The 48,196-nt window shown below is 73.0% G+C and carries 45 protein-coding genes (1 of these 45 running past the window's edge); 11 read left to right on the top strand and 34 right to left on the bottom strand.

Annotated elements, in window-relative coordinates; translation table 11 throughout:
- Positions 1-380: 380 nt before the first annotated feature.
- Positions 381-1,223, bottom strand: coding sequence for an NAD(P)H-binding protein (locus QRN56_RS11870; RefSeq protein WP_285103448.1), 843 nt, complete (start codon positions 1,221-1,223; stop codon positions 381-383).
- Between the two features lie 123 nt (positions 1,224-1,346).
- On the opposite strand from QRN56_RS11870, the gene QRN56_RS11865 reads away from it, so the two are divergent.
- The gene (locus QRN56_RS11865) at positions 1,347-1,760 is read left to right on the top strand and encodes a winged helix-turn-helix transcriptional regulator (protein ID WP_285103446.1); all 414 of its coding nucleotides are present in this window, start codon (positions 1,347-1,349) and stop codon (positions 1,758-1,760) included.
- A gap of 44 nt (positions 1,761-1,804) precedes the next feature.
- Here the strand turns inward: QRN56_RS11865 and QRN56_RS11860 are convergent, their stop codons facing one another.
- Positions 1,805-2,647, bottom strand: coding sequence for an alpha/beta fold hydrolase (locus QRN56_RS11860; RefSeq protein ID WP_285103445.1), 843 nt, complete (start codon positions 2,645-2,647; stop codon positions 1,805-1,807).
- A 116-nt stretch (positions 2,648-2,763) separates the two neighbouring features.
- Here QRN56_RS11860 and QRN56_RS11855 point away from each other — a divergent pair, with 116 nt between their 5' ends.
- Complete coding sequence (locus tag QRN56_RS11855; RefSeq protein WP_285103443.1) at positions 2,764-3,333, top strand: TetR/AcrR family transcriptional regulator; 570 nt, start codon at positions 2,764-2,766, stop codon at positions 3,331-3,333.
- Between the two features lie 12 nt (positions 3,334-3,345).
- On the top strand, positions 3,346-3,942 hold the full coding sequence (locus QRN56_RS11850) for a DsbA family protein (RefSeq protein ID WP_285103442.1): 597 nt from the start codon (positions 3,346-3,348) through the stop codon (positions 3,940-3,942).
- Positions 3,943-3,945: 3 nt separating this feature from the next.
- On the opposite strand, the gene QRN56_RS11845 is transcribed toward QRN56_RS11850, so the two are convergent.
- Complete coding sequence (locus QRN56_RS11845) at positions 3,946-4,821, bottom strand: alpha/beta fold hydrolase (RefSeq protein ID WP_285103440.1); 876 nt, start codon at positions 4,819-4,821, stop codon at positions 3,946-3,948.
- A gap of 33 nt (positions 4,822-4,854) precedes the next feature.
- Between QRN56_RS11845 and QRN56_RS11840 the strand changes: the two genes are divergently transcribed.
- Both QRN56_RS11840 and QRN56_RS11835 read left to right on the top strand, forming a co-directional pair.
- Positions 4,855-6,909, top strand: a complete 2,055-nt coding sequence (locus QRN56_RS11840; protein ID WP_285103438.1) for an AfsR/SARP family transcriptional regulator — start codon at positions 4,855-4,857, stop codon at positions 6,907-6,909.
- Between the two features lie 235 nt (positions 6,910-7,144).
- Complete coding sequence (locus tag QRN56_RS11835; protein WP_285103436.1) at positions 7,145-7,999, top strand: slipin family protein; 855 nt, start codon at positions 7,145-7,147, stop codon at positions 7,997-7,999.
- 4 nt (positions 8,000-8,003) lie between these two features.
- On the opposite strand, the gene nhaA is transcribed toward QRN56_RS11835, so the two are convergent.
- Complete coding sequence (gene nhaA / locus QRN56_RS11830) at positions 8,004-9,404, bottom strand: Na+/H+ antiporter NhaA (protein ID WP_285103434.1); 1,401 nt, start codon at positions 9,402-9,404, stop codon at positions 8,004-8,006.
- Positions 9,405-9,432: 28 nt separating this feature from the next.
- Entirely contained in the window at positions 9,433-10,260 is an 828-nt protein-coding gene (locus QRN56_RS11825) for a helix-turn-helix transcriptional regulator (RefSeq protein ID WP_285103432.1), read from the bottom strand.
- Positions 10,261-10,360: 100 nt separating this feature from the next.
- On the opposite strand from QRN56_RS11825, the gene QRN56_RS11820 reads away from it, so the two are divergent.
- Positions 10,361-11,101 (top strand): SDR family oxidoreductase, encoded by a 741-nt coding sequence (locus QRN56_RS11820; protein ID WP_285103430.1) that lies wholly within the window; start codon positions 10,361-10,363, stop codon positions 11,099-11,101.
- A 10-nt stretch (positions 11,102-11,111) separates the two neighbouring features.
- On the opposite strand, the gene QRN56_RS11815 is transcribed toward QRN56_RS11820, so the two are convergent.
- From QRN56_RS11815 to QRN56_RS11720, 20 genes are all read right to left on the bottom strand, one after another.
- Positions 11,112-11,708, bottom strand: coding sequence for a TetR/AcrR family transcriptional regulator (locus tag QRN56_RS11815; protein WP_285103428.1), 597 nt, complete (start codon positions 11,706-11,708; stop codon positions 11,112-11,114).
- A gap of 50 nt (positions 11,709-11,758) precedes the next feature.
- Complete coding sequence (locus QRN56_RS11810; RefSeq protein WP_285103427.1) at positions 11,759-12,994, bottom strand: epoxide hydrolase family protein; 1,236 nt, start codon at positions 12,992-12,994, stop codon at positions 11,759-11,761.
- 38 nt (positions 12,995-13,032) lie between these two features.
- Positions 13,033-13,503: a nuclear transport factor 2 family protein gene (locus tag QRN56_RS11805; protein ID WP_285103425.1), complete on the bottom strand. Its 471-nt coding sequence runs from the start codon at positions 13,501-13,503 to the stop codon at positions 13,033-13,035.
- A 24-nt stretch (positions 13,504-13,527) separates the two neighbouring features.
- On the bottom strand, positions 13,528-13,941 hold the full coding sequence (locus QRN56_RS11800; RefSeq protein ID WP_285103423.1) for a nuclear transport factor 2 family protein: 414 nt from the start codon (positions 13,939-13,941) through the stop codon (positions 13,528-13,530).
- Positions 13,942-14,140: 199 nt separating this feature from the next.
- Positions 14,141-16,321 (bottom strand): RICIN domain-containing protein, encoded by a 2,181-nt coding sequence (locus tag QRN56_RS11795; protein WP_285103421.1) that lies wholly within the window; start codon positions 16,319-16,321, stop codon positions 14,141-14,143.
- 93 nt (positions 16,322-16,414) lie between these two features.
- A complete protein-coding gene (locus QRN56_RS11790; RefSeq protein ID WP_285103419.1) occupies positions 16,415-16,921 on the bottom strand; it encodes a hypothetical protein in 507 nt (168 codons plus the stop codon).
- A gap of 43 nt (positions 16,922-16,964) precedes the next feature.
- A complete protein-coding gene (solA, locus tag QRN56_RS11785; RefSeq protein WP_285103417.1) occupies positions 16,965-18,107 on the bottom strand; it encodes an N-methyl-L-tryptophan oxidase in 1,143 nt (380 codons plus the stop codon).
- Positions 18,108-18,163: 56 nt separating this feature from the next.
- Positions 18,164-18,913 (bottom strand): SDR family NAD(P)-dependent oxidoreductase, encoded by a 750-nt coding sequence (locus QRN56_RS11780; protein ID WP_285103415.1) that lies wholly within the window; start codon positions 18,911-18,913, stop codon positions 18,164-18,166.
- Complete coding sequence (locus tag QRN56_RS11775; protein WP_285103413.1) at positions 18,910-19,851, bottom strand: fumarylacetoacetate hydrolase family protein; 942 nt, start codon at positions 19,849-19,851, stop codon at positions 18,910-18,912. The genes QRN56_RS11780 and QRN56_RS11775 overlap by 4 nt, the downstream gene beginning before the upstream one ends.
- Positions 19,848-20,756 (bottom strand): amidohydrolase family protein, encoded by a 909-nt coding sequence (locus QRN56_RS11770; RefSeq protein ID WP_285103411.1) that lies wholly within the window; start codon positions 20,754-20,756, stop codon positions 19,848-19,850. The genes QRN56_RS11775 and QRN56_RS11770 overlap by 4 nt, the downstream gene beginning before the upstream one ends.
- A gap of 57 nt (positions 20,757-20,813) precedes the next feature.
- Positions 20,814-21,311 (bottom strand): D-ribose pyranase, encoded by a 498-nt coding sequence (gene rbsD / locus QRN56_RS11765; RefSeq protein ID WP_285103409.1) that lies wholly within the window; start codon positions 21,309-21,311, stop codon positions 20,814-20,816.
- Complete coding sequence (locus tag QRN56_RS11760; RefSeq protein WP_285103407.1) at positions 21,308-22,300, bottom strand: ribokinase; 993 nt, start codon at positions 22,298-22,300, stop codon at positions 21,308-21,310. Before QRN56_RS11760 ends, rbsD begins: the two co-directional genes overlap by 4 nt.
- A complete protein-coding gene (gene deoC, locus QRN56_RS11755; protein WP_285103405.1) occupies positions 22,290-22,994 on the bottom strand; it encodes a deoxyribose-phosphate aldolase in 705 nt (234 codons plus the stop codon). The genes QRN56_RS11760 and deoC overlap by 11 nt, the downstream gene beginning before the upstream one ends.
- A 43-nt stretch (positions 22,995-23,037) precedes the next feature.
- A complete protein-coding gene (locus QRN56_RS11750) occupies positions 23,038-23,880 on the bottom strand; it encodes a carbohydrate ABC transporter permease (protein WP_285103403.1) in 843 nt (280 codons plus the stop codon).
- Entirely contained in the window at positions 23,877-24,791 is a 915-nt protein-coding gene (locus tag QRN56_RS11745) for a carbohydrate ABC transporter permease (protein ID WP_285103401.1), read from the bottom strand. The genes QRN56_RS11750 and QRN56_RS11745 overlap by 4 nt, the downstream gene beginning before the upstream one ends.
- Position 24,792: 1 nt before the next feature.
- On the bottom strand, positions 24,793-26,070 hold the full coding sequence (locus tag QRN56_RS11740) for an ABC transporter substrate-binding protein (RefSeq protein ID WP_285103399.1): 1,278 nt from the start codon (positions 26,068-26,070) through the stop codon (positions 24,793-24,795).
- Between the two features lie 96 nt (positions 26,071-26,166).
- On the bottom strand, positions 26,167-27,636 hold the full coding sequence (locus QRN56_RS11735) for a hypothetical protein (RefSeq protein WP_285103398.1): 1,470 nt from the start codon (positions 27,634-27,636) through the stop codon (positions 26,167-26,169).
- On the bottom strand, positions 27,633-28,646 hold the full coding sequence (locus QRN56_RS11730) for an aldo/keto reductase (RefSeq protein WP_285103396.1): 1,014 nt from the start codon (positions 28,644-28,646) through the stop codon (positions 27,633-27,635). The genes QRN56_RS11735 and QRN56_RS11730 overlap by 4 nt, the downstream gene beginning before the upstream one ends.
- Positions 28,639-29,643, bottom strand: a complete 1,005-nt coding sequence (locus tag QRN56_RS11725) for a hydroxyacid dehydrogenase (RefSeq protein WP_285103395.1) — start codon at positions 29,641-29,643, stop codon at positions 28,639-28,641. The genes QRN56_RS11730 and QRN56_RS11725 overlap by 8 nt, the downstream gene beginning before the upstream one ends.
- Positions 29,644-29,692: 49 nt before the next feature.
- A complete protein-coding gene (locus QRN56_RS11720) occupies positions 29,693-30,835 on the bottom strand; it encodes a mandelate racemase/muconate lactonizing enzyme family protein (protein WP_285103393.1) in 1,143 nt (380 codons plus the stop codon).
- Positions 30,836-30,945: 110 nt separating this feature from the next.
- On the opposite strand from QRN56_RS11720, the gene QRN56_RS11715 reads away from it, so the two are divergent.
- The gene (locus tag QRN56_RS11715; protein ID WP_285103391.1) at positions 30,946-31,683 is read left to right on the top strand and encodes a FadR/GntR family transcriptional regulator; all 738 of its coding nucleotides are present in this window, start codon (positions 30,946-30,948) and stop codon (positions 31,681-31,683) included.
- A 76-nt stretch (positions 31,684-31,759) separates the two neighbouring features.
- Here QRN56_RS11715 and QRN56_RS11710 read toward each other — a convergent pair whose 3' ends face one another.
- The 7 genes from QRN56_RS11710 to sigJ form a co-directional block, all read right to left on the bottom strand.
- Entirely contained in the window at positions 31,760-34,405 is a 2,646-nt protein-coding gene (locus QRN56_RS11710; RefSeq protein WP_285103389.1) for a right-handed parallel beta-helix repeat-containing protein, read from the bottom strand.
- An 83-nt stretch (positions 34,406-34,488) separates the two neighbouring features.
- The gene (locus QRN56_RS11705) at positions 34,489-36,786 is read right to left on the bottom strand and encodes an MSCRAMM family protein (protein ID WP_285103387.1); all 2,298 of its coding nucleotides are present in this window, start codon (positions 36,784-36,786) and stop codon (positions 34,489-34,491) included.
- 71 nt (positions 36,787-36,857) lie between these two features.
- Entirely contained in the window at positions 36,858-38,546 is a 1,689-nt protein-coding gene (locus QRN56_RS11700; protein ID WP_285103385.1) for an NAD(P)/FAD-dependent oxidoreductase, read from the bottom strand.
- Positions 38,547-38,627: 81 nt separating this feature from the next.
- The gene (locus QRN56_RS11695; protein ID WP_285103383.1) at positions 38,628-41,558 is read right to left on the bottom strand and encodes a M4 family metallopeptidase; all 2,931 of its coding nucleotides are present in this window, start codon (positions 41,556-41,558) and stop codon (positions 38,628-38,630) included.
- 176 nt (positions 41,559-41,734) lie between these two features.
- Positions 41,735-42,823: a LuxR C-terminal-related transcriptional regulator gene (locus QRN56_RS11690; protein WP_285103381.1), complete on the bottom strand. Its 1,089-nt coding sequence runs from the start codon at positions 42,821-42,823 to the stop codon at positions 41,735-41,737.
- A gap of 91 nt (positions 42,824-42,914) precedes the next feature.
- Positions 42,915-44,123 carry an NAD(P)/FAD-dependent oxidoreductase gene (locus tag QRN56_RS11685; protein WP_285103379.1) on the bottom strand — a complete coding sequence of 403 codons (1,209 nt, stop codon included), beginning with the start codon at positions 44,121-44,123 and terminating at the stop codon, positions 42,915-42,917.
- Positions 44,124-44,234: 111 nt separating this feature from the next.
- Positions 44,235-45,188 carry an RNA polymerase sigma factor SigJ gene (gene sigJ, locus QRN56_RS11680; RefSeq protein WP_285103377.1) on the bottom strand — a complete coding sequence of 318 codons (954 nt, stop codon included), beginning with the start codon at positions 45,186-45,188 and terminating at the stop codon, positions 44,235-44,237.
- A gap of 136 nt (positions 45,189-45,324) precedes the next feature.
- Here sigJ and QRN56_RS11675 point away from each other — a divergent pair, with 136 nt between their 5' ends.
- The 4 genes from QRN56_RS11675 (at position 45,325) to QRN56_RS11660 (ending at position 47,672) form a co-directional block, all read left to right on the top strand.
- Positions 45,325-45,918 carry a sulfite oxidase-like oxidoreductase gene (locus QRN56_RS11675; protein ID WP_285103376.1) on the top strand — a complete coding sequence of 198 codons (594 nt, stop codon included), beginning with the start codon at positions 45,325-45,327 and terminating at the stop codon, positions 45,916-45,918.
- Complete coding sequence (locus tag QRN56_RS11670; RefSeq protein ID WP_285103374.1) at positions 45,915-46,673, top strand: FAD-binding oxidoreductase; 759 nt, start codon at positions 45,915-45,917, stop codon at positions 46,671-46,673. Before QRN56_RS11675 ends, QRN56_RS11670 begins: the two co-directional genes overlap by 4 nt.
- Positions 46,673-46,930 (top strand): DUF6510 family protein, encoded by a 258-nt coding sequence (locus QRN56_RS11665; RefSeq protein WP_285103372.1) that lies wholly within the window; start codon positions 46,673-46,675, stop codon positions 46,928-46,930. The genes QRN56_RS11670 and QRN56_RS11665 overlap by 1 nt, the downstream gene beginning before the upstream one ends.
- 115 nt (positions 46,931-47,045) lie before the next feature.
- Positions 47,046-47,672 (top strand): hypothetical protein, encoded by a 627-nt coding sequence (locus QRN56_RS11660; protein ID WP_285103370.1) that lies wholly within the window; start codon positions 47,046-47,048, stop codon positions 47,670-47,672.
- Between the two features lie 2 nt (positions 47,673-47,674).
- On the opposite strand, the gene QRN56_RS11655 is transcribed toward QRN56_RS11660, so the two are convergent.
- Together QRN56_RS11655 and paaZ are read right to left on the bottom strand one after the other, a co-directional pair.
- Positions 47,675-48,112, bottom strand: a complete 438-nt coding sequence (locus QRN56_RS11655; protein ID WP_285103368.1) for a YybH family protein — start codon at positions 48,110-48,112, stop codon at positions 47,675-47,677.
- A 68-nt stretch (positions 48,113-48,180) separates the two neighbouring features.
- On the bottom strand, positions 48,181-48,196 hold the end of the coding sequence (paaZ, locus tag QRN56_RS11650) for a phenylacetic acid degradation bifunctional protein PaaZ (RefSeq protein ID WP_285103366.1). It continues 2,084 nt past the right edge of the window; only the last 16 of its 2,100 coding nucleotides appear in the window; the start codon falls outside the window, past its right edge; the stop codon is at positions 48,181-48,183.

The following is a 48,196-nucleotide window of genomic DNA, read 5'->3' as shown; positions in this document are numbered from 1 at the left end:
CCACCAGCACCGACCACGCCGGCACCGGCACCGGCACCGGCATCACCAGCCTCGCAGACGACATCCGGCATCTCCTCGGGCAGCACCCGACCACGGGCTCGGCCGCGAATTCCGCGTCCCCATCGACTCCCAGGAGCAGCCAACCGCACGGCCCACGCACACCCTCACTCCCAGCGGAACCGACGTTCTGACCAGCTCCGGATCAGGATCCGGCCAGGAGGACCCGTGCTCGGCCAATCCGACCGGGAGGCCGCTCCGCCAGGAGGACCGGCACCGGCACCAACGGGCTCATCCGACAAACGGACCACCTGCAGGAAGGGTGAACAGCCCGGCCGACGCGCCCCGTGCTCGCCCCCGTGCCTGTGCCCGTGAACCTCAGATCAGCCCCCGAAGGCCGCCACGTTCCGGCGCGCCCAGTCCCCGAACGTGCGCGCCGGCCGCCCGAGCACCTTCTCGATGTCGAGGCTGACCCGCTGCTCCTGCGGCGTCGGCTCACCCAGGATCCCGAGCGTGCCGTCGACGACCGGCTCCGGCATGTACGCGAGCATGTCGGCACGCGCCTCGTCCCGGGTCTGCTCGACGAAGGCGATCGGCACACCGAGCGCCCGCGCGAGCACCTCGGTCCGCTCGCGCGGCGAGACGGCCGCGGGACCCGTCAGCACATAGGCGCGGCCCGCATGCCCGTCATCGGCCAGGGCGGCGGCCGCGACCTCGGCGATGTCCAGCGGGTTGACGGCGGGCAGCGCGACGTCGCCGAACGGCGCGTGGACGGCGCGCTCCGACCGGACCGTCGGGACCCAGGCGAGCGCGTTGCTGGCGAAGTCGGCGGGCCGCAGCAGCGTCCACTCCAGGCCCGAACCCTGCACCCGCTTCTCCAGCTCGGCGAGCGGACCGTGCGAGGCCGACCCGGCACGGGTGACGGCACCCAGCGAGGACAGCAGGACGAGCCGCCGCACGCCGGCCTCGGCGGCGATGCCGATGATCCGCTCGGTGTCCAGGTGCCCGCCCGAGCCCGGCACCAGCAGGAACAGGGCGTCCGCGCCGTCGACGGCGGCGCGCAGGCCCTCCGGTTCGGCCAGGTCGGCGCTCACCCCGCGAACCAACGGGCTGTCGAACGGGGCGGAACCCGCGCGGGAGACGGCGGTGACGTCATGGCCCCGGCGGACGAGCTCGGCGACCAGCGGACGGCCGATGTTCCCGGTGGCTCCGGTAACGACGATCATGAGTGCTCCTTGTCGGTAGGACGCGGCCCTGAACCAGGGCCGGACGGCCTTCGAGGCCGCCGTGCCACCGACGTTACGAGCGTCAGTACAGTAGGTTCCCTCAGGAAAGTATTGGAGCCTGCCATGCCGAACGCGACGCCCGCCACAAGGTCCGGTACCAGCACCTGGTGCCCGCAGCCCGACGACGACCCGGCCACCGCGTGCCCCATCTCGCCGGTCGTCGACCTGGTGTTCAGCCGGTGGACCACGCCCATCCTGTGGGTGCTGCAGGCGCACGGGACCCAGCGCTTCGTCGAGCTGGAGCGGCGCATCGGAGTGACGCCGAAGGTGCTGACCCAGCGCCTGCGCCAGCTCGAACGGGACGGCCTGGTGCAGCGCAGGATCTACGCGGAGGTGCCACCGCGGGTGGAGTACGAGATCACGGAGCTGGGCAGCAGCCTGCAGGCCGTCTTCGCCGCACTGGGCGAGTGGGGCGACGCGCACATGGCCGACGTCGAGCGCTCCCGCGCCGACTACACGGGCCCGCTCCCCCGCTGAGACCACAGGCCCCCGGCGGGACGCCGGGGGCCTGTGGCAAGGGATCAGGCCTGCACGAAGCGGAGGAGCACCTCGTTGACCTCGGCCGCGTGCGTCCAGAGCAGGCCGTGCGGCGCGCCCTCGATCTCGACGTACTCCGCCTCCGGGAACGCGTCGTGGAACCGGCGGCCGGTGGCGTCGATCGGCAGGATGTTGTCCTTGGTCCCGTGCAGGATCAGGGACGGCTTGCCTGCGGCGCGGACGGCGGCGACGTCGGCCCGGAAGTCCTCGATCCAGGTCGGGACCACCGCGTACGCCGCGACCGGGGCGCTGCCCGTGGCAGTGTTCCAGCTGGCCGTGACGACCTCCTGGCTGATCCGCGAGCCGAGGTTCTCGTCCAGGTTGTAGAAGTCCTTGTAGAAGTTGGTGAACCAGGCGAAGCGGTCCGAGCGAGCCGCCTCCGCGATGCCGTCGAAGACGGACTGCGGCACGCCGTCCGGGTTGTCGTCGGCCGCCACGAGGAACGGCTCGAGCGAGGCGAGGAACGCGAGCTTGGCGACGCGCTCGTGGCCGTGGTTCTTGACGTAGCGGGCCAGCTCGCCGGTACCCATCGAGAAGCCGACCAGGATGACGTCGCGCAGGTCGAGGGTGGTCAGCACGGCGTCCAGGTCGGCGGCGAACGTGTCGTAGTCGTACCCGGTGCCGACCTTGGTCGACTTTCCGAAGCCTCGGCGGTCGTAGGTGATGACGCGGTAGCCGGCGGCGATCAGCTCACGCGACTGACGCTCCCAGCTGTTGCCGTCCAGCGGGTACCCGTGGATGAGCACGACGGGCTGACCCGAGCCGTGGTCCTCGTAGTACAGCTCCGTGGTTGTGCTGTTCTCGGTGCCGACCGTGATGAAACCCATGATCCGTCTCCTTCTCGACCCAGCGGAGAACGTTCGTTCTCCGCCCACATCCGTTACAGTAGAGAACGAACGTTCTCCGCGCAACTCGTGCGGGACACAAGACGGGGTGAGATCGCATGATCGACGAGAAGACGGCACGCGAGGACGTCGTCCGGGCCGCGGACGAGCTGTTCTACGCGCGCGGCGTCCAGGCCGTGGGCATGGACGCGGTGCGGACGGCGGCGGGCGTGTCCCTCAAGCGGATCTACTCGCTCTTCGCCTCGAAGGACGAGCTGATCGTCGCCGTGCTGCGCCACCGCACGCAGGTCTGGGACAGCGGGCTCGCCACGGCGTCCGAGCCGGCGACGACGGCCCGCGAGCGCATCCTGGCGATCTTCGACTTCCTCGACGCGTGGTTCCGCGAGCCGGACTTCCGCGGCTGCGCGTTCATCAACACCCACGGCGAGCTGGGCGCGTCGTCGACCGCCGTCGCGGACGCCGTCCGCGAGCAGAAGCGCACCTTCGGCGAGTACGTCGCCCGCCTCGTGGCCGACGCCGGGGCGCCGGCCGCCCTGGCCCCGCAGCTCGCCATCCTGGCCGAGGGCGCGCAGACCACCGCCGCCATCGCGGGGACCCCGGAGGCCGCGCACCACGCGCGGGCGGCCGCCGAGACCCTGCTCGACGCCGCGACCGGCCCCCGCCGGTGAAAGGATGACACCATGACGATCGACGAGTCCGACGGCAGCGCGCGGGAGGCCACGCCCCACGCCGCGCAGACCGCCCCCCACGACGCCGACTTCGCGTTCCGCTGGGCCTACGGCAACCCGGAGGCGCCGTTCACGATCGTGGAGTTCGGCGACTTCGAGTGCCCGTACTGCGGCGCGGCCAAGCCCGTGCTGCACGAGCTCATCAAGAACTCGGACGGCCAGGTGCGCCTGGTCTGGCGCCACTTCCCGCTGTTCGAGCCGCACCCGTACGCGCTGACGGCGGCCCTGGCGGCCGAGGCCGCCGGCCACCAGGGCGCGTTCTGGCCGATGGCCGGCCTGCTCTTCAAGAACCAGGACAGCCTGGACGACGCGTCGATCGTCCGGTACGGCGACCAGCTCGGGCTGGACACCAGCACCCTGGTGGGCGATCCCGCCCAGAAGTTCTCCGACGCCGTCCGCACGGACTACCAGGACGGGATCGACGCCGGCGTGCACGGCACGCCCACGCTGTTCATCAACGACGAGCCCTACCTGGGCGACGTCACCGTGACCGACCTGCGCGACACGATGGGGCTGTCGCGCAAGCGCACCTCGCGGTGGGGCCGGTAGGCCCTACCGCTTCAGGAGTCCACGCAGGAGGGCGACCACCTCGGCCGGCGACTGCTCGGCCATGAAGTGTCCGGCGTCCAGGGTGCGGTGGTCGAGGTCGGCGGCCCAGGCGGACCACAGCCCCGCCGCGTCGTAGCCGAGCGCGCTGCCCCAGTCCTGCTGCACCACCGTGACCGGCATGGTCAGGCGGCGGCCGGCCGCCTGGTCGGCCCGGTCGTGCTCGACGTCGATGCCCGCCGACGCCCGGTAGTCCGCCACGATCGACGGGACGGCCTCGCGCGAGGCCCGCAGGTACTCGGCCCGGACGTCGGCCGGGATCGCCTCGGCGCTCGTGCCCCAGGCGTCGAGGAAGAACCCGAAGAACTCGTCGGCGGAGGCCTCGATCATGCGCTCGGGCAGGCCCGGGGGCTGCGCCATCAGGTAGAGGTGGAAGGCGACGGCCGCGTCGGCGCCGTGCAGCACGCCCCACATGTCGAGGGTGGGCAGCACGTCCAGGATCGCCAGGTGCGTCACGCGGTCCGGGTGGTCCAGGCCGGCGCGGATGGCGACCAGGGCGCCGCGGTCGTGGCCCGCGAGCGCGAAGGTCTCGTGCCCGAGCGCCCGGGCCAGCCCCACCACGTCCTGCGCCATGGTCCGCTTGGAGTAGGTGTCGCGGTCGTGCTCGGCCGGCTTGTCGCTGGCCCCGTAACCACGCAGGTCGGGGACGATCACGGTGTGCTCGCGCGCGAGGTCCGCCGCGACGTGCCGCCACATGAGGTGCGTCTGCGGAAACCCGTGCAGCAGCACCACCGGGCTGCCGGCGCCGCCGACCGCTACGTTGAGGTGGACGTCGCCCACGGCGACGCGCTGGTACTCGAACTCAGGGATTGTCGTTGTCATGGCCCCAATCTCCGCCACGTGGATGAGCAGCCGATGAGTGACCGATCAGGTGGGCCCGCCGCGGCGCAGGCGCCGGTCCGGGTGGGCGTGCTCGGCCCGGTCACGGCCTGGGCCGACGACGCCGAGGCGGCGCTCGGCGGCCCGCGTCAGCGGGCGGTGCTCGCGCGCCTGGTGGCAGCCCGGGGCCGGGTGGTAACCGCCGGCCGGCTGGTCGAGGACCTCTGGGACGAGCCGCCGCAGGGCGCGCTCGTGGCGCTGCGCACCTTCGTCGCGGCCCTGCGCCGGGCGATCGAGCCCGGGCGCGCGGCCCGTACCCCGGCGCGGGTGCTCGTCACCGACGGCCCGGGGTACGCGCTGCGCCAGGTCGACGTGGACGCCTGGGCGTTCGAGGCGGCGGTCTCGGGCGCGCGGGACCAGGCGCCCGCCGCGGCCCGCGCCGCGCTGGACCGGGCGCTGGGCACCTGGCGCGGCGCGGCGTACGCGGGCCTGGAGCAGCCCTGGGCCGTGGCCGAGCGGGGCCGCCTCGCCGAGCTCCGGCTGGTCGCGGTCGAGCGCGTCGCCGAGGCGCGCACCAACCTCGGCGAGGCCGCCGACGTCGTGCCCGACCTGGACGCGCACGTGATCGAGCACCCCTGGCGCGAGGAGGGCTGGCGGCTGCTCGCGCTGGCGCTGTACCGGTCGGGCCGGCAGGCCGACGCGCTGGAGGTGCTCCGCCGGGCCCGCGCCATGCTGGCCGGCGAGCTCGGCGTGGACCCGGGGCCGCGGCTCGCGGAGCTGGAGGCGCAGGTGCTGCGGCACGACCCGGGCGCAGGTGGCACGCCGGGCGCCGACGACGTCTGGCGGGACACGACGTCCGCGTACGAGCGCGTGGTGGCCGCCGGGGCCCGCGCCCGGCTGGAGTCGACGACGACGCTGCTGCGCACGCTCGCGATGACCGGCGGCGATGGCCTGACCGCCGCCCGCACGCAGCGCGTGGCCGCCGTCGGCGCCGCGGAGCAGCTCGGCGACCCGGACCTCACGGCGCGCGTGATCGGCGCGTTCGACGTGCCGGGTGCCTGGACCCGGTCCGACGACGCCGGCCTGGCCGCCCAGGTGGTCGCCGCCGCCGAGCGGACGCTCGCCGCGCTGCCCGACGACACGCCCGACGCCGTCCGGGCCAAGCTCCTGGCGACGGTGGCCGTCGAGTCACGGGGCCTGGCCGGGCCCCGCGGCCCGCAGGCGGCGCACCAGGCCGAGGCGCTCGCCCGACGGTCCGGCGACCCGGCGGTCCTCGCGTTCGCACTGGCCGGGCGGTACCTGACCCGGTTCGAGCACACGGGCCTGGCCCTGGAGCGCGACGCGACCGGCGCCGAGCTGGTGTCGCTCGCCGCCCGGCACGGGCTGGCGACGTTCGAGATCCTGGGGCACCTGGTGCGGGTGCAGGCCCTGTCCGCCCTCGGACGGTGGTCCGACGCGCAGCGGCACGCGGACGACGCCGGTGCGCTGGGGTTGCGGCACGAGCGCCCGCTGGTGGGCGTGTTCACCGCGTGGTTCGGGGCGCTGCGGGCGGCGGCCTCGGGCGCGCCGGACGGGAAGGATCCGGCGGCCCGTGCCGGCGCCGAGCGCGGATACCGTGCGGCCGCCGCGACGCTCGACGGCGCGGGAATGCCGGGGCTCACCGAGGGCCTGCTGCCGCTGGCGATCCTCGCGCTGCGGGTCTGGCACGAGCTCCCGGCGGACGGCGGCCCGGCGTCCCCCAGGGAGGCCGGGGCCTTACCGACCCTGGACGACACCGACTGGGGCCCCTACGAGCCCTGGGCCCGCCCGCACCTGCTGCTGGCCCGCGGTGCCCACGGCGACGCGGCGGCGATCGCGGCGGCCGCCCAGGCCGTGCGCCGGATCCCGGACCCGCCGCCGGGCCTCCTGGCCGAGGTCCTCTGGGTCCTGGCCGGACGCGCCGCCGTCGCGGTGGGCGACCGCCGGATGGCCGAGCGCGCCCGCGTGGCCCTGGCCCCGGCCGCCGGGGAGATCGCGGCGGGCAGCGGCGTCCTGACGGCAGGCCCGGTCCAGGACCACCTGGACGCGCTGACCGCCTTCCTCGCCGGCTGACCCGCGGACGAACCTACCGATCATCAGCCCCACGAGGTGCCCGTGGCGCACCTGGCCGGAGCCACCACCGCCGGCCGCACCGCGTCGTCGCCGGAGTATCGTGAGACGTGGACGAGTCCGGGACGCCTCGGCCTGGGACTGGTCCTGAACCTTCTTGAGAGGTAGGCGTCATGAAGACGTCGATCGCCGGCCCGCCAGCTGACAGCTCCTTGCGCGGACCCCGCGGAGCGTTCCGATGAGCACCTCGGCCTGGATCCTGATCCTGATCCTTGCTCTCGTCCTGATCGGCCTCGCGATGGCCGTCAAGATCGTCAAGCAGTACGAGAAGGGTGTGCTCTTCCGGTTCGGCCGGCTCAAGGGCACCCGCGAGCCGGGCCTTCGAGTCATCATCCCGGTGGTCGACGTGCTGCACCGGATCTCCTTGCGGATCGTCACGATGCCGATCCAGTCCCAGGGCATCATCACCAAGGACAACGTCAGCGTCGACGTGGCCGCCGTCGCCTACTTCCGGGTGGTCGACGCCGTGAGGTCCGTGATCGAGATCGAGAACGTCACCGCGGCCATCAACCAGATCGCCCAGACCACACTGCGGAACGTCGTCGGGCAGCACGCGCTGGACGAGATCCTGGCGGAGACCGACCGGATCAACGACGCCATCCGTCTGATCCTTGATCGCACGACCACCGAGTGGGGCCTCCAGATCACGTTGGTCGAGCTCAGGGACATCCAGCTGCCCGAGACCATGAAACGCGCCATGGCGCGTCAGGCCGAGGCCGAGCGGGAGAAGCGCGCGAAGATCATCAACGCCGAGGGCGAGCAGCTCGCCGCTTCGAGGCTGGGCGACGCCTCCGACATCATGATGGTGCATCCGCTGGCCTTGCAGCTGCGCAACCTGCAGACGTTGGTCGAGCTCGGCGTCGACAGGAACACCACGGTCGTGTTCCCTGCGCCGCTGATGAGCACCATCGGCGAGCTCGGCACCTTCCTGGCCCGCGAAGAGGCGGCCGCGGCGGAGAGAGCACCGGCCGGCGGCGGCGACGCCACCCCGGCACAAGGGCCGGGGCACCACCCGAGGCCGACGGTGCCCTGACGGCTCACGCCGGCGGGCGCCACGCCCCCTCGGGCAGCGGCGGCGGGCCGGAGGCCTCGTGGGGCGAGCAGAGCGGCAGCCGGTCGCCGAAGTACCGCAGGATCACGGCGCCGATCACGCCCGACAGGATCGACCCCACGAGGATGCCCACCTTGGCCTCGTTGATCAGGGCCTCGTCGTCGAAGGCGAGCTCGCTGACGAACAGCGCGATGGTGAAGCCGATACCGCACAGGAACGCGCCCCCGGCGAGATGCCCGTACCGCACCCGGCCCGGGAGCGTGCCCAGCCCCGTCACGAGCGCGATCATCGCGCCGAGGAACACACCTATCCCCTTGCCGAGCACCAGTCCGACCAGCACGCCGAGCGTGACGGGACTGGACATCGCCGCGTCGATGGACTCGCCGGAGAGCATGACGCCGGCGTTGGCCAGGCCGAACACCGGTACCACGACGTACGAGCTCAGCGGGTGCAGCGCGTCGAGCAGGCGGTCGCTGGTCGGCACGGCGGACTGCGCGGCGCGGACGGCGAGCCGTGACCGGGCGGGGTCCAGCTCCTCCATGAGCGCGCGACCGTAGAAGCCGAAGTGGAGGCGCGCCTCGTCGTCGTTGCCGTGCCGCGCCGTGGGCACGGCGAGGCCCACGACCACACCCGCGAGCGTGGGGTGCAGCCCCGACTCCAGGACGACCACCCACAGGACGGCGCCCACGATCAGGTACGGCGCGATCTGCCAGATGCCGATCCAGCGCATCGCGAACAGGACGACGGCCAGGACCGCCGCGAGCACGAGCGCGCCCATCATGAGCGCGTCGGAGTAGAAGATGCCGAGCAGGGCGATCGCGCCGATGTCGTCGAAGATCGCCAGGGTGAGCAGGAAGATGCGGAGCTGGTCCGGGCAGCGTGGCCCCACCAGCGCCAGCACGCCGATGACGAACGCCGTGTCCGTGGACATCGGCAGACCCCAGCCGGCGGCGTCCGGCCCGGACGGGTTGATGAGCAGGTAGATGCCGATCGGCACGGCCAGCCCGCCGATGGCCCCGAACAGCGGCACCGACGCGGCGCGGAAGCTGCGCAGCTCGCCCACCGTCAGCTCGCGGTTGACCTCGACGCCGACCACGAGGAAGAACACGGCCATGAGGAAGTCGTTGACCCAGTGGTGCAGCGAGAGGTGCAGCTCCCACGTGCCGACCGTGAGGTTGATCGGCGTGTCCCACACGGCCTCGTACGAGCCGCCCGCCACGTTCGCCCACACCAGCGCGACGGCCGACGCCGCGAGCAGCAGCGTCGCGCCCCCGCCCTCGGTCGCGAAGTAGCTGCGCAGTCCCGGCGAGAGGCGGGGATACGGGATGACGACCCTGGGCCTCGGCCCTGGTCGGGTGGGTACTCCCGTAGGGATCCGGTCTGCCACGGGTCAAGGATAGAAGACGCCGACGGCGTCAGCCGATCCGCCGCGTCGCCGCCAGCGTCCCCAGCAACGCCAGTCCCTCCGCCGACGGCGACCCCGCGGGCGCGTGGTACACCACCAGCTCCTGCCCCGGCGCGCCCCGCACCTCGAACACGTGCACCCGCAGCTCCAACGGCCCCACCTCGGGGTGCCGGAACCGCTTGGAGTCCAGTCGCTTGCCCCGCGCGTCGTTCCGCTCCCACAGTTCCACGAAGTCCGGGCTCTTCACGCGCAGCTCGTCCACCACGGCCCGGATCCGGGGATCGCCGGGCATGAGCCCGTCCGCGAGCCGGAGGCCCGCCACCGCGTTCTCCGCGACCAGGTGCCAGTCCGGGTAGAGGGTGCGCGCGCCGGGGTCGAGGAACACGGTGCGCGTCAGGTTCCGCGAGAACGGGAAGCCGCCGAAGAGCGCCTCGCCCAGCGGGTTCGCGGTCAGCACGTCGAAGGCCCGCCCGAACACGAGCGCCGGGCTCGCGGTCCAGGAGAGCATCAGCTCCAGCAGCGCGGGGTCCACCTCCTCGACCGGCGCGGGCGGCGTCGGCCGAGGGCTGAGCCCGGCGAGACGGTACAGGTGCTGCCGGCCGTCGTCGTCCAGGCGCAGCACCTCCCCGAGCGAGTCGAGCACCTGCGGCGACGGGCTCACCTCGCGGCCCTGCTCCAGCCGAACGTAGTAGTCCACGCTCACGCCGGTGAGCATGGCCACCTCCTCGCGGCGCAGGCCGACGACGCGGCGGCGGCCGTAGACGGGCAGCCCCAGCGCCTCCGGGGTCAGCCGGTCGCGCCGGCCGCGCAGGTAGTCGCCGAGCGGGGAGGAGGTCATGCCCCGACGGTACGACTGCCGCCGTCGTCCATCCAGGGTGCGCTGCACCCAGGAGGACGGCGTCCTTCCGGGCCGCTGGACGGCGAACGAGCCTGGAGCCATGACAACAGAGAACACAGCACCCAAGGTCGTCCTCGTCACCGGCGCCAGCAGCGGCATCGGCGAGGCCACGGCCGTCCGCCTCGCGGCCGAGGGCCACGACGTCGTCCTCGCCGCCCGGCGCACGGAACGCCTCGACGCCGTCGCGGAGAGGATCCGGGCCGACGGCGGCCGGGCCGCCACCCTGAGCCTCGACGTGACCGACGCCGACGCCGTCCGAACCGCGGTCGACGCCGTGGTCCGGGACCACGGCCGGATCGACGTCATCGTGAACAACGCCGGGATCATGCCGCTGTCCCGGCTCGATGCCCTCCTGGTCCACGAGTGGGACCAGATGATCGACGTCAACGTCCGCGGCCTGCTGCACGGCATCGCCGCGGTGCTGCCCCACTTCCGCCGGCAGGGCGGCGGGCACGTCGTGACGGTCGCCTCGATCGGCGCGCACGAGGTGTACCCGACGTCGGCGGTGTACTCGGCCACGAAGTTCGCGGCCTGGGCCATCACCGAGGGGCTGCGCATGGAGTCCGACCCGAGCATCCGGGTCTCCACCATCACGCCGGGGACGGTCGAGAGCGAGCTCGCCGAGCACATCTCCGACCCGGACGCGCAGACCTACATGAAGTCGTTCCGCCGCAACCTGATCCCGGCGGACGCGATCGCCCGCGCGATCTCGTTCGCCCTGGACCAGCCCGCCGACGTCGACGTGAACGAGATCATCGTGCGCCCGGCGGCCCAGCGCTGACCGCGTGCCGTCACGGCGTGCCGAGCAGCGGCTCCAGCGTCGTGTCGAGCGTGGTCTCCAGGTAGGACAGGCGCCCCGTGGCCCGCAGCATCACCACACCGCCCTGGACGGCGGTGAGGATGCTGCGGGCCGTGTCGCGCACGGGCAGGTCGGACCGGGCCGTCCCGTGGACGATCAGCGCCTGGACGCCGGCGATCAGCGCGCCCTCCCACCGGTCGTAGAGGTCGCTGACGACCTGGCGGGCCTCGGGCGACGAGCTGCCGAGCTCGGAGGTGAGCACCCCGAGGGGACACCGTTCGCCGAGCTCGGCGTAGTGCCGCAGCACGGCCCGGCGCCAGGCCCGCCAGCTCTCCGGCGTCGACAGGTCGTCGACGTACGGGCGCTGTGCCTCCATGACCTGCTCCGCCTCGTAGGCCGACACCGCCACGAGCAGGCCCGCCCGGCCGTCCGGGAAGTAGTGGAAGAGCTGGCTCTTGCTCGTGGCTGTCGCCCGCAGCACCTGGTCCAGGTTGGTCTCCGCCGCGCCCTGCTCGCGCATCAGCAGGGCGGCGCCCGACACCAGCCGCAGCCTGGTCGCGGCGCCCCGCGCCGTCATCCGCATGCTCATCTCCTCAGGCTAGCCACGACGGCGCGGGACTGGACGCCACGGTCCAGTGCTCAGCGGAGCGGACGGAAGGTCGCGCGGATGTCCTCGACGACCGCCTCGGGGTTCTCCCACGGCGTGAAGTGCCCGCCGTGCTCGTGCGCCTTGAGGTAGGTCGGGTTGTACCAGGGCTTCTGGGCTGGGTCGTCGAGGAAGAACTGGACCCGCTGCTCGGTGCTCACGCCGGGCGGGTTCTCGTTGCCGAGGAACGTGAGCCCGGTGGGCGCCTCGATGATCGGGGTGCGGTCGTGCGCCGGCGTCCACGGGTAGCGGTTCGCGTTGACGTACGAACGGATCGAGCTGGTGATGGAGCGGGTGACCCACCAGATCGTGGCGTTGGTGATCAGGTGCTCCCGCGGGAAGACGCTCTCGACGTCGCCGTGCGACTCGCTCCACTTGGTCCACCGGCGCAGGATCCAGGCGAGCATCCCCACCGGCGAGTCGGCGAGCCCGTAGGCGAGGTTCTGGTTGTCGAGGATGTGCACGGCCACGTGCGACGCGTACCGGTCCTGGAAGGCGAGCACGCCGTCCCGGACCTCGTCGGACGCGCCGGGCGGCACCATCGCGCCGCCGGTCAGGTCCCACGGCCGCTCGCCCTGGAAGAGGTCGAGGTGGATGGCGTGGCCCAGCCAGATGCCGTACAGGTCCTTCGCGTGCTTGTGGCCGAGCTGGCTCGTGACCAGGGCACCGTAGTCCGCTCCGGCGGCGGCGTACCGCTCGTAGCCGAGGTGGTCGGTCATGAGCGCGTGCCAGAGCTCGGCCATCTTCCAGAAGTTCATGTCCGGGCGGCCGGTCGGCGTCGAGAAACCGAAGCCCGCCAGCGACGGCACGATGACGTCGAACGCGTCGGCCGGATCGCCGCCGTGCGCGGCGGGATCGGTCAGCGGCCCGATCACCTTGGACCACTCGCGGTAGCTCCACGGCCAGCCGTGGCTCATGATCAGCGGGATCGGCGCCGGCCCCTTGCCCGCCTCCTTCACGAAGTGGATCGGCGTGCCGTCGACCGTGACCCGGTACTGGTTCGCCTCGTTCAGCGCACGCTCGGCCGCCCGCCAGTCGAACTCGTCCAGCCAGTAGGCCACGAGCTCCTTCATGTAGGCCTGGCTGGTGCCGTAGTAGGCGTCGGACTCGTCGATGTCGGCGGGCCAGCGCGTGTTGCGCAGGCGGTCCTTGAGGTCGTCGATCGCCTCCTGGGGGATCGCGACGGTGAACCGGTGGCGTTCCAGGTCGGTGTTCTCGGTGGCGGACATGGTGGTGCTCCTTCGGGGGTCGGGTACCGGCGCGCTCGTCATGCGAACTCCAGCCGGGTGCGGGTCTGGGTGCGGGTCGCGATGCGCCACTCGCCGGCGACCCTGCGGTAGGTGACGTGGTAGTGACCCCAGCCGCGCATGGTGCGGAACGGCGGCAGGGTGTCCCCGGGTGCGGGCTCGGGGATCGCGCTGTCACCCCGGAAGATGAGATCGGCCATCGCCCAGACCGCCGAGGCGGTGTCCGGGGTCTCCACGTCGATCTCGTGGGTGAGCAGCTGGTGCAGCGGCTGCACGTCGCCGGAGTTGCGCGAGCCGAGCTGCTCCGCGATGTCGGCGGGACCCGTCATGCTGACGATCTCCTTGCCGTCGACGTCGAGGGAGCGGAACCAGCCGTCCTCGGCGAACAGCCCGGCCAGGTCCTGCCAGCGCTTCTCGTCGGCGTAGCGGGCGTAGCGCGCCTCGAGGCGGCGGATGTCCTCGATCGCGTTCAGGGTCTCCAGGTCTCTCATGGCTCTTTCCTTCCGCGCGCCGGCTCAGAGACCCAGGAGGCGCTTGGCCTCCAGCGGGTTGGTGCAGTCACGCCAGGCGGCGATCTTCCCGTCGCGGATCTCGTAGACCGCGAGGTTCCTGATCGGGGCGAGGGGCTTGCCGGCGAGGCCGAGGCCGTGCACCTGCTCGGCGATCACGACGTCGCCGTCGACGGCCTGGTGGAGGGTCTCGAACCGGACGCCGGCGAAGGTGCGGAACACGCCCGCCCACATCGCGACGAGGTCGGCCCGGCCGCGGACCTCGGGGTCGCCGTAGTTCTCGAAGATGATGTCGTCGGCGAAGTAGGACCCGAGCAGGGCGGCGTCCTTCTTCGCGAAGGCGTCGACGAACTCGCGCACGAGGGCGTCGTTGCGCGCCTCACGCTCGGTGCTGGTGCTGGTGCTGGTGCTGCTGGACATGGGGCTTCTCTCCTCGACTGGACTGTGCGGTCCACTGTGAGCCCCATAAATTGGACTAGCAAGTCCAATCCTTGCTACGCCCGCGGCCACTCCGCCGACACGCCCGCCCCAGACACGTTCGAGGCCCGGGTTTCTTCGCTTTGAGCAGGCTCAAAGCGAAGAAACCCGGGCCTCGAAGGGGAGGGTCAGCAGCCCCCGGTCACGGCCCCGTCGTCAGGTACGTCACCTGACGCGACGAGTTCACCGTCTCCCCCGTGTTGTTGATGACGCGCCGGATCGTGCCCACGCCGCCCAGCGACACGGTGACCATGTTGTGGAAGCGCACGCCCGACCGGACAGGCACCTCGAAGGCCCGCGCGTTCGCCACCGCCGGGTTGACGTTGAAGAACGCGTAGCTGCCCAGCCCCCAGGCCTGGTGGTCGGTCACGGCGTCGCCGACCTTGTACGCCGCCCAGCCCTCCGTGGAGCCGTTCATGTACGCGGCCTGGTTCGGCGGGTCGTACGGCATCTCGTTCTGGTAGAAGTATGTGCGCCCGCGCTCGCCGTTCCAGATGGTCTGGTACTGCTGGTAGTGCTCGACGAACAGGCCGTACATGGTCACGTCGTCGCCGTTGACGATCAGGCCGTTGCGGCCGGTGTTGATGTTCCAGCCCACCGTCCCGTTGTTGCCGTGGTCGGCCCGCCAGATCCAGGCGTGGTCGCCGATCACGTCGTCACTGTTGACCTCCATGCTCACCACGGCCTTGCCGGCGACCGAGCCGCCCACCCGGATGAACACGTCGGACAGCACCGTCGGGTTGGCCGCGTGGTCGGCCGACGAGCCGGCCGGGCCCACCTGCAGCAGCACGTTCGAGCCGCCGGTCCCGGCGTCGAACATGATCCCGGCCAGGCGCACGCCGTCGACGTCGGCCACGCGCATGGCGTCGATGCCGCCCTGCGGGACGAACGTGGCGAGGCCCAGCCCCAGCACCACCGTGTCCGCACGGTTGACCTGGAGCGTCTGGTTGATCTGGTAGGTGCCCGGCGTGACCAGCAGGTGCTTGCCGGCGGCGAGCGCCGTGTTCATGCTGGCGGCGGTGTCGCCCGGCCGCACCACATGGAAGTCGCCGATCGGCAGGGACCGGCCGGCGGGGTCGCCGTTGGCCCAGGTCGTCCCGGTGGAGCCGGACCGCACGGCCGGGACGAAGACCCGGTAGGAGCCGTTGTCGTCGACGTAGAGGTACGGCTTCTCGGCGACCTTCGGGGTGGTCGCGATGGTCGTGTAGGGCGGGTTGGGGAAGCTGTTCGACGGCGTCCCCGTGCTGCCCACGAACACCTGGTTCCAGTTCGACCCGGTCCAGCTGCCCATGGCGGAGTTCCGGGTGAGGAACTGCTGCTGGGTGCCGGAGTTGATCTGACCGTCGATCTTCGAGTCGGCGATGAAGCCGCCGGACGACCAGCCGCCGTCGGACAGGGCGAGCCCGCCGCGCAGGTGCATGCGCCGGTAGGGCGCCGCCTGGGACACCGACCAGCGGTCGTTGCCGTCGGCGGGCGTCACGGACAGGCCCTCGGCGGAGCGCCAGAAGTTCTGCGTGGCGTTCTGCGAGCCGTCCGGCCACCAGTCGGCCTCGACGTGCACGTGGCCGTTGATGTTCACGTCGTCGGGCACCAGGCCGAGGCCCGCCACCTGCGTGAAGAAGCCGACGTTCGCGTCGACGTCGTAGGAGCCCGGGTAGAACAGGAGCGCCTGGCGCTGGGGTCCGAACTGGTTGGTCTCCTGGGCGTCGAAGACGCTGTTGAGCTTGGCCTGGACCGCGGAGTCGGACATGGAGGTGTCGAAGACCGCCACGTTCGGGCCGAGGTCCGGGTTGGCCGGGTCCGGCAGGACCGGGTCGGGGTTGGGCTGCGGCACCGAGCCTCCGTTGTGCGTCCACTTCTGGTTGGCGGCGCCGGTGCAGGTCCAGAGCTGCACCTTGGTCCCGTTGGCCGTGGCGCCGCCCGTGACGTCCAGGCACTTGTTCGCGGCCTGGTTCACCAGGTCGCCGGCCCCGGTCAGGGTCCACTTCTGGCTCGCCAGGGAGGCGTAGCAGTCCCACAGGTGGACGACGGCGCCGTTCGCCGTCGAACCGTCCGCGACGTCGAGGCACTTGCCGCGCCCGCGGACGGAGCCGTCGTCGGCGAAGGTCCAGGACTGGTTGGCGTTGTTCGCCGTGCAGTCCCAGACCTGGGGCCGGTTGCCGTTCGCCGTGGACCCGTCGGTCACGTCGAGGCACCGGCCGCTGCCCGAACCGACGATGGTGCCGGTGGAGGCGGCGACCGCGCCGGGGGACGCGACCACCCCCAGCAGGCCAGCGAGCAGGACGGCGCTCAGTGCGCCGACCACCTTCCGAACAGGGGACATGGCAGCCTCCGGCAGGGTCTGGCGCCGCATCGTCGCGGCGGCACCTCACCCTACCGATCCACTTACTAACCTGTCAGTAGGTAAAACCCCGTATCAGCGCCGCCGAGGCAGGGGCTTGGGCTCGGCCGGGTCCGCGCCCTCCCCGCCCGCCGGGACCGCCGCGGCCGGGGCCAGGGCGGCGGCCAGCTCGCTCTCGTCGGCCGTCGCGCGGCAGTAGACCCGCTTGCCGGTGCCCTTGCACAGCTCGTGCAGGCCGGCGGCGAAGGCGTGCAGGTCCTCGGGCTCGGCGCGGCGGAACCGCCGCGAGAGCGACCAGTGCTTGACGACGTCGTCCAGCGTGGTGGGTCGCACCATGCCGAACAGCGTGACCAGATGGTTGGACAGCCGGATCAGCAGCCGGGCGCCGTCCGGGCTCTCGGCGACGAGCTGCGCGCTGCGCAGGCCGTCGTCGCCGGTGGGACCACCGAGCAGCCGCTCCAGCTGGCCCAGCACGGAAGCGGGATCGACCACGTGGGATGCCACGGCTCCGTCGATCTCGCCGCCGTCGATCGTCAGGGCAGCCGTCTCGTCGTCCGGGGCTGCGAAATACTCGAACCTCATGCGCGCATCTTTCCGCATGTCAGGGGGTGCTCGGTGCCATTCTTCACGCGAACCGGTCCGGGTTCATGAAGCTCACGTCGCCGTAGGTGGGCTCCCCGACCGCGATCTGCGCCAGCAGCTCGCCCACGCCCGCGACGTGCTTGAACCCGTGCCCGCTGTCGCCGCCCGCCATCACCAGGCGCGGGTCGCCGCCGGGCCGGCCCACGAGGAACTGCTCGTCCGGCGAGTTCGTGATCATGCAGGGGATCGCCTTGACCGGGACCGGGTCCACCTGCGGGAACGCGGCCGCCACGGTCTCGGCCAGGCGGTCGACGTCGGTGCGCGGGTGGATGTAGCGGTCCAGCTCGTCGGGGTCGGTGTCGTCGTGGCCGTGGTCGCTCAGCCCGATCTTGATGTGGAAGCCGTCGCCGCTGCCGTGCCCCCAGAGGCCGCGCCCGTCGGCGAGCTCGTAGATGAACGAGGGGAAGGCCGACAGGTCGAACGCCTGGTCGGCGTCCGTCCGGGGCGCGAACCAGAACAGCGGCGTGCGGCGCGGCCGCAGCGGCAGGCCGGGCAGGAGCTTCGCGTTCCAGGCCCCGGCGGCCACCACGGCCTGCCCGGCCTCGAACACGGCGGTCGGCGTGGTCACGCGCACGCCGCCGTCCACGAGCTCCACCGCCGTCACGCGCGTGCCGGGGTACACCTGGGCGCCCGCCTCGACGGCCGCCCGGACCTGCGCCCGGACGTTGCGCTCGGGAAAGCACAGGCCGCCCTCGGGGTCGAACACCCCGACGGTCTCCTCGTCGTACCCGGCGTACTGCGGGTACCGGCGCACCAGCTCGTCGTGCGACAGGTGGTCCAGCTCGACGCCGGCCGCGGCGGCCGCCGCCGTCGTGCCCTGGACCACCCGCGAGGCCGGGCCGCCCACGTTCAGGCAGCCGGTCTGCTCCACGTAGGACTCGCCGTACCGCTCCCCCAGCTCGGTCCACAGCTCGAGCGACCGGCGCGCCACCGCGGCGAGCCCGGGGTGCTCCATGCAGGCGACCCGGAACAGCCGGGTCACGCCGTGCGAGGAGCCGAGGTTGTGGCCCACGTCGAAGCGGTCGATGCCGGCCACGGAGACGCCGCGCTCCGCGAGGCGCCACAGCGCGGCGCTGCCGAACCCGCCGAGCCCGACCACGACGACGTCGGAGGTAATGGTGTTCACCTCCGCACGCTAACCCGCGGCCGGGCCGGGCGGGACCGCCCGCCCGGCCGTCGAGATCAGGACGCCGGGCGGACGCGGAGCGCGTGCATGCCGCCGTCCACCGCGATGGTCGTTCCCGTGGTCGACGCCGCCAGGGGGCTCGCCAGGTAGGCGACCGCCTCGGCGACCTCGTCCGCGGAGACCAGCCGGCCGTGCGGCTGCCGGGCCTCCAGGGCGGCGCGCTCGCCCGCCGGGTCGGCCGCGTTCGCCAGGAGCCGCCCCACCCAGGGGGTGTCGACCGTCCCGGGGTTCACGGCGTTGACGCGGATGCCCTCGCGCACGTGGTCCGCGGCCATGGCCTGCGTCAGCGCCAGGACCGCACCCTTGCTGGCGCTGTACAGCGCGCGCTGGGGCAGGCCCGCGGTCGCCGCGATGGAGCACGTGTTGACGATCGCGGCGGCGGGCGATCGCCGCAGCAGCGGCAGCGCGGCCCGCGTGGTGCGGGCGATGCCGACGACGTTCAGGTCGAGCACCCGCAGCCACTCCTCGTCCGGGTTGTCGGCCACGGTGCCCTGCGCGCCGATGCCCGCGTTGTTCACGAGCACGTCGAGCCGGCCGAGCTGCGCCTCGACGGCGGCCACGGCGGCCTCGACCGCGGCGGCGTCGGTCACGTCGACCGGCAGGGCGAGGTCGGCGTCGGCCGCGTCCGGGTCCACGTCGAAGACCGCCACCCGTGCGCCGCCCGCACGCAGCCGGCGCACGATCGCGGCGCCGATCCCGGAGGACCCGCCCGTGACGACGGCGACGAGGCCGTCGAAGGCGGTCATGCGCGCACCTCGGCGTTCTCCGCCACCCCGGCGTTCCCCGTGGAACGGGCGTCCTCCGTGGAGCGCGCCCACGCCACGTACTCCTGCCGCTGGCGGCCCAGCCCGTCGATCTCGACCTCCACGACGTCGCCCGGGGCGAGGTACGGGAACCGGCCCGACAGCGCCACGCCCTCGGGTGTGCCCGTCAGGAGCACGTCGCCCGGTTCGAGCGCGAGGTACTGGCTGAGGGTGTGCACCAGCACGTCCACGCCGAAGATCAGGTCCGACGTGGTCGAGTCCTGGCGCGGCTCGCCGTTGACCCAGGACCGCAGGCGCAGCCCGGCCCCGAAGGCGCCGTCCGCGCCGTCCGTCGCGTCGGCCTCGTCGGGCGTGACCAGCCAGGGGCCCAGCGGCGTGAATCCCGGGGCGTTCTTGCCCTTGGACCACTGGCCGCCGGACTCCTCGATCTGCCACGCCCGCTCGGACAGGTCGTTGGCCACGGTGTAGCCGGCGATCACGTCGCGAGCCTCCTCGGGCGAGTCGAGGTAGCTGGCGCGGCGGCCGATCACCACCGCGAGCTCCACCTCCCAGTCCGTCTTGCGGCTGCCCCGGGGAATGGTGACGACGTCGTCCGGCCCGGCCACGGTGTTCGGCGTCTTGAGGAAGATCACCGGGCGTTCCGGCGGGGCGGAGCCCGACTCCGCGGCGTGCGCGGCGTAGTTCATGCCCACGCAGACGACCGCCGACGGCCGCGCGACCGGGGCGCCGAACCGCACGCCCTCGACGTCCACCGGCTCCAGCGTCCCCGCCGCGAGCGCCGCGCGGGTGCGCGCGACGCCGTCGGCCGCGAGGAACGCCCCGTCGATGTCGGCCGTCAGCGGGCTCAGGTCGCGCCAGACCTCGCCGTCGTGCACCACGGGACGCTCCTGGCCGGGGGTTCCGATCCGGGCGAGCTTCATCCTTGCTCCTCTTCGATGGTTGGTGCGGGCAGGCCGTACGCGCGCCGCGCCGTGCCGTGCCAGATCGCGTCCTGCTCGGTGGGCGACAGCCCGGCCAGGAGGTCCGTCAGCGTGTCGACCCACCGGTCGTAGCGGGTGGCCAGGAGGCTGACGGGCCAGTCGGAGCCGAACATCAGCCTCCCGGGCCCGAAGGCCTCGACCGCACGGGCGACGGCGGGCCGCAGGCCCTCGGTCGACCAGTGGTCCCACGACGCCTCGGTGACCAGGCCGGACAGCTTGGCCGTCACGTTCGGCGCTGCGGCGATGGCGTCGATCGCCGCGGCCCAGTCCGCGAGGTCGCCCGCGGTGGTGGGGTCGTCGCCGGCGAGCGGCGGTTTGCCCAGGTGGTCCAGCACGAACGACACCTCGGGCACCTCACGCACCAGGCTGGCGACGGCGGGGAGCTGCTCGTGCCGGGTCACCAGGTCGACGGCCAAGCCCTCCCCGGCCACGGTCCGCAGGCCCCGCCGCAGGTCCGCGCGGTCGAGGTACCCGGGGTCCTGCTCCGCCTGGACCATCGACCGGACGCCGACCAGGTGCGCTCCCCCGGGACCCGACCGCAGCCGCGCGACGGCGTCCGCGACGCCGGGGTCGGCGAGGTCCACCCAGCCGACCACGCCCCGGACCACCGGGGTGCGCGCCGCGAGGTCCAGGAGGTCCGTCGTCTCGGTCTCGACCGGCACGGACTGCACCACGACCGTCCCCGTCACGCCCTGGCCCGCCAGCGCCCGGTCCAGGTCGTCCGGCGTGAAGTCGGCGTCGATGGCGCCCATCGTGCCGGGGTCGATCCAGGGCTGCGGCGTCCGCGAGCGGACCCAGAGGTGGTGGTGGGCGTCGATCTTCCGGGGCACGGCCTTGTGCGTCATGGCGTCATCCTTCCTGCCCTGATCCTTTCTGCGGGAACCTGAACGGCCCAGCCCGGTTCAGGCGAGGTCCGGGCGGACGGACTCGCTGATCAGCCGACGCCGCTCCACGTACGCGGGCAGGATCGTCACCTCGTCGTCGTCGAACCACTCGAACGGCGCCGTCGAGGCCACCAGGGCGAAGTTGGCCCAGGGCTCGAACGAGCCGGACCGCACCACGACCTTGGCGCGCGGCGCCCACTCGGCGATGAGCGCCTCGTGCGTGGTCCCGTGGAACGTCGCCCCGGAGCCGGTGAAGATGTCCTGCACCTCGCCGTACAGGCGCGGGTGGTGGGTCTTGAGCTCGGTGGCGAAGTGCGCCTCCTCGAAGTAGGTCGAGTCCAGGAGCGCCCGCAGCACCGACTGCACGTCGGGCTGCCCGCGCGTCAGGGCGAGGTCCACCCGGTTCGCGCCGTCCGGGATGGGGAAGCCCGCGTCGGTGACCAGCACCACGTCGGTGTGCCCCAGCGTGGCCAGGCTCCCGGCCAGCCCGGGGTGCAGGATCCGTCCGGCTCTCATCGTCGCGCCTCCGTGCTCGTCGTCGTGCTCGTGGTCGTGCTCGTCGTCGTGCTCGTGGTCAGGAACGCCTCGACCGTGGCCCGGTCCTGGTAGGACGGGACGGTCTCCCAGTGCTCGCAGCACAGTGCGGCGACGGCGCCAGCGAACCCCGCGGCGGCGGGCAGGTCCCGGCCCTCGCCGAGGGCCACCGCCAGGGCCGCGTTGAAGCTGTCGCCCGCCCCGTTCGAGTCGACGACGGCGACGCGCACCGGCGCCACCTCGGCCGTGCCGTCGGCCGTGACGACCAGCGCGCCGGCCTCGCCGAGCGTGATCACCACGGCACGCGGGCCGAGGGCCAGCAGGCGCCGGCCCAGCTCCGCGGGCGGCGTGGCGTCGTCGGGCCCGAGGCCGAGGGCCGCCTTGGCCTCGTGCTCGTTCGGGGTGAGCACGTCCACGCAGGTCAGGTCGGTCCCGCGCAGGTCGACGGCGGGCGCGGGGTTGAGGATCGTGGTGACCCCCGCCGCGCGCGCCACGGTGAGCGCGTGCAGGGCGGTGGCCAGCGGGATCTCGAGCTGGGCCAGCGCGACGTCGGCGGCGCGCAGCGTACCGGCTGTCGCGTCGACGTCGGCCGGCGAGAAGCTGCCGTTCGCCCCGGGGTCGACCACGATGACGTTGGCGCCCGCCGTGTCCTTGACGATGAACCCGACGCCCGTCGACTCGCCCGCCGCAACCCGCAGCCCGGCCGGGTCGACGCCCTCCAGCTCCAGGAGGTCGCGGAACTCCGCGCCGTAGACGTCGTCCCCGATCACGCCGAGGTACGACACCCCCGCCCCGAGCCGGGCCGCCTGGACGGCCATGTCGGAGCCCTTGCCGCCGAACGTCCCGCGGAAGTCCCGGCCGATGAGCGTCTCGCCGGGGGCCGGGATCCGGTCCGCCGTCATGACCAGGGCCTTGGCGTAGCTGCCGACGACGGCGACGGCGGCCCGCCCGGCGACCGTCTCAGTAGGCATCCGGGTCCCCCACCAGGCCGTCGACGATCGCCGGACCCGAGCTGGTGCCGACCAGCTCCGCGCCGGCCTCGAACAGGGACCGCATCTTCTCCAGCGAGTTGACCTTGCCGGACACCTTGACCCGGCACGGCGCCTCGATGTTCTCGGCGAGCAGGCGCACGTCGTGCTCCGTGGCCGCGAGGCCGCCCTTGCCCCAGCCCGAGGACTGCTTGACCCAGTCGACGCCCGCCTCGTAGGCGATCCGGGTGGCCTTCACCTTGAGCTCGTCCGTCTCCAGGAACCCGAACTCCAGCATCGCCTTGACCTTGACGCCCTCGGCATGGGCCACCTGCACGATCTCGGTGATGTCCTGGGCGTACAGGTCCTCGTCGCCGCCGAGCAGGAGCCCGGGGTGCGGCGGGAAGTCGAACTCGTCCACGCCCTCGGCCACCAGCGCCCGCAGCGCGGCCAGCCGCATCGACAGGGTGTCGTTGGCCATCGGGAAGTTGAGGGTCGAGGCCACGCGCACGCCCGTGCCGGCCAGCACGTCCTTGGCGAGCGACACCCAGTAGGGCGCGATCATCGCGGCGTCGAACCCGTACTCGACGCAGGTCTCGACGTGCGCGATGAGGCCCGCCCGGGTCAGGTCCGGGTTGACGTTGGTGTACTGGATCGCCTGGGCGACCTGCTTGGAGTCGGTGAAGTCGACGGTCATCGGGGGTCTCCTTGAAGACGGGTGGGATGCGGGCAAGGCGGGCTCAGCCCTTGACGGCCCCCGCCGAGAGGCCGCCCATGATGTGCCGCTGCATGAGCACGAAGATCAGCAGGATCGGCACCACGGCGAGCAGCAGGGTGGGGAAGACGATCTCGTAGTTGGTCGTGTAGGTGGACACCGCGGCGTACACGCCGGTGGTGATCGTCCGGAACTGCGAGCCGGGGCCGAGGATGAGCTGCGGGCTCACGAAGTCGTTCCAGGCGCTCAGCGCGTTGAGGATGAACGCGGTGGCGACGATCGGCCGCATGAGCGGGAACACGATGGTCCAGAGGATGCGCTGGCGCCCCGCGCCGTCGATCGCCGCGGCCTCGTCCAGCGACCTCGGCAGCATCCGGATGTACCCGCTGAAGATGAAGAGCGTGAACGGGATCATCGTCGACGACATGAACAGCACCAGGCCCGGCAGCGTGCCCATGAGCCCGAGCGCCTTGAGCACGAAGATCGCCGGAACCAGGATGATCTGCGCCGGCACGAACATGCCCGCGACGAAGAAGAACAGCAGGAACCGGAACAGCGGCGTGGGCGTGCGGGCGATGGTGTACGCGGCCGGGACCGACGCCCCGATGGCCACCACGTTGCACGCCAGCACCAGGAACAGCGTGACGGCGTAGCCCTCGACCACCGGAAAGCTCGTGTTCTGCCACGCGGCCGCGATGTGGTCGGTGGTCAGGGTGGCCAGGTCGAACCCGAGCGGCGACAGCAGGATCTCCTGCTGCGGCTTGAACGCGTTGACGACCATGATGTACATCGGCACGAGCATGGCGGCCGAGAGCACGGCCACGACGGCGACGCGGACCGCCGTGCGGATCGGGCTGGTGCGCGTCATCCGACGGCCTCCGCTCCTTCTTCGGCCCGCCTGCGGAGCGCGATGATCGTGAATGACAGGACCCCGGCCACGACGACGAGCAGGACCGCCTGCGCGCACGCGAGGCCCACCTTGTTGTTGGCGAACGAGACCGCGAGGATCTCGTACGCCCAGGTCTGCGTGGCGTCCCCCGGCCCGCCGTTGGTCAGGCCCAGCACCACGTCGTAGACCTTGAGCAGCGACAGGATCGACGTGACGATCGTGACCGTCACGGTCGGCGCCAGCGCCGGCCAGGTCACGTGCCGGAACACCTGGGGACCGCCCGCGCCGTCGAGCCGCGCGGCCTCCTGGAGCTCCGGCGAGACCGCCTGCAGGCCCGCCAGGTACAGGACGAGCTGCACGCCGAACTGCGCCCACACGATCACGCCGATGAGGGTGACCAGCGCCCAGTCCGGGTCGGACAGGAAGGGCCAGGTGGACCGACCCGCGTTCTCCAGCAGGTTGTTCACCGCGCCCTGCGGCCCCAGGATCGCCTGCCACAGGAACCCGACGATCAGGGCCGACAGCACGTGCGGGTAGAACATGACGGCGCGCGCGAACGTGTTGAGCGCCGTGGTGCGGCGCAGCAGCAGCGCGAGGCCGAGGGCGGCGCCGTTCACCAGGAACGCGCCGACCACGGCGATCACGAGCGTCACCCAGGCCGCCGGGCGCAGGTCGCCGATCGGGTCGGCGATGATCCGCGCGTAGTTCTCCCAGCCCACCCACGTGGGCGCCTGGCTCGGGATCCCGTTGTACTGCGTGAACGAGTAGTAGACGGCGTACCCGACCGGCACCACCGTCAGCCCGGTGTAGACGGCGGCGGCCGGGAGGGTCATCAGCCCGTTCGCGAGACCGGAGAGGACGCCCCGCCGGGTGGTCGTGGTGCGCGCCATGTCAGCCGAGCTTCTCCGCCTCGTACCAGGCGGTCAGGTCGCCGGCGACGTCGGCCGGCGCGCGACCCTGCCACAGGCCCTGGACGAGCTCGGTGAACTTCGGGTTGAACCCCGCGACCGGCAGCGCGTAGTCGCCGACGGTCTGGTTGCCGGGCACCACGTACGACGGCGCGGCGTCGGACAGCTCCTGCACCATCCCCGCGTACTCGTTGCTGCTGGGCTCCAGGCCCTCGCGGCTGAAGCTGTCCATGTCCGCCTGGGCGGCGATGGCGGCCTCGTCCGTGGTCAGGTACTCGACCAGCGCCGTGGCGCCGTCCGGGTTCGCCGTGCCCTTCCACACCATGTACGGGAAGGCCAGGGTGGCGCCCATGGGTCCGGGGGCGTCTGCGGCGTCGTCGACCGGCGGGGCGAACACGCCCACCTCGAACTCCGGCGGGGACGCCGCGAGCGTGGTGCTGAACCAGGAGCCCATCGGGTAGACGCCCACGTCGCCCGCGATGAAGTTGGCCTCCTGCGTGCCGCTGTCGGTCGCCACGTCGTCGGCCGTCGTGTAGCCCGCGTCGATCCAGTCGGCGACGTGCTCGAACACCGGCTGGAACTGGTCGCCCAGGGTGGAGGAACCGTCCGCGACGCTCTGCTGCCAGCCCGGCGTGGTGACGTTCTGCTGGGGGTGCCAGATCTCCTGGACCTGCACGCCGGTGGCCCAGTCCGAGGCGAAGGCGATGGGGGTGGCCACGCCCTGCTCGTCGAGGGCGGCGAGCGCGTCGTCCAGCTCGTCCCAGGTGGTCGGCGGCTCGGTGATGCCCGCCTCCTTGAAGAGGTCCGCGTTGTAGTACATCAGCGACTGCGCCTGCATGCCGACGCCGACGACGTTGATCGTGCCGTCCGTCGAGTACAGGTCGGCCATCGGGGTGCCGGAGGCCCACTCGTACTCCGTCAGGTCGAGCACCTCCGGGGCGGTGTCGGGCCCCGGCACGATCGACTCGATGACGTCGGGGGCGGTGCCCGCCGCGAGGAGCGCGGGGAACGACTCGGCGACCGACTGGCCGCTGGGTCCCTCGATCTTGACGTCGATCCCGGTCTCGTCCTCGAAGGGCTTGACCAGCTCCTCCCACTTGGCCTGGGTCAGGTTGTCCGTGATGTTCACGAGCATGCGCACGGAGCCGTCGTCGGCCGCGTCGCCGCTGCCGCCCTCCGAGCCGCAGGCCGCGAGCGCGAGGACCGGGGCCATGCCGAGCACCACGGCTCCGCGCGCTCGGCGCAGGAACGTAGTTGACATCTTTGTCTCCCTACCTTGGGGTCCGAGCCGGGCCCGGTCGCGGGCACGGCTAGTTGTCATACATACTACATGTGCAAAGTGCGATGCAAGGGTGCGCTACGCGTCGCGCAGGTGCCCCCGGTACGGCAGCTCGCCGAGCACCGACACGTCGGTCTCCCGGGTCGAGTCGTCGAGGCGGTAGATGCCGTCGTCGGCCACGAAGAAGTGCGGCGCCCCGGGGAACTCCAGCTCCCGCGGCAGCGGCTCCTTGTCGGTCCAGGCGAAGTACGAGCGCCCGAAGGTGTCGCGGTCCTTGCGGCCGTAGAGGCTGAGGTCGCCGGCCGTCTCGGGGCTCAGGACGGCCCAGTGCACGCCGTCCTCGACCCAGTACGCGCGGTCGGAGAGCAGCACGGACTGCCGGTCGGGGTCCGTGAACACCTCGGCCCAGAACGAGTCGAGCGTGCTCACGTGCCGCACCAGGAACATGAGGTCGTGCGCGTGCCACGCGGTGCTCGGGGCGACGTCCGCCTCGTTGTGCCAGCCCGTGGCCGACGCGAAGTACCCCGCGGGCGTCTGGTACCGCGCGTAGGTGGCGAGGCACGCGTCGACGAACCGGCCGAGCTCGGGGTTGCTCACCTCGGCCAGGATCTCGTCGATGCCGTAGAGGCTCAGCCCCATGCCCGCGACGAGCATGGGCGACGTGGTGCGCAGCACGGTCTCGCCGTTCACGTACCAGTAGCGGTGGAAGCGGGTGCAGCCCCGCTCGTCCACCCAGGCCGAGCGCGCGACGTGCAGGGCCAGGCGGACCGCCTCGTCGAGCAGGTCGCGGCGCCCGAACCGGCGCGCGCCGAGCACGAGCGGCACCATCATCAGCCCGTAGTACTCGGCCGGCTCCAGGATGCCCCCACCGGCCCGCTCGGTCGGCTGCCGGTAGGCCCCGGCGCTCGCCTCGTCGGGCACGCCCGGGGCCGTGCTCAGCCGCACGAGGGTGTCGAGGTCGTCCTCCAGCTCGTCCGCGTACCGGTCGTCGCCGGACAGCTCCGTGTACCGGAGCTTCGCCCAGACCCGCGCGTACTCCTGGTTGACGGTGCCCTCGGGCGTCGGCCGACCGCCGCCGTACACACGGCACGCCTCCAGGTTCGCCGCGACCGCGGCCAGCACCTCCGCGACCTCCGCGGGGTCCAGCAGGTGCCCGGCGTGCCGCAGCCCCTCCAGCAGGCCGATGCAGCCCGCCATGTTGTGGATGAGGCCGGCCGTGGCCGACTCCCCCACCTGGAAGCCGATGTGCTTGAACTGGCCGTCGTCCTGGACGGTGCGCGCCTGGAACAGCATCATCCGGCGCCACAGGTCCAGCCCGCGGTCGTCGGGGTGCCGGGCGAGCGCCTCGGCGAACGCCGCCGTGGCGGGGGCGGAGAACGCCTGGTGCCCGCTGGTGAAGTCGATGAACGTGGCGGGGTTGGTGCCCCACACGCTGTGGTTGTGGAAGCCCCGGATCTGGCCTTCCGCACCCACCCAGGTGCGCATCCAGCGGGCGAGCGCGGTCACCTTCGGCGACGTCGCGGGCCCGGTGGCGTGGTGGGTGGTCATGACGTGCTCCGTCCTGTGGATGGTTCGTGCGGCGCGAGGCGGTCGGCCGGTACCAGGCCGAGCCGGTCCAGCTCGGCCCAGAGTGCTTCGGGCACGTCGCGCGCGATCCGCTCGGCCGACGTCGTGACGTGCGCCGCGGTCCGCATGCCCATGACCACCGACGCCACGGCGGGGTGCCGCAGCGCGAACCGGGCCGCCAGGTCGGGGACGGTCACGCCGTACGGCTCGGCGACGTCGGCGATGCGGTGCACCCGGGCGACCAGGTCGCCGGGCGCCTCCGCGTAGTCGAACCGGGCACCGGGCCGCGGGCGCGGGCTCGCGAGCAGCCCCGAGTTGTAGACGGCGGCCGCGACCACCGACACCCCGCGCTCGACGGCGGCGGGCAGCAGGTCCTCGACGGCGACGGCGTCCACGAGCGTGAACCGCCCCGCGCACATGACGACGTCGACGTCGGTCTCGCGGACGAACCGGGCGAGCATCGCCGACTGGTTCATCCCGGCGCCGATCGCGGAGACGACGCCCTGGTCGCGCAGCTCCACGAGGGCCTGGACGCCGCTCGTGGACGCCTGCTCCCAGTACGCGTCGGGATCGTGCAGGTAGACGACGTCGACGCGGTCCAGCCCGAGCCGACCGAGACTGCCCTCCAGGGACCGCAGCACGCCGTCGCGCGAGAAGTCCCACTCGCGCCGGTGGGCGGCCGGGACGGCGAACCCGCCGTCGTCGGTCAGGTGCGCGCGCTCCGGCGTCGGCACCAGGGCCCGCCCCACCTTGGTGGAGACGACGTACTCGGCGCGCGGGCGGCCCGCGAGCGCCGCGCCCAGCCGCCGCTCGGACAGCCCGAGCCCGTAGTGCGGCGCGGTGTCGAAGTACCGGATCCCGGCGTCCCAGGCGGCGTCGACGGCGTCGCGCGCCTCCTGGTCGGTGGTCTCACGGTAGAGGTTGCCGAGCTGCGCGGCGCCGAGGCCGAGCTCGGTCAGACGGGTGCCGGTGCGCAGGGTGTGCTCACGCATGCGGTGCTCCCAGGTCGTCGGGGTGGGCGAACGGCAGGCCGGCGGCGTACCGCTCGGCCTCGGCCACCACCAGGTCGCCGATGCGGTGGAGCTCGCCGCCCGCCGACCCGGCGACGTGCGGGGTGAGCACCACGTTCGGCAGGTCCCACAGCTCGCTGTCGGCGGGCGGCGGCTCCTGCTCGGTCACGTCGAGCACGGCGTCGATGCGGCCGGTGCGCAGCTCCGCGACCAGCGCCGCCTCGTCGACCACGGCACCCCGCGCGGTGTTGACCAGCGTCGCGCCGTCGGGCAGCAGCGCCAGGATCCGGGCGTCGATCTGGCCGATCGTCTCCGGGATCGCCGGCTGGTGGAGCGACAGCACGTCGCTCTGCGCGGCGACCTCCTCCAGGGTGCCGTACCGCGCTCCGAGCGCGGCCGTGCTCTCCGGGTCCAGCTCGGGGCTCCAGACGACGACGTCGAGGTCGAACGGCCGCAGCAGCTCGATGACGCGGCGCCCCACCTGCGACGCGCCCACGATGCCGACGGTCCGGCGGTAGTTGCCGAGGTGCGCGGGCTCGCGCTCCCGGTCGGGCAGACGCCGCGTGGCGCGGTACTCCCGCTCCGCGGCTCGCGTGCGCTTGTTGGCCAGCAGGACGGTGGCAAGCGTGTACTCGGCGACGGGCAGGGCGTTGACGGCGCGCGCGTTGGCGGCGACCACCCCGCGCGCGGCGTGGGCCGCGGGGTCGGCCAGGCAGGTGCTCGCCACTCCCCCGGCGTAGAGCACGGCGCGCAGCCGCGGGGTGTCGTCGACCGTGATGCGGGGTGCGCCCCAGCCCGCGAGCAGCACCTCGGCGTCGGCGAGCGCCCGGCGGGCCATGTCGGTGCCGGTCCCGGTGACCACGTGGGCGACGTCGACGTCGAGCACCGCCGCGATCCGGTCGAGGGCGTCGGGCGTGAAGACCTGGCCCACGAGGGACGGGGGCCCGAACGCCAGGACGGCGCGGGGGCGCTGGGACATGGTGGTCATCTCTCTGTGCTGGGTGGGCTGGTGGGTGGGCTGGGCCGGGTCACGGCCGGCGCGGGGCGAGCCGCAGGCCGGCGTCGGCGGGGCGGACGTGGGGCCCGGCGGGGGCCGACCACGCCCCCGACTCACGCTGCGCGGCGATGAGCGCCTCGTCCACCTCGATGCCCAGACCGGGCGACCTGCCGAGAAGTATCCCGCCGTCGGTGAACTCCTGGTCCACGTTCAGCCCCACCGGGGCCTCCAGGTCCTGCACCTCGGTGACGAGGTGGTTGGGCACGGCCGCCGCCGCGTGCGCCACCGGGTTGGCGTCGTACGCCACCGGGCTCACGGGGAGGTCCCGGCCGAGGGCCAGCACCGAGACCCGGAGGAAGTGGGTGATGCCCCAGACGCTCCCGGCCTGCACCACGCCCACGGCGTCGGCGTCGAGGAGCTGGCGGTACTGCTCCAGGCCGGTGAGGTTCTCCCCGGTCGCGACCGCGGCCTGCACACCGGACACGACGGCGCGGTGCCCCGCGACGTCCCAGCGGCGCACGGGCTCCTCGATCCAGGTGAGGTCGACCTGCTCCTCGACGCGGCGGGCGAGCCGGACCGCCTGGTGCCGGCCCCAGGACTCGTTCACGTCGTACATGATCGCGGGCTGGTCGCTGTTGACGCGCAGCACGTCGCGGACGGCCGCCAGGCGCTTCACGTCGCGGTTGATGTCCAGGCCGCCCTTGACCTTCGCGCCGGTGTAGCCGCGTTCGGCCCATCGCTCGTAGAGGCCGACCAGCTCGTCGTCGTCGAGCGCGTACTCCAGGCCCGAGGCGTAGCCGGGCACGAACCGGTCGGTGGCGCCGAGGGTCTGCCACAGCGGCTCGCCCGCCATCTTCGCCTTGAGGTCCCACAGGGCCATGTCGAGCGCGCCGATGGTGCCGAAGGTGCCGCCGTGGTGCCCCGACTTGAACACGAACGCGAGCATCCGGTCGTACAGCGCGGTGACGGCCCGCGGGTCCTGCCCCTCCAGGGCGGGAAACACCCGCTCGATGTCGGCGTGGGCACCGAGGCCGACGCCGGTCAGGCCACCGTCGGTCTCGACCAGCACGATCGGCACCTCGGTCACGCCGCTGGCCACCACGCCGTTGACGTCGCCCACGGGTCGACCCCAGCGATGGATCGTGGTCAGGCTCCGGTACCCGGTGATTCGCATCGTGCTCCACATCGTCGTCGAGACAGCACGCTCGCGACCCTGCGCCAGCATGTCATTCATAACTTATGATACGAGTGACGATAGTACAACACTCGACTACGCTCTCTCTGGTGAACTCGACACCCGCGGCCGGCGCAGCCGTACCCCGCCCCCAACGGCACCGGCCCCCGCTCGCCGCGGCTGTCGTCAAGAGCCTCGTCACGGCGATCGTCGTCGGCGACTACGCCCCTGGCTCGGCGCTGCCGCCGGCCGGCGTGCTGTGCGAGCAGTACGAGGTCAGCCGCACGGTGATCCGCGAGGCGACCACCACCCTGGCCGAGAAGGGCCTCGTCGCCACCCGCCAGGGCTGGGGCACGGTGGTGCTCGACCAGGAGCAGTGGAGCCTGCTGGACCCGATGGTGCTCGACGCGCTCTTCCAGCGCGAGGACCGGCTGGTCTACCTCGACAACCTCGTCGAGGTGCGCGCCACCCTGGAGTGCGCCATGGCCGCGCGGGCGGCCGGCCGGCTGGACGCCGCGCAGCGCGCCGCGCTGACGGCCAAGGCCGAGGAGCTCGCGGGCCTGATGGACGACCCGACCGCCTACGCGGCGGCCGACGTCGAGTTCCACGAGCTGATCCACCGCGCCTCGCAGGACGCGTTCGGCCGGGCGATCGTGTCGAACATCCAGGGCAAGGCCCTGCACACGCCCCAGTACAGCGGGCACCCGACGCGCGAGGACATCGAGCTGACGCACCGGCAGCACACACACATCCTGGACGCGCTGCTGGCGGGCGACGCGGAGGCGGCGTCGGCCGCGATGCACGACCACATCACGGGCAGCTGGGCCCGCCGCCGCCCGACGGACTGACCCCACCCGCTCGTTGAGTGCTGGATATTCGCCCTCCTGGCACACGAAAAAGGGCGAATATCCAGCACTCAGCGGGTCACGGGGTGGGGTGGAGGCGGTTCCACTCGGCTACCCAGGTCTGGCCGAAGGCCTTGGCCACCGCTCCCGTGGTCGAGAAGCGGAGGGTCTCCTCGTCCAGGCCCGCGTCCTCGAGCGACGTCGGGCGGACCACGTTCGTGCCCACCTTGTCGCTCCAGCGTGACAGACCGTACGTCTCGGCCGGGGCCGAGAACGTGGCCGAGCCCGCCGCGTACTCCCCGCCGCCGATCACGACCGAGTGGTCGAGCTCGATGCGCGACGGCGCGTAGAGCGAGTTCGCGCTGTTCCACACCGTGGCGCGGTCGCACCCGTTGGTGGCGTCGGTCGCGTAGTCGGCCGCCGTGCAGGCCAGCCCGGTCGCGGTGACCCGCGGCACGTACCAGTCGGCGATCTCCGGGTAGACGATCGGGGTGCCGTCCGAGTAGGTGTGCTCCCCGCTCGTGTAGTGCTCGTGCCAGGTCGCGACCGTCTGCGGCGTCGCGCTGTACTTCTCGCCGGGACGCACGTCGAGGAACGTGTTGAACCGGCTGTGCACCACCCAGGCGTTGGACACCGGCAGGGACTTCTCCCCCTTCTGGTGGTAGAGCATGTCGTGGCCGGTGCGGTCGACGTCGATGTAGACGTTGTCGTTGGCCGTGTTGCTGTGCCCCGACTGGAAGAACACCCCGGAGTGCGCGCCCTGCACCACGTTGTGGTGGAACCGCATGCCGGACGCGCCGTCGTCCATGTAGAACGCGTCGTTCGAGCCGCCGATCTTCTCGAAGTGGTTGTGCGCCACCTCGTTGCCGAGGAACGTGTAGTCGCGCCCCGTGTAGACCACGCCCTGGTCGCCGGCGTTCTTCACCAGGTCGTAGAAGTGGTTGTGGTTCACCTTCATGTCGTTGCCCATGATCTGGACCGCCATGTGCGGGGCGTCGTGCACATAGTTGTGCTCGAACGTGTTGCCGACGCCGTACAGGTACCCGGCCGGCGTGTACGTGGCGAGCTTGGAGAACCGCGCGATCTCGTTGTACCGCGCCACGTTGTCGCCCCGTTCCAGGGTGCTGCGGTCGCCGCCGCCGAGCAGCACGCCGCCCCCGCCCAGGTCGTGCAGGTACGAGTTCCGCACCACGTTGCCGTGGCCGCCCTGGAAGGTCTGGTAGTCGGGCATCGCGGTGATGGTGTCGGCGGGCCGGCCGATCCGGACGGCGTCCATGCTCACGTTCGAGATCTCGACGTCGTCGATCAGCGTGTCGACGGCGTCAAGGAGCTGCACCCCGCTGACGAGCGACCCGGTCATGCCGAGCCCGCGCAGCGTGACGCCGGTGGTGCCGTCCAGGTGGAAGAAGTTCTTGTCGAAGGACATCAGGGAGATGTCCTTGCCCTCGACCGTCCCGTCCGCAGGCCGGTAGTAGAGCACGTCGTGGCCGTCGTACCGGTCGACGTAGTACTCCCCGGCCACGTCCATCTCGGACAGCACGTTGACCACCTTGACCTTGGTCCACTCGTCCTGCGGGATGTACATCGAGGGGTACTTGGCGTAGAGCCGGTCCTCGTTCCACGAGAGCAGGCGGACCATGTCGTTGGCGTAGTTGTTGCCGAGGTAGCCCGACAGCCACGCCTCGGTCTCGTACCGCGAGCTGTCGACGTCCTCGATCCACCGCGGGTCGAGCTGCACCGGCACGTCGGCGTACTCGCCGAGGCCGCGGCCGCCGAGGTCGTCCACCACGGGCTCGGCCTGCGGCGCCCAGCGCTGGTAGCGGTCGCCCCCGGCCGCCCGTCCACCCACCGTGAAGATCGACGGCGTCATGGTCCGCATCTGCTCGGGCGTCCACGAGCCGCGCTCGTCGGGGTCGGCCAGGGTCTGCTTCTTGTCCTCGAACTGCCCGCGCGGCGTGGTCCCGCTGCGCTCCCAGGCGCCCTGGGCGCCGAACCGGCCGAGCAGGTCGACGTTCATCAGGTCCTGCGGCCCGGCGGCACCCCACTTGCTCCCGGTGCCCCACAGGTGGCACGCGGTGTCCTTGGTCTCGCAGGCGTTCCCGTTCGGGTACTCCGCGAGCGTCTGCGTGGATCCGTCGACCACCAGCTCGGGCGCGAACGGCTGCTGCACCCAGTTGAAGCCGTTCTTGTAGAGCGTGCCCGGGTCGATCCCCTGCGCGCCCAGGTCGTAGACCCAGACGCCGTCCCGCAGCGCATCGCTGTCGAGGCGCGCGTTCGCCGCGTACCGCGGCTGCGCCAGCTCGTCCGCGCCGAGGTCGGCGAGCCGTTGCCACCCGTCGGCGGGCAGCTCGTGCGTGCCCGTGATGGTCACCTCCTCGCCGCGGTACGCGGTGTAGGTGACCCACGAGTTCGCGGCGCCGCTCAGCGCGACCGTGTCGTCCAGCACGTACTCGCCGCACCGGACGTAGACGGTGCCGCGCGCCCGCTCCGAGGTGCGGCCCGCCAACGCGTCGCGCGCGGCGGCGATCGTGCGGAACGGGGCCCGCTTGGTGCCCGGGTTCGCGTCGTCGCCCGTGGGGGCGACGTACACGACCAGCCGCTCGTGGGCGGACGGCGGCGGCAGCGCCGACGCCGGGGCGCCGGCGCCGAGCGCCGCGACCGTCGTGAGCACCAGGCCGGCGGCGACCGTGCGCAGCCGCATGCCCGGATGGATCCTTCTCGTCATCGAGAGACTCCCTCGTCGTGTGCCATGCAGAGAACATGTATGACATGTGCACAGTAAAGGGAGGGCTGCCGCCCCCGCAAGCCTCAGCTCCGGCGGCGTGACCCCCGGACCATCGCGACGCCCACGGCCACCAGCACCCCGGCGGCCAGCGCCACCGAGCCGACGGTCGCGCCGGTCGCGGCCAGGTCGCCCGGCTCGGCCGGGTCCGGTTCCGGCCCGGCCGACGGGTCGGTGCCCGGCCCCGGGCTCGGCGCCTGCGTGGCGTTCGTGAGCACGAAGTCGAGCCCGGTGACCTCGGTATCCACCACCTCGAAGGTGACGCTGCCCTCGCCGTCCACCACGTACCCCTGGCCGGGGTGCACGACGGCGGTGTACGTCCCCGGCGGCAGCTCCGTCGTCCAGGTGCCGTCGGCGTCCGTGGTCGCGGTGCCGGCCCGCGCGCCGCCGGCGTCGGTCACGGTCACCGTGGTGTCCGGCACGGGCGCGCCCTCGGTGTGGGTGACCGTGCCGCCGACGGGCAGCTCCTGCGGCTCGACGGACTCGTCGACCAGCGCGAAGTCCTCCTGGAGCAGGTCCTCGCCGGCGCTGGTCACGGTGACGGACCGCTCGGTGACGTCGGCGGTGTAGCCGTCCGGCACGGTGAGGGTGATCGTGTAGTCGCCCGGCGGCAGGTCGCCCACGAAGTACCCGCCCACGTCGTCCGTGACCAGCGTGACCGGGCCGTCCGGGCCCGTCACCGTGACGGTCGCCCCGGCCACGGGCTCCCCGGCGTCGTCGGTCACGGTGCCGCCGATCGCCCCGGGGTGAGACAGGCCGAAGTCGACGCCGGTCACGTCGTCCGCGCCGACCGAGACGTCCCGCGTGTCCGGACCGTCGGCCCGGTAGCCGTCGGGCACGGTGACGCTCACGGTGTGGTCGCCCGCCGGCACGCCCTCGAAGACGTAGGTGCCGTCGGCGCCCGTCGTCGTGCTGACCGTGCCGTCCGGGCCCTCCCGCGTGACGACGACCCCCGCGACGGGTTCGCCGCCCGCGGTCACCGCGCCGGAGACCGACGCCGGCGCCCGCAGCACGAAGTCGTTGCCGGTGCTGGCCTCCTCCTGGCCCACCTCCACCGTGATGTCGCCCGGCGTGGTCGCGACCGTGAACCCCTCGGGCAGGTCGCTCAGCGCGAACGTGTACTGCTGCGGCTGGTCGTTCTCGGCGTCCCAGCCGACGTGGTCGATGACGTACTCGCCGGACGAGCTCGTCACGGCCGTGAGCGGCGCCCCGCCGCCGACCGGCGTGAGGGTGACCGTCGCGCCGGGCACGGGCGTGCCGTCGTCGGTCAGCACCGTGCCGCTCACGGCCACGGGTACGACGTCGCGCGCCGCGAGGTCGACGCCCGTGGCGTCGGCGTCGGTGAGGTCCACGTCCGTGACCAGCCGCTCGCCGTACGGCACGAGCCCGAACGGGTGCTCGTCGTCCGCCTCCGGCAGGGTGGTCAGCTCCACGCTGTAGCCGGACGCGGCCGTGTACCCGGGAAAGGCGTACTGGCCGCTGTCGTCCGACGTCGTCGTAGCCAGCTCGGCGCCGTCCGGCCCGAAGAGGGTGAGGGTCGCGCCCGGCAGCACACCCTGCGGGGCCCCGGCGTCGTCGACGAGGTTGACCGTCCCGGAGATGTCGCGCGCCAGGGAGGCGAACCACGTCTGGTACACCGGGAAGCCGCTGCGCTGGAAGAACTGGACGGTCAGGGTCTTGATCGGCGTCGTGGGCCGGAACCAGCCCGCGGCGCCCGAGGTGTCGGTCGCGTCCGCATTGCCGATCAGCTCGCCGGTGGCCAGGTCCCACGCGGGTACGTCCGCCGGGTCCCCCGTGCACGACGGTGAGCCGGCGACCGTGCAGTAGTTGAAGCCGCCCTGGAAGCCGAGCTCCGTGCCCGCGAGCTGCCGCCCGTCGGCGCCGAGCGCGGTGACGACCGCGCGGTCCGCGTCGATGTCGCCGAGCACGAACGCCCAGCCGCCCGCCGGGGTCGGGCGCTCGAACGTGTAGGTGGTGGTCGACGGCGACGTGGGCCGGTCGGCCTGCGGGCGCAGGTTGAGGTACTGCTGGTCCCGGCTCGACCCGAAGACCGCGCCCGGCGGCGTGGCCGCGCTCAGCCAGGAGGACGCCCCGGAGATCACGCCGACGCCACCGCGCGAGTCGGAGGTGACCGTGGCCTCGGGAAATCCGCCGGCCGGGAGCCGCACGCTCGTCGACCAGTCGCCGGCCGAGCCGGTCAGCGGGTCCCACTCGGCCCATCCGGCGGTGGTCTCCGCCGACGCCGACATCGTCGGAATGACAGCGCCGATCGCGACGAGAACCGCCGTCGCGAGCACGCCCAAGCCCCCTGCAGTGCGCTTCACGATCGACACGTTATGAGACAACCCGTCTCAGCGCGCGTGGAAAGATGCGCCCGCATCGGAATTCCGACGGATCAGGCGCCGAACTCCCGGGCCCGCAGGCGCGCCAGGTGGGCGTGGACCAGCGGCAGCACCGACGCGCCCTCGCCGCTCGCCGACGCGACCCGCTTCATGGAACCGGCGCGCACGTCGCCCACCGCGAAGACACCCGGCACGGTCGTCTCCAGGCTCGCCGGCGGCTGGCCGTCGACCCAGGCCTCGCGGGGCACGTCCCGGCCGGTCAGCACGAAGCCGCGCTCGTCGAGCGCCACGCCCTCGGGCAGCCACGCGCAGTCCGGCTCGGCACCGAGCAGGCAGAACAGCCCGTCGGCGGAGGTCTTGGTCGACTCGCCGGTCTCCAGGTCCTCGAGGCGCAGCCACTGCAGCCAGGCGTCCCCGCCGCCGTCGGCGACGACGGTCCGGGTGCGCACCTGGATGGTCGGCGTCGCCTCGATCTCCCGCACCAGGTAGTCCGACATGGTCTCGGCGAGGCTCGCGCGGCGGACCAGGATGGTCACCCCGCCCGCGAACTTGGCCAGGTGCACGGCGGCCTGGCCGGCGGAGTTGCCGCCGCCGACCACGAAGACGTCGCGGTCCTGCATCTCGCGTGCCATCGACGTGGCCGCCCCGTAGTACACGCCCGCGCCCACGAGGTCCTCGACCCCGGGCACGCCCAGGCGGCGGTAGCTCACCCCGGTCGCGAGCACCACGGTCCGGGCGCAGAGCTGCGCGCCGCGGACGTGCACGTGCTGGTGCTCGGGCTCGTTCGGCGGCCCCGGCTCGATCCGGGCCGCGGGGCGCCCCGTGAAGAACCGCGCGCCGAACCGGCTGGCCTGGATGCGGGACCGCTGCGCGAGCCGCATGCCCGAGATGCCGCGCGGGAACCCGAGGTAGTTGCGGATCATCGAGCTCGACCCGGCCTGGCCGCCGATCGCGTCCCGTTCCAGCACGACCGTGGCCAGCCCTTCGGACGCCGCGTAGACGGCCGTGGCCAGGCCCGCGGGTCCGGCGCCGACGATCGCGACGTCGGCGATCACACCGTCGGGGATCGAGTCGAAGCCGCCGTAGATCGCCTCGGTCACGGCGGCCGGCGTCGCCGCGGACAGCGCCTGGCCCCGGAACGTGCTGACCACGGGCAGCTCGGCCCCCGGGCCGGCGGCCTCGAGGATCGCCTCGGCCTCCTCGTCGTCCGGCGTGAGCGAGCGGTAGGGGAAGCCGAGGCGCTCCAGGAGGTCCCGGACGGCCGCCGCGTTCCGGTCCCCGGGCTCGGCGACCAGGTCCGTCACGGTCACGACGGGCCGGCCGACCGACCAGCCCCACTCGGAGAGCAGCTCGATCAGCGCGGTGTGGAACTCCTCGTCGCGCGGCCCGCGCGGGAGGATGACGTACGTGTCGAGGTCGCGGCGCGTCATCGCGTCCCGCAGCTCGTCCAGGCTGTCGTTGAAGTACTCGAACGGGACCAGCGACACACGCCGCGCGGTGGCGACGACGGAGGGGAGCTGGTGCAGCAGCTCGATCGCCGTGCCGTCGGCCAGGTGGTGCTCGGCGGCGACCATCGCGATCTGCTCGCCCTCGCCGACGAGCGCCCGCGCCCGGTCCAGGCACGCGGCCAGGCCGTCGGTCAGCTCGATCCGGTAGTCGCGGTCATACCGGGCGCGGAACTCCTGCTCGACGACGTCGGCGTGGTCGCCGCCCGCCAGCAGGATGACTGGCCTGTCGTCCATGGCGCCCAGCGTAGACGGTGACCGACCCCGTGCAGACGCCGACCGGCCCGGCGGACGCCGGGCCGGTCAGCACCCGTCAGGTCAGCAGCGCTTCGCGCCGGACGCGACCGCGAGGCCGGTCACCGACGTCGCCGTGGACTTGAAGACCACGGTGCGGCCCTCGCCCGCCTCGGCGAACATCTGCGCGCCCGGGCTGCACGAGGCGTCGCCCACGTAGACGCCGTCCAGCGTGTACTGCTTCAGGCGCGGCATGAGCGCGTCCGACGGCAGCGTGGCCGACTGCCACGCCTCCTTCGGGGCGTCCTCGGTCACCGTCAGCGTCGTGTCGGACGCCGTCAGCACCCACGCGCGCTTGGCCGTGGACGAGGTCTCGTCGAACAGGATCCCGCCCTTCCGCGTGGCGAACGAGTACGCCCGCACCGAGTTGTTCCACGCGCCCGCCTCCGTGTAGCCGGGGTCGCGGTCCGTCACCCAGTAGGCGCCCTTGGTGCTGAGCGCGGGGTAGCTGACGGTCTCGGCGCCGTTGTCCAGGCCGGCCAGGGTGGTCCGGCCGGTGCGGGTGTCGAACACCTCGACGCCGAGCGCCCAGTCCCAGCTCCCGTCGTCGTGCTGGAACACCTCGTAGCGCACGTAGGCGATCCGGCCCGCCCGGACGGTCGGCGCGGTCGCCGGGCCCACCCAGTCGTGCTCCACGGTGCGGACGGTGCTCGACCGGCCCTTGAGGTAGTGTACCTCGTCGATCCAGGTCTCGGCGTCCCACTCCGACCAGGACACGACGTCGCCGTCCATGCCGAGCCCGGTCACGCGGCCCGCCGTGGTGTACAGCGTGGTCGCCCGCCCGCCGGTCAGCGGTGCGGACATGATCCGGAAGTCCGTGTAGTCGGCCGCCATGGACAGCCACACCACCCGCTTGCCGTCGGTCTGGGCGAAGCTGTTGATCCGCCCGTCGGCCGCGGAGACCCGCCGGGGCTCGCCCCGGCCGTCGGTACGGCCCACCCAGATCGACGTCGGCTCCGTGCCGTCGGCGCTGGACCGGGCCACGGCCCACCAGTCGCCGCCGGTCGAGGGCTGCATGTCGGTGTACAGCCCGGTGTCCAGCCGGTCGAGGAGCAGCGACGTGCCCTTGCCCGGCAGGTTCTTCTCCCAGGCCTCGGTGACGCCGCGCGAGTCGAACGCCCGCTCGACGACCTTGAGCTGCTTGCCCTTCAGGCCGTACGACCGCGCGGCCGCGACCACGGCCTCCCGGCCGTCCACGAAGTCGGACAGCGGCGTGAGGTACTCGGTCAGCGCCCGGTAGACGATCTTGTCGGCCAGCTCACCGCCCAGCGCCTCGCGGACGTCCCACAGCGCACCGGAGACGATGGTCGAGTTCAGGTGCACGCCGCCGTAGTCGAAGCGCGCGTCGGTGTCGATGAGGTGGTTGAAGTCCGCCGTCGTCATGCCGTCGTCGAGGTCCCGCAGGGCGCAGTCGACCGGGGCCGTGGTGCGGCACAGGTCGCCGCCCAGGAGGCTCGCCTCCGGGTCGCTCATCGGGATCCCCGACACGTCGACGTCGATCGCGTTGCCGAAGTAGTCGGCGATCGCCTCGTTCAGCGCGCCCTGCTGGCCGCTGTAGAGGAAGCCCGCGGTGTGCTCCACCACGCCGTGCGTCATCTCGTGGCCGACGACGTCGAGGTCGGCGGCGAGCGACTTGTACTCCGAGTCGCCGGTCCCGTAGACCATCTTGGTGCCGTCCCAGAACGCGTTCACGAACGGGTTGCCCCCGTAGGTGATGCCCACGAACGAGTCGAGCGCCATGCCGGCGTCGTCCAGGCTGTCGCGCCCGTGCTCCACCTTGTAGTACTCGAACACCTGGGCCGCTGCCCAGTGCGCGTCGACCGCGCCGAGGTCCGTCAGGTCGGTGCCCAGCGTGCTCGACGGCGAGGCGAACGGCGCGATGCCCTCGGGCCACATGCCGGCGGTGTCGTAGTAGTCGTTGTGCGTCGCGTCCCAGGTGGTGATGGGCACGGTCCGGCCGTCGGCCAGCGTGTGGGTCACGTCCGTCGTCAGGTAGGTGCCCGTGGCGTCCACCCGCTGCAGCCCGACGTCGACGGTGGTGCCGTCGGCCTTGGTCCCCGTGCCGGTCACCGGCGTCACGCCGTTGCCGGACGGCGGCGGCTCCGTCCCGTCGGTCCCGCCCGCGGCCGCCGTCGCCTCCTGGTCGGCCCGCAGGGCCTCGACCTGCTGCGGCGCGGCCAGCGTGCGCAGGCGGCTGGAGCTGAGCAGCACGGTGCCCGAGGCGGCGTCGACGTACACGTCGGTGAGCACGGGCTCGCCCGTGACCGGCGCGGTACCGCGCACCAGCACGTGCCGGGCCAGGATGCCGGTCCCCGACGGGACCACCGCAAGGCCCTGGTCGCTACCGGTGAGGTCCGGCGTCGCCGCCGACGGCGCCGTGCCGGGCCGCACCCCGCCCGCCACGACGGCCGCGCCGCCGGACAGGCTCCTGCCGATCCCCTCGACGGCCCGCTCGACGGCCGTGGCCGCGGGCAGGGTCTGCGCCGTCGTGTCGACGTCGAGCTCGGTGAAGTAGGAGCCCGAGGTACCGGTGACGGTCCGCTCGCCGCCCTGCTTCTCCATGCGGACCACGTACTGGCCGCCCAGCACGGGCAGCTTCTTGTACCGCTGGTCCAGGCGGACGGTCTCGCGGGCGCCCTCGCGCTGCACGTCGGCGGTGACCAGCGTGGCGTCGGGGTCGGCGATCCCGTAGCGCGACCGGTGGCCCTCGAGGTGGGTCCGCGCGGCGGCGGCCGGGGCGAGGGCGGCGTCGACGGGCTCGTCGAGCCCCTCCACCAGTCCGGGCGTCTCCGTCTCGGGCACCGGGGTGGTCGCGGCGGTGCCGGGCAGCTCGGCCGTCGCCTGGGCCGGTACCGCGGCCGGTGCCGGTGCCGCGTGGGCGGCGGGGACCGCGGCCCCGAGCAGGGCGGCCGCCGCCAGCACGGCGACCGCACGGTTGGGTCTCTGGATACGCATGGGCTTCTCCTACGACCCTCTCGGGCCGGACTGATCTGGTACCGGCCGCACCCTCGCGCCCGTCGGACGAGACAACTGTGCTGACCGATGACATACCGGACAAGGAGAAGATTGCGCACCTGCGCAGATGAGCAGCGTGGGTACCGCCGCGCGGTCCTAGGCTTGGGTCAAGGCCGCTACGCGTGCGTCCGGGCGAGCAGGCCCTGCTCGGCGGCGAACAGCCCGATCTGGAACCGGGTGCGCGCGCCCAGCTTCTCCGCGAGCGCCGTGACCTCGGCCTGGACCGTGCGCCGGCTGATGTCGAGCGTGCGGGCGATGGCCTCGTCGGTCAGCCCGCCGGCCATGAGGTCGAGGATGGACCGCGTGCGCTGCTCCAGCCGCACCCGGGGCAGCGGCGACCAGGCGGCGGCCGGGTTCGCCCCGGCGACGCCGGCCTCGCCGTCGGGCGGTGCGCCGGCCGACCCGGCGCCCGAACCCCACATGGACTGTGGCATCGCCGCGTCCCACACCCGCTCGAAGAGGTCGGTCAGCGCCCCCACCAGCGCGGGGGCGTGCACCACGAGCGAGGCGCTGCCGGCGTCGTCGCCGGCGGCGGGCAGCATGGCGATCTTCTGGTCCACGACGACGAGCTTGAGCGGCACCTGCGGCGACAGGCGCAGGCCGGCACCGGTCGCCTGCCCGCCGAGCGCGGTCTCGAGCGAGACCGGGTCGGTGAACGTGGCACTCTCGTACACGCTGCGCAGCTCGACCGTCGGGCTCATCGCGGGCCGGTCCACCTCGTCGAGCAGCTCGGGGGTGGGCTGGAGATAGGGCGGCCGGGCGAGGTGCAGCACCTCGTGCGTGGCGGTCTCCATGAGGTGCCAGTACAGCGCGCCGACCTGTTCCGTCCCGACCACGACGTCGACGAGCGCCGTGTCGCCGGCCTGGCCCGTGGCCTCCTGGTAGGCCTTCTCGAGGTGGTCGGCGTGCAGCTCCCAGACGGCGATCTCCAGGCGGCGCCGGGCGAGCAGCGTGGTGAGCACCGCGCGGGGCGGCAGCGCGGACCAGCGCCGGGCCCGGGACCGGCCCGGTCCCGCCGGCACCCCCACGACGAGCCCGTCCGCCTCGAGCGTGGTCAGCGCGGCCCGGACCTCCGCGGCGCCGAGGCCCACCGCCTCGGCGATCCCGGCCTCCGGCACGGCGTCGCGCGCCACGAGGTGGTCGAGCACGCGGACCGTGGGGGGCGTCGCGACGTCCAGCGACCGGCGCACGTCGTCCGAGATCATGGCTTGCCTCCTTGGCACAGGTGCTCGCGCCAAGTCACCCTTGCCTCGGCGGCGGGCGGACGGGGCCCGCTCGCTCGTTTTTTCGGAGACCTTAGCCCTTCACGGCGGGCATATCGCCGTAATTCACCCGCTCGCTGCCCGCACCGGAGGTCGTCGTGACGCGGCGCCGGCGGACCGGGTAGGGGATCGGGTGGGCGACCGTCCAGGCGGCTCCGGCGCAGATCATCTCCTTGTACCGGGCGGCGAGACGGCCGCCGGGGGCGGCGTCCTTGGCCCGGTCGTCGGGCGTGACGAGCTGGATGACGGCGTCGCGCCGGCCCAGGCTGATGCACTGGTGCACGTACCCGAGCGGCGTGTGCGGGAGCCTGCCCCCGGTCAGGCGTGCCGCGATCGAGTCGGCGGCCTGCCAGGCCATCGGGATGCCGGAGGCGCACGACATGCGCAGCACGTTGTCGACGGGGCCGTGCGCCAGCGCGGCGTCGCCCGCGGCGTAGACGTCGGGGTGGGAGACGGAGCGCATGGTCTCGTCGACCACGATCCGCCCGTCCGCGCCGACCCGCAGGCCCGTCGCGGCGGCGATCGGGTGCACGCCGAACCCGGTGGTCCACACGGCGACGTCCGCCGGGATCGTCGCGTCGCGGGTCACCACGGCGGCGGAGTCCACGCTCGTGACGTCGGTGTGCTCGTGGACCGTGACGCCCAGCCGGTCGAGGACCGCGCGCAGGTGGCGCTGCCCGGCCGCCGAGAGCCAGTCCCCCAGGCCGTCGCGGACCGCGATCGCGACGTCCAGGTCGGTGCGGGCCTCCGCGATCTCGGTGACGGCCTCGATGCCGGTCAGGCCGCCTCCGACCACGACCACGCGGCCCCCGGGCGCGAGACCCGTCAGCCGCTCGCGCAGGCGGAGCGCGCCCGGCCGGCTCGCCAGCTCGTGGGCGTGCTCGGCGACCCCCGGCACGCCGTGGTCGGCGAGCACGCTGCCCAGGGCGTACACGAGCGTGTCGTAGGCGAGCACGTCCCCACCGTCCGCCCCGGTCACGGAGACGGTCCGGCGGTCGACGTCGACGGCGGTCACACGGGCCACCCGCAGGCGCACGCCCGTGCCGGCGAGCAGGTCGCGCAGCGGCCGGGGGCGCAGGTCCTGGCCCGTGGCCACCTGGTGCAGGCGCACCCGCTCGACGAAGTCCGGCTCGGCGTTGACCAGCGTGAGCTCGACGTCGTCGGGGTGCAGCCGGCGGGCCAGCCGGCCGGCGGCGGAGGCTCCGGCGTACCCGGCCCCGAGAATGACGATGCGGTGCTTCATGGGATCCCTCAGCTCGTGTCGGTGGGACGGTTGTGTGCCTCCTGAACCGGACGGCACAGCGATCCCTGACACCCCGCCCCTGTGACGCCGGTCACAGGGGCCGGTCCCGGCTCACCAGCCCCGGATCAGCGGCTCCCCGTGCTCCGTGGCCGCCCACTGGCGGCCGGCCCGGCCGAGCTTGTCCGGGTTGACCTGGCTGAGCACGGCGGTGATCCCGTCGGCGGTCGCCTCCAGCGTCATCACGCCCACCAGCCGGTCGCCGACCACGACGACCAGCGCCGGGAGGCCGTTGGCCGTCCACGCGTAGACGTCGGGGCTGCCGCCCAGCATCGCGCGCTTGGCCTCGGCCGGCCGGAACAGGCCGCGCAGGAACTTGGCCACGGCCGTGGCACCGAGCACGGCCGTCGCGCGCGCCGCGACCTTGCCGCCGCCGTCGCCCACCCCCACCACGTCGGCCGTCAGCAGCTTGACCAGCGGTTCGAGCTGCCCGCTCGTCGCGGCCGCCAGGAACTCCTCCACGACGGGCCGCGCGACCGCGAGGTCGACCGCCGCGCGGGTCCGCTCCCCCGCCAGGTGCTGCTTGGCCCGGTGGAGCACCTGCTGGCTGCCCACCTCGGTGAGGTCGAGCATCTCGGCGATCTCCGCGTGCGAGAACGCGAACGCCTCGCGCAGCACGTAGACGGCCCGCTCGTTGGGCGTGAGCCGCTCCATCAGCACGAGCATCGCCGTGGACACGGAGTCGCGCTGCTCCGCCGTGTCCGCGGGGCCGAGCATCGGGTCGCCGCCGAGCAGCGGCTCCGGCAGCCACTCGCCCACGTAGACCTCCCGGCGGGCCCGCGCCGACCTGAGCTGGGTGAGACAGAGGTTGGTCAGCACCCGAGTCAGCCAGGCCTCCGGCACCCGGATCTGCGAGCGGTCGGCCGCCTCCCACCGCAGGAACGTCTCCTGCGCGGCGTCCTCGGCCTCCGCCGCCGACCCGAGCAGCCGGTAGGCGATGGCCTCCAGCCGTCCCCGGAGGTTCTCGAAGAGCTGCAGCTCGTTCTGGCTCGGCGACTCGGTCGTCATGCCGCGACCCTACTGCCCGAACTCACCCGCTGACACGGCCCGGTTCGCGCGCCGCCGGACGGCCCCGGCCCTACGCTGGTGCCACCATCGAACCGTGCCCGGCCGGCCCGGCACGGTCGCCGGGAGGAGACTCAGCATGTCCTTCGTCACCCGTGGTTTCTCCGGTCGTCGCCGTGAGCCCGACACGCGCCTCCCGCCGGGGCAGACGCTGGTCCAGGACTGGCCCGTGCTCAGCGCCGGGCCCACCCCGCACGTCGACACCGCCGACTGGGAGCTCACCGTCCAGGACGAGACCGGCACCGACCACCGGTGGAGCTGGGACGAGCTCCTCGCCCTCGGGGTCGAGGACGTCACCGTGGACATCCACTGCGTCACCCACTGGTCCCGGCTCGACATGGGCTGGCGCGGGGTGAGCCTCGACAAGATCTTCGAGGACGTGGAGTCCGAGCACGAGTACGTCATGGCGCACTCCTACGGCGGCTACACGACGAACGTGCCGCTGGAGGACCTGCTGGACGGCAAGGCCTGGATCGCCACGGAGGCCGACGGCGCACCGCTCGACCCGGAGCACGGCGGACCCGCCCGGCTGCTCGTGCCGCACCTCTATTTCTGGAAGAGCGCCAAGTGGGTGCGGGGCCTGACGATGATGCCGGACAACGACCCGGGCTTCTGGGAGCAGTACGGCTACCACCTCTACGGGGACCCGTGGAAGGAGGAGCGCTACTGGTGAGCGCGCCGTCCGTCACCCTGGGCCGGTCCCGGCCGCGTCCCGCGTGGCACGTCGCGACCGTCGTCGAGACGCGCCGCGAGACGCCCACGGCCGCGCGCCTCGTCCTGGACGTCCCCACGTGGCCCGGCAGCGAGGCGGGCGCGCACCTCGACGTGCGCCTCACCGCCCCGGACGGCTATCAGGCGAGCCGGTCGTACTCGATCGCCTCGGCGACGCCGGCGGGACAGGTGGTGCTCGCGGTCGACGAGCTGCCGGACGGCGAGGTCTCGCCCTTCCTGGTCCGCGACCTCCGGCCCGGCGACCAGCTCGAGCTGCACGGCCCGCTGGGCGCGTTCTTCGTCTGGCGGCCCGGCACGGGCGACCGCCCGGTCCAGCTCGTCGCGGGCGGCTCCGGCGTGGTGCCGCTGTACGCGATGGCCGCGGCGCACGGCGCTGCCGCCGACCCCGCGCCGTTCCGGCTGCTGTACTCCGTGCGCACCCCGGACGACGTGTACTTCGCGGACGAGCTCGCGGGGCTGGCCGGCCCGGCCTTCGCGCTGGACCTCGTCTACACGCGCGAGGCGCCGGCCGGCTGGCCCGACGCCGTCGGGCGGCTCACGCGGGAGGCCCTCGCCGCCCGGACGGTCCCGGCCGCGCACCGCCCGCACGTCTACGTCTGCGGCTCGACGGGCTTCGTCGAGACGGTGGCCCGCTGGCTGCAGGAGCTCGGCCACGCCGCGGCGGACATCCACACCGAGCGCTTCGGAGGTCTTTGATGACACACCACCTGGACGGCAACGTGCTCGCGGGCGCGCTCTCCGAGGTCTTCACGACCGACATGACGGCCGCGCGCGGCCGCTGCGGCGGCTGCGGGCACATGGCCGCGATCGCCGAGGCCATGGTCTACACCGACGCCCCCGGCCTCGTGGCCCGGTGCGCCGGGTGCGACCAGGTGCTCGCGACGGTCGTGGACACCGGTGACCGCGTGATCCTGAGCCTCGCCGGCCTGAGCGCCGTCGAGCTCCGGCGCTGAGCCCGTACCGGGCTGAAAGTGGACGCGGGGACCTTGACCTGGGCCACGCGGCGGCGGAGTGTGAGGAGGGACGGCAGCGCCGTCCGGACGCTGCCCCGAGCACAGGGAGTCCGTCATGTACGTACGCACCACCGAGGTCCGAGGTGATCCCGCCGGGATCGACGGCGGGCTGCGGATCGTCCGCGAGGAGGTCTTCCCGGCCGTGACCGCCATGGACGGCTGCGTCGGGATGTCGATGCTGGTCGACCGTGAGTCCGGGCGTTGTGTCGCCACGACGGCGTGGCAGTCGCACGACGCGATGATGATGAGCGCCGACGGCGTGCGCCCGCTGCGCGAGCGCGCCGTGCAGGCGCTGGGGAGCACGGGGGGCGGCGACGTCCACGAGTGGGAGGCCGCGGTGGTCCACCGGGACCACGCGACGCCCGACGGCGCGTGTGCGCGCCTCACCTGGCTGAGCGGCGGCCAGGACATGGTCGACCGCTGTATCGACCTCTACCGCATGGTCATCCTGCCGCAGCTCCAGGAGATGGACGGGTTCTGCAGCGCCAGCCTCATGGTGGACCGCGAGGCGGGCCGGGCCGTCGGCACGACCGCCTTCGACAGCATGGGGGCCGTCATGGCCGCCCGCGAGGCCACGGCCCGCATCCGCGAGCGCGTGGTCAGCGAGCTCGGCGCCACCGTCGACGGCATCGACGAGATGGAGATCGCGTTCGCGCACCTCCACGTACCCGAGATGGCCTGAGGTCAGGGCTCCAGGTCGGTCAGCCCCCGGCCGCTGCGCAGGTCGAGCGGCACCGAGACCTGGTCGTGCGCGATCAGCCAGGTGCCGCCGACCTTGCGGAGGCAGAACGTGGCCCGCACCCACATGCCGCTCGTCGCGGACCCGTCCTTCAGGGTGCCGCTGAGCCGCCCGAAGGCGTGCCCGAACGCGACGGTCTCGTCGACGGCGAGCGCCAGGTCGCGGAGCTCGTAGTCGACCTCCTCGAAGACCGCGAGGACGCGTGCCCAGCTCGCCAGCTTGGCGTCCGCGCCCACGTGCTGCAGCGGTGGCTCGACGTCGAAGGACACGACGTCGGCCGCGTAGAGCTGCCGCAGCGCGTCGAGGTCCTTGGCCCGCAGCCCCTCGACGATCCCGTCCAGCCGCCGCCGGATCTCCGCCTCGTCGTCCTGTCGCATGGTCATCGCCGTCCGTCCCTTCCGTCGGGTGGTTCCTCACAGGGGTGACGGACGGGAGGGACGGAACGTGACCGTCAGCGGTCGCCGGCC

Origin of the sequence: Promicromonospora sp. MEB111 (assembly GCF_030209445.1) — a bacterium.
Lineage (GTDB): Bacteria > Actinomycetota > Actinomycetes > Actinomycetales > Cellulomonadaceae > Promicromonospora.
This window is presented reverse-complemented; position numbering and strand designations above follow the sequence as displayed.

What these genes read in the sequence shown, in the direction of transcription:
- QRN56_RS11870 (WP_285103448.1), bottom strand. Translation starts at nt 1,223, where the DNA reads ATGATCGTCGTTACCGGAGCCACCGGGAACATCGGCCGTCCGCTGGTC.
- QRN56_RS11865 (WP_285103446.1), top strand. Translation starts at nt 1,347, where the DNA reads ATGCCGAACGCGACGCCCGCCACAAGGTCCGGTACCAGCACCTGGTGC.
- QRN56_RS11860 (WP_285103445.1), bottom strand. Translation starts at nt 2,647, where the DNA reads ATGGGTTTCATCACGGTCGGCACCGAGAACAGCACAACCACGGAGCTG.
- QRN56_RS11855 (WP_285103443.1), top strand. Translation starts at nt 2,764, where the DNA reads ATGATCGACGAGAAGACGGCACGCGAGGACGTCGTCCGGGCCGCGGAC.
- QRN56_RS11850 (WP_285103442.1), top strand. Translation starts at nt 3,346, where the DNA reads ATGACGATCGACGAGTCCGACGGCAGCGCGCGGGAGGCCACGCCCCAC.
- QRN56_RS11845 (WP_285103440.1), bottom strand. Translation starts at nt 4,821, where the DNA reads ATGACAACGACAATCCCTGAGTTCGAGTACCAGCGCGTCGCCGTGGGC.
- QRN56_RS11840 (WP_285103438.1), top strand. Translation starts at nt 4,855, where the DNA reads ATGAGTGACCGATCAGGTGGGCCCGCCGCGGCGCAGGCGCCGGTCCGG.
- QRN56_RS11835 (WP_285103436.1), top strand. Translation starts at nt 7,145, where the DNA reads ATGAGCACCTCGGCCTGGATCCTGATCCTGATCCTTGCTCTCGTCCTG.
- QRN56_RS11825 (WP_285103432.1), bottom strand. Translation starts at nt 10,260, where the DNA reads ATGACCTCCTCCCCGCTCGGCGACTACCTGCGCGGCCGGCGCGACCGG.
- QRN56_RS11820 (WP_285103430.1), top strand. Translation starts at nt 10,361, where the DNA reads ATGACAACAGAGAACACAGCACCCAAGGTCGTCCTCGTCACCGGCGCC.
- QRN56_RS11815 (WP_285103428.1), bottom strand. Translation starts at nt 11,708, where the DNA reads ATGAGCATGCGGATGACGGCGCGGGGCGCCGCGACCAGGCTGCGGCTG.
- QRN56_RS11810 (WP_285103427.1), bottom strand. Translation starts at nt 12,994, where the DNA reads ATGTCCGCCACCGAGAACACCGACCTGGAACGCCACCGGTTCACCGTC.
- QRN56_RS11805 (WP_285103425.1), bottom strand. Translation starts at nt 13,503, where the DNA reads ATGAGAGACCTGGAGACCCTGAACGCGATCGAGGACATCCGCCGCCTC.
- QRN56_RS11800 (WP_285103423.1), bottom strand. Translation starts at nt 13,941, where the DNA reads ATGTCCAGCAGCACCAGCACCAGCACCAGCACCGAGCGTGAGGCGCGC.
- QRN56_RS11795 (WP_285103421.1), bottom strand. Translation starts at nt 16,321, where the DNA reads ATGTCCCCTGTTCGGAAGGTGGTCGGCGCACTGAGCGCCGTCCTGCTC.
- QRN56_RS11790 (WP_285103419.1), bottom strand. Translation starts at nt 16,921, where the DNA reads ATGAGGTTCGAGTATTTCGCAGCCCCGGACGACGAGACGGCTGCCCTG.
- QRN56_RS11780 (WP_285103415.1), bottom strand. Translation starts at nt 18,913, where the DNA reads ATGACCGCCTTCGACGGCCTCGTCGCCGTCGTCACGGGCGGGTCCTCC.
- QRN56_RS11775 (WP_285103413.1), bottom strand. Translation starts at nt 19,851, where the DNA reads ATGAAGCTCGCCCGGATCGGAACCCCCGGCCAGGAGCGTCCCGTGGTG.
- QRN56_RS11770 (WP_285103411.1), bottom strand. Translation starts at nt 20,756, where the DNA reads ATGACGCACAAGGCCGTGCCCCGGAAGATCGACGCCCACCACCACCTC.
- rbsD (WP_285103409.1), bottom strand. Translation starts at nt 21,311, where the DNA reads ATGAGAGCCGGACGGATCCTGCACCCCGGGCTGGCCGGGAGCCTGGCC.
- QRN56_RS11760 (WP_285103407.1), bottom strand. Translation starts at nt 22,300, where the DNA reads ATGCCTACTGAGACGGTCGCCGGGCGGGCCGCCGTCGCCGTCGTCGGC.
- deoC (WP_285103405.1), bottom strand. Translation starts at nt 22,994, where the DNA reads ATGACCGTCGACTTCACCGACTCCAAGCAGGTCGCCCAGGCGATCCAG.
- QRN56_RS11750 (WP_285103403.1), bottom strand. Translation starts at nt 23,880, where the DNA reads ATGACGCGCACCAGCCCGATCCGCACGGCGGTCCGCGTCGCCGTCGTG.
- QRN56_RS11745 (WP_285103401.1), bottom strand. Translation starts at nt 24,791, where the DNA reads ATGGCGCGCACCACGACCACCCGGCGGGGCGTCCTCTCCGGTCTCGCG.
- QRN56_RS11740 (WP_285103399.1), bottom strand. Translation starts at nt 26,070, where the DNA reads ATGTCAACTACGTTCCTGCGCCGAGCGCGCGGAGCCGTGGTGCTCGGC.
- QRN56_RS11735 (WP_285103398.1), bottom strand. Translation starts at nt 27,636, where the DNA reads ATGACCACCCACCACGCCACCGGGCCCGCGACGTCGCCGAAGGTGACC.
- QRN56_RS11730 (WP_285103396.1), bottom strand. Translation starts at nt 28,646, where the DNA reads ATGCGTGAGCACACCCTGCGCACCGGCACCCGTCTGACCGAGCTCGGC.
- QRN56_RS11725 (WP_285103395.1), bottom strand. Translation starts at nt 29,643, where the DNA reads ATGTCCCAGCGCCCCCGCGCCGTCCTGGCGTTCGGGCCCCCGTCCCTC.
- QRN56_RS11720 (WP_285103393.1), bottom strand. Translation starts at nt 30,835, where the DNA reads ATGCGAATCACCGGGTACCGGAGCCTGACCACGATCCATCGCTGGGGT.
- QRN56_RS11710 (WP_285103389.1), bottom strand. Translation starts at nt 34,405, where the DNA reads ATGACGAGAAGGATCCATCCGGGCATGCGGCTGCGCACGGTCGCCGCC.
- QRN56_RS11700 (WP_285103385.1), bottom strand. Translation starts at nt 38,546, where the DNA reads ATGGACGACAGGCCAGTCATCCTGCTGGCGGGCGGCGACCACGCCGAC.
- QRN56_RS11695 (WP_285103383.1), bottom strand. Translation starts at nt 41,558, where the DNA reads ATGCGTATCCAGAGACCCAACCGTGCGGTCGCCGTGCTGGCGGCGGCC.
- QRN56_RS11690 (WP_285103381.1), bottom strand. Translation starts at nt 42,823, where the DNA reads ATGATCTCGGACGACGTGCGCCGGTCGCTGGACGTCGCGACGCCCCCC.
- QRN56_RS11685 (WP_285103379.1), bottom strand. Translation starts at nt 44,123, where the DNA reads ATGAAGCACCGCATCGTCATTCTCGGGGCCGGGTACGCCGGAGCCTCC.
- sigJ (WP_285103377.1), bottom strand. Translation starts at nt 45,188, where the DNA reads ATGACGACCGAGTCGCCGAGCCAGAACGAGCTGCAGCTCTTCGAGAAC.
- QRN56_RS11675 (WP_285103376.1), top strand. Translation starts at nt 45,325, where the DNA reads ATGTCCTTCGTCACCCGTGGTTTCTCCGGTCGTCGCCGTGAGCCCGAC.
- QRN56_RS11665 (WP_285103372.1), top strand. Translation starts at nt 46,673, where the DNA reads ATGACACACCACCTGGACGGCAACGTGCTCGCGGGCGCGCTCTCCGAG.
- QRN56_RS11660 (WP_285103370.1), top strand. Translation starts at nt 47,046, where the DNA reads ATGTACGTACGCACCACCGAGGTCCGAGGTGATCCCGCCGGGATCGAC.
- QRN56_RS11655 (WP_285103368.1), bottom strand. Translation starts at nt 48,112, where the DNA reads ATGACCATGCGACAGGACGACGAGGCGGAGATCCGGCGGCGGCTGGAC.